At 68.3% G+C, this 55816-nt stretch carries 52 protein-coding genes and 1 tRNA gene; 29 read left to right on the top strand and 24 right to left on the bottom strand.

Annotation, left to right across the window (positions count from 1 at the left end):
* Nucleotides 1–9: 9 nt before the first annotated feature.
* The 3 genes from rplU to cgtA all read left to right on the top strand — a co-directional run bounded on the left by rplU (nt 10) and on the right by cgtA (nt 1859).
* Complete coding sequence (rplU, locus tag CURTO8I2_RS05570; RefSeq protein ID WP_159679376.1) at nt 10–327, top strand: 50S ribosomal protein L21; 318 nt, start codon at nt 10–12, stop codon at nt 325–327.
* 12 nt (nt 328–339) lie between these two features.
* The gene (rpmA, locus tag CURTO8I2_RS05565) at nt 340–600 is read left to right on the top strand and encodes a 50S ribosomal protein L27 (RefSeq protein WP_159679374.1); all 261 of its coding nucleotides are present in this window, start codon (nt 340–342) and stop codon (nt 598–600) included.
* Nucleotides 601–818: 218 nt separating this feature from the next.
* Entirely contained in the window at nt 819–1859 is a 1041-nt protein-coding gene (gene cgtA, locus CURTO8I2_RS05560; protein WP_159679372.1) for an Obg family GTPase CgtA, read from the top strand.
* A gap of 531 nt (nt 1860–2390) precedes the next feature.
* Here the strand turns inward: cgtA and rpsT are convergent.
* Nucleotides 2391–2663: a 30S ribosomal protein S20 gene (rpsT, locus tag CURTO8I2_RS05555; RefSeq protein ID WP_159679369.1), complete on the bottom strand. Its 273-nt coding sequence runs from the start codon at nt 2661–2663 to the stop codon at nt 2391–2393.
* Between the two features lie 179 nt (nt 2664–2842).
* Here rpsT and murJ point away from each other — a divergent pair, with 179 nt between their 5' ends.
* The 8 genes from murJ to CURTO8I2_RS05515 all read left to right on the top strand — a co-directional run bounded on the left by murJ (nt 2843) and on the right by CURTO8I2_RS05515 (nt 12352).
* A complete protein-coding gene (murJ, locus tag CURTO8I2_RS05550; protein ID WP_255475801.1) occupies nt 2843–4387 on the top strand; it encodes a murein biosynthesis integral membrane protein MurJ in 1545 nt (514 codons plus the stop codon).
* A 112-nt stretch (nt 4388–4499) separates the two neighbouring features.
* Nucleotides 4500–5471 carry a bifunctional riboflavin kinase/FAD synthetase gene (locus CURTO8I2_RS05545; protein WP_159679367.1) on the top strand — a complete coding sequence of 324 codons (972 nt, stop codon included), beginning with the start codon at nt 4500–4502 and terminating at the stop codon, nt 5469–5471.
* A gap of 65 nt (nt 5472–5536) precedes the next feature.
* Nucleotides 5537–8353: an isoleucine--tRNA ligase gene (ileS, locus tag CURTO8I2_RS05540; RefSeq protein ID WP_236551122.1), complete on the top strand. Its 2817-nt coding sequence runs from the start codon at nt 5537–5539 to the stop codon at nt 8351–8353.
* Complete coding sequence (gene lspA, locus CURTO8I2_RS05535) at nt 8353–8844, top strand: signal peptidase II (RefSeq protein ID WP_159679362.1); 492 nt, start codon at nt 8353–8355, stop codon at nt 8842–8844. Before ileS ends, lspA begins: the two co-directional genes overlap by 1 nt.
* A gap of 294 nt (nt 8845–9138) precedes the next feature.
* Nucleotides 9139–10089: a 4-hydroxy-3-methylbut-2-enyl diphosphate reductase gene (ispH, locus tag CURTO8I2_RS05530; protein WP_159679360.1), complete on the top strand. Its 951-nt coding sequence runs from the start codon at nt 9139–9141 to the stop codon at nt 10087–10089.
* A 36-nt stretch (nt 10090–10125) separates the two neighbouring features.
* Nucleotides 10126–10201 (top strand) — tRNA-Thr (locus CURTO8I2_RS05525).
* A gap of 167 nt (nt 10202–10368) precedes the next feature.
* The gene (gene radA / locus CURTO8I2_RS05520) at nt 10369–11757 is read left to right on the top strand and encodes a DNA repair protein RadA (protein WP_159679358.1); all 1389 of its coding nucleotides are present in this window, start codon (nt 10369–10371) and stop codon (nt 11755–11757) included.
* Nucleotides 11758–11782: 25 nt separating this feature from the next.
* Complete coding sequence (locus CURTO8I2_RS05515) at nt 11783–12352, top strand: hypothetical protein (RefSeq protein ID WP_159679356.1); 570 nt, start codon at nt 11783–11785, stop codon at nt 12350–12352.
* Nucleotides 12353–12422: 70 nt separating this feature from the next.
* On the opposite strand, the gene CURTO8I2_RS05510 is transcribed toward CURTO8I2_RS05515, so the two are convergent.
* From CURTO8I2_RS05510 to ccsA, 5 genes are all read right to left on the bottom strand, one after another.
* A complete protein-coding gene (locus CURTO8I2_RS05510; RefSeq protein WP_159679354.1) occupies nt 12423–13997 on the bottom strand; it encodes a DHA2 family efflux MFS transporter permease subunit in 1575 nt (524 codons plus the stop codon).
* 22 nt (nt 13998–14019) lie between these two features.
* A complete protein-coding gene (locus CURTO8I2_RS05505; RefSeq protein WP_159679352.1) occupies nt 14020–15219 on the bottom strand; it encodes an efflux RND transporter periplasmic adaptor subunit in 1200 nt (399 codons plus the stop codon).
* On the bottom strand, nt 15216–16718 hold the full coding sequence (locus tag CURTO8I2_RS05500; RefSeq protein WP_159679350.1) for an efflux transporter outer membrane subunit: 1503 nt from the start codon (nt 16716–16718) through the stop codon (nt 15216–15218). Before CURTO8I2_RS05500 ends, CURTO8I2_RS05505 begins: the two co-directional genes overlap by 4 nt.
* A 2-nt stretch (nt 16719–16720) precedes the next feature.
* Nucleotides 16721–17179 (bottom strand): MarR family transcriptional regulator, encoded by a 459-nt coding sequence (locus tag CURTO8I2_RS05495; protein WP_159679348.1) that lies wholly within the window; start codon nt 17177–17179, stop codon nt 16721–16723.
* 172 nt (nt 17180–17351) lie between these two features.
* Nucleotides 17352–18140, bottom strand: coding sequence for a cytochrome c biogenesis protein CcsA (ccsA, locus tag CURTO8I2_RS05490; protein ID WP_159679346.1), 789 nt, complete (start codon nt 18138–18140; stop codon nt 17352–17354).
* Between the two features lie 116 nt (nt 18141–18256).
* On the opposite strand from ccsA, the gene ffh reads away from it, so the two are divergent.
* The 7 genes from ffh (at nt 18257) to rplS (ending at nt 23974) form a co-directional block, all read left to right on the top strand.
* Nucleotides 18257–19633, top strand: coding sequence for a signal recognition particle protein (gene ffh / locus CURTO8I2_RS05485; protein ID WP_159679344.1), 1377 nt, complete (start codon nt 18257–18259; stop codon nt 19631–19633).
* Between the two features lie 4 nt (nt 19634–19637).
* Nucleotides 19638–20708: a nitronate monooxygenase gene (locus tag CURTO8I2_RS05480; RefSeq protein ID WP_159679342.1), complete on the top strand. Its 1071-nt coding sequence runs from the start codon at nt 19638–19640 to the stop codon at nt 20706–20708.
* An 11-nt stretch (nt 20709–20719) separates the two neighbouring features.
* The gene (locus CURTO8I2_RS05475) at nt 20720–21526 is read left to right on the top strand and encodes an aminotransferase class IV (RefSeq protein ID WP_159679340.1); all 807 of its coding nucleotides are present in this window, start codon (nt 20720–20722) and stop codon (nt 21524–21526) included.
* 93 nt (nt 21527–21619) lie between these two features.
* On the top strand, nt 21620–21892 hold the full coding sequence (rpsP, locus tag CURTO8I2_RS05470) for a 30S ribosomal protein S16 (protein ID WP_159679338.1): 273 nt from the start codon (nt 21620–21622) through the stop codon (nt 21890–21892).
* A 38-nt stretch (nt 21893–21930) separates the two neighbouring features.
* Nucleotides 21931–22458 carry a ribosome maturation factor RimM gene (rimM, locus tag CURTO8I2_RS05465; protein WP_159679336.1) on the top strand — a complete coding sequence of 176 codons (528 nt, stop codon included), beginning with the start codon at nt 21931–21933 and terminating at the stop codon, nt 22456–22458.
* Between the two features lie 159 nt (nt 22459–22617).
* Entirely contained in the window at nt 22618–23385 is a 768-nt protein-coding gene (gene trmD / locus CURTO8I2_RS05460; protein ID WP_159681558.1) for a tRNA (guanosine(37)-N1)-methyltransferase TrmD, read from the top strand.
* Nucleotides 23386–23530: 145 nt separating this feature from the next.
* Nucleotides 23531–23974 carry a 50S ribosomal protein L19 gene (gene rplS, locus CURTO8I2_RS05455; RefSeq protein WP_159679334.1) on the top strand — a complete coding sequence of 148 codons (444 nt, stop codon included), beginning with the start codon at nt 23531–23533 and terminating at the stop codon, nt 23972–23974.
* Nucleotides 23975–24294: 320 nt separating this feature from the next.
* Here the strand turns inward: rplS and CURTO8I2_RS05450 are convergent, their stop codons facing one another.
* On the bottom strand, nt 24295–24627 hold the full coding sequence (locus CURTO8I2_RS05450) for a hypothetical protein (RefSeq protein WP_159679332.1): 333 nt from the start codon (nt 24625–24627) through the stop codon (nt 24295–24297).
* A 127-nt stretch (nt 24628–24754) separates the two neighbouring features.
* Between CURTO8I2_RS05450 and CURTO8I2_RS05445 the strand changes: the two genes are divergently transcribed.
* The 4 genes from CURTO8I2_RS05445 to CURTO8I2_RS05430 are packed head-to-tail and all read left to right on the top strand — an operon-like array spanning nt 24755 to nt 27469.
* Complete coding sequence (locus CURTO8I2_RS05445; protein WP_159679330.1) at nt 24755–25075, top strand: PepSY domain-containing protein; 321 nt, start codon at nt 24755–24757, stop codon at nt 25073–25075.
* Entirely contained in the window at nt 25075–25737 is a 663-nt protein-coding gene (locus CURTO8I2_RS05440) for a response regulator transcription factor (protein ID WP_159679328.1), read from the top strand. Before CURTO8I2_RS05445 ends, CURTO8I2_RS05440 begins: the two co-directional genes overlap by 1 nt.
* On the top strand, nt 25734–27071 hold the full coding sequence (locus CURTO8I2_RS05435) for a sensor histidine kinase (protein ID WP_159679326.1): 1338 nt from the start codon (nt 25734–25736) through the stop codon (nt 27069–27071). The genes CURTO8I2_RS05440 and CURTO8I2_RS05435 overlap by 4 nt, the downstream gene beginning before the upstream one ends.
* Nucleotides 27071–27469 (top strand): RNA-binding S4 domain-containing protein, encoded by a 399-nt coding sequence (locus tag CURTO8I2_RS05430; protein WP_159679324.1) that lies wholly within the window; start codon nt 27071–27073, stop codon nt 27467–27469. The genes CURTO8I2_RS05435 and CURTO8I2_RS05430 overlap by 1 nt, the downstream gene beginning before the upstream one ends.
* A 46-nt stretch (nt 27470–27515) precedes the next feature.
* Here the strand turns inward: CURTO8I2_RS05430 and CURTO8I2_RS05425 are convergent, their stop codons facing one another.
* The 4 genes from CURTO8I2_RS05425 to mutS all read right to left on the bottom strand — a co-directional run bounded on the left by CURTO8I2_RS05425 (nt 27516) and on the right by mutS (nt 33973).
* Complete coding sequence (locus tag CURTO8I2_RS05425; RefSeq protein ID WP_159679323.1) at nt 27516–27752, bottom strand: hypothetical protein; 237 nt, start codon at nt 27750–27752, stop codon at nt 27516–27518.
* Nucleotides 27753–27792: 40 nt separating this feature from the next.
* Complete coding sequence (locus CURTO8I2_RS05420; RefSeq protein WP_159679321.1) at nt 27793–28740, bottom strand: SDR family NAD(P)-dependent oxidoreductase; 948 nt, start codon at nt 28738–28740, stop codon at nt 27793–27795.
* A 150-nt stretch (nt 28741–28890) separates the two neighbouring features.
* Nucleotides 28891–31137 carry a catalase/peroxidase HPI gene (gene katG, locus CURTO8I2_RS05415; RefSeq protein ID WP_159679320.1) on the bottom strand — a complete coding sequence of 749 codons (2247 nt, stop codon included), beginning with the start codon at nt 31135–31137 and terminating at the stop codon, nt 28891–28893.
* Between the two features lie 235 nt (nt 31138–31372).
* Nucleotides 31373–33973: a DNA mismatch repair protein MutS gene (gene mutS, locus CURTO8I2_RS05410; RefSeq protein ID WP_159679318.1), complete on the bottom strand. Its 2601-nt coding sequence runs from the start codon at nt 33971–33973 to the stop codon at nt 31373–31375.
* 269 nt (nt 33974–34242) lie between these two features.
* On the opposite strand from mutS, the gene CURTO8I2_RS05405 reads away from it, so the two are divergent.
* Nucleotides 34243–36798 (top strand): TonB-dependent receptor, encoded by a 2556-nt coding sequence (locus CURTO8I2_RS05405; protein WP_159679316.1) that lies wholly within the window; start codon nt 34243–34245, stop codon nt 36796–36798.
* Nucleotides 36799–36938: 140 nt separating this feature from the next.
* Nucleotides 36939–37439, top strand: coding sequence for a CinA family protein (locus CURTO8I2_RS05400; RefSeq protein WP_159679315.1), 501 nt, complete (start codon nt 36939–36941; stop codon nt 37437–37439).
* A gap of 50 nt (nt 37440–37489) precedes the next feature.
* On the opposite strand, the gene CURTO8I2_RS05395 is transcribed toward CURTO8I2_RS05400, so the two are convergent.
* Both CURTO8I2_RS05395 and CURTO8I2_RS05390 read right to left on the bottom strand, forming a co-directional pair.
* Nucleotides 37490–38716, bottom strand: coding sequence for an endonuclease/exonuclease/phosphatase family protein (locus CURTO8I2_RS05395; RefSeq protein WP_159679313.1), 1227 nt, complete (start codon nt 38714–38716; stop codon nt 37490–37492).
* Nucleotides 38713–39465: an arginyltransferase gene (locus tag CURTO8I2_RS05390; RefSeq protein WP_159679311.1), complete on the bottom strand. Its 753-nt coding sequence runs from the start codon at nt 39463–39465 to the stop codon at nt 38713–38715. The genes CURTO8I2_RS05395 and CURTO8I2_RS05390 overlap by 4 nt, the downstream gene beginning before the upstream one ends.
* A 148-nt stretch (nt 39466–39613) precedes the next feature.
* Between CURTO8I2_RS05390 and CURTO8I2_RS05385 the strand changes: the two genes are divergently transcribed.
* Entirely contained in the window at nt 39614–40246 is a 633-nt protein-coding gene (locus CURTO8I2_RS05385; RefSeq protein ID WP_159679309.1) for a hypothetical protein, read from the top strand.
* Nucleotides 40247–40417: 171 nt separating this feature from the next.
* Here CURTO8I2_RS05385 and CURTO8I2_RS05380 read toward each other — a convergent pair whose 3' ends face one another.
* From CURTO8I2_RS05380 to CURTO8I2_RS05365, 4 genes are all read right to left on the bottom strand, one after another.
* A complete protein-coding gene (locus CURTO8I2_RS05380; RefSeq protein ID WP_159679308.1) occupies nt 40418–41599 on the bottom strand; it encodes a sigma-70 family RNA polymerase sigma factor in 1182 nt (393 codons plus the stop codon).
* Nucleotides 41600–41696: 97 nt separating this feature from the next.
* Nucleotides 41697–42527, bottom strand: coding sequence for a hypothetical protein (locus CURTO8I2_RS05375; protein WP_159679306.1), 831 nt, complete (start codon nt 42525–42527; stop codon nt 41697–41699).
* A gap of 1 nt (nt 42528) precedes the next feature.
* Complete coding sequence (gene tesB / locus CURTO8I2_RS05370; protein WP_159679304.1) at nt 42529–43416, bottom strand: acyl-CoA thioesterase II; 888 nt, start codon at nt 43414–43416, stop codon at nt 42529–42531.
* Nucleotides 43417–43508: 92 nt separating this feature from the next.
* Nucleotides 43509–44081, bottom strand: coding sequence for an N-acetylmuramoyl-L-alanine amidase (locus CURTO8I2_RS05365; protein WP_159679302.1), 573 nt, complete (start codon nt 44079–44081; stop codon nt 43509–43511).
* 23 nt (nt 44082–44104) lie between these two features.
* On the opposite strand from CURTO8I2_RS05365, the gene CURTO8I2_RS05360 reads away from it, so the two are divergent.
* The 4 genes from CURTO8I2_RS05360 to CURTO8I2_RS05345 all read left to right on the top strand — a co-directional run bounded on the left by CURTO8I2_RS05360 (nt 44105) and on the right by CURTO8I2_RS05345 (nt 48602).
* Nucleotides 44105–44605 (top strand): MOSC domain-containing protein, encoded by a 501-nt coding sequence (locus tag CURTO8I2_RS05360; protein ID WP_236551007.1) that lies wholly within the window; start codon nt 44105–44107, stop codon nt 44603–44605.
* Nucleotides 44602–45132, top strand: a complete 531-nt coding sequence (locus CURTO8I2_RS05355; protein WP_159679301.1) for a hypothetical protein — start codon at nt 44602–44604, stop codon at nt 45130–45132. The genes CURTO8I2_RS05360 and CURTO8I2_RS05355 overlap by 4 nt, the downstream gene beginning before the upstream one ends.
* Nucleotides 45133–45301: 169 nt before the next feature.
* Nucleotides 45302–47509, top strand: coding sequence for a bifunctional 23S rRNA (guanine(2069)-N(7))-methyltransferase RlmK/23S rRNA (guanine(2445)-N(2))-methyltransferase RlmL (gene rlmKL, locus CURTO8I2_RS05350; protein ID WP_159679299.1), 2208 nt, complete (start codon nt 45302–45304; stop codon nt 47507–47509).
* Between the two features lie 238 nt (nt 47510–47747).
* The gene (locus tag CURTO8I2_RS05345; protein ID WP_159679297.1) at nt 47748–48602 is read left to right on the top strand and encodes a pirin family protein; all 855 of its coding nucleotides are present in this window, start codon (nt 47748–47750) and stop codon (nt 48600–48602) included.
* Between the two features lie 91 nt (nt 48603–48693).
* Here CURTO8I2_RS05345 and CURTO8I2_RS05340 read toward each other — a convergent pair whose 3' ends face one another.
* From CURTO8I2_RS05340 to CURTO8I2_RS05305, 7 genes are all read right to left on the bottom strand, one after another.
* A complete protein-coding gene (locus tag CURTO8I2_RS05340) occupies nt 48694–49146 on the bottom strand; it encodes a hypothetical protein (RefSeq protein ID WP_159679296.1) in 453 nt (150 codons plus the stop codon).
* A 78-nt stretch (nt 49147–49224) separates the two neighbouring features.
* Nucleotides 49225–50085 carry a pirin family protein gene (locus CURTO8I2_RS05335; protein WP_159679294.1) on the bottom strand — a complete coding sequence of 287 codons (861 nt, stop codon included), beginning with the start codon at nt 50083–50085 and terminating at the stop codon, nt 49225–49227.
* A 256-nt stretch (nt 50086–50341) separates the two neighbouring features.
* A complete protein-coding gene (locus CURTO8I2_RS05330) occupies nt 50342–50956 on the bottom strand; it encodes a DNA-deoxyinosine glycosylase (protein WP_236551006.1) in 615 nt (204 codons plus the stop codon).
* A gap of 593 nt (nt 50957–51549) precedes the next feature.
* On the bottom strand, nt 51550–51864 hold the full coding sequence (locus tag CURTO8I2_RS05325; protein ID WP_159679293.1) for a hypothetical protein: 315 nt from the start codon (nt 51862–51864) through the stop codon (nt 51550–51552).
* Nucleotides 51865–53262: 1398 nt separating this feature from the next.
* The gene (locus tag CURTO8I2_RS05315; RefSeq protein WP_159679290.1) at nt 53263–53751 is read right to left on the bottom strand and encodes a hypothetical protein; all 489 of its coding nucleotides are present in this window, start codon (nt 53749–53751) and stop codon (nt 53263–53265) included.
* Nucleotides 53752–53820: 69 nt separating this feature from the next.
* On the bottom strand, nt 53821–54270 hold the full coding sequence (locus CURTO8I2_RS05310) for a GCN5 family acetyltransferase (protein ID WP_159679288.1): 450 nt from the start codon (nt 54268–54270) through the stop codon (nt 53821–53823).
* A gap of 468 nt (nt 54271–54738) precedes the next feature.
* Nucleotides 54739–55164 carry a hypothetical protein gene (locus CURTO8I2_RS05305; RefSeq protein WP_159679286.1) on the bottom strand — a complete coding sequence of 142 codons (426 nt, stop codon included), beginning with the start codon at nt 55162–55164 and terminating at the stop codon, nt 54739–54741.
* Nucleotides 55165–55816: the final 652 nt, after the last annotated feature.

Below are 55816 nucleotides of genomic sequence, written 5' to 3'. Positions count from 1 at the left end.
AGGCTCCACATGTACGCAGTACTGGTCACCGGCGGTAAGCAATACCGCGTGGCGCAGGGCGAAACGCTCCGCGTCGAGAAGCTCGAAGCCGAAGCCGGCAACGAGATCACGTTCGACAACGTCCTGATGCTCGGCGACAGCGACGGCATCAAGCTCGGCGACGCGCTCAAGGGCGCCAGCGTCACCGCCAAGGTCGTCGGCCATGGCCGCGCCGACAAGATCCGCATCATCAAGTTCCGTCGCCGCAAGCACCACATGAAGCGTCAGGGACACCGTCAGCACTACACCGAAATCGAGATCACCGGCATCGCCGGTGGCAGCAAGTAAGGAGCAGCAGGCATGGCACATAAAAAGGGCGTAGGTTCTTCGCGCAACGGCCGCGACTCCAACCCGAAGTACCTCGGCGTCAAGATCTACGGTGGCCAGGCCATCGAAGCCGGCAACATCATCGTGCGCCAGCGCGGCACCCAGTTCCATCCGGGCGCAGGCGTCGGCCTCGGCCGTGACCATACGCTGTTCGCGCTGGTCGACGGCAAGGTCAACTTCGCGACCAAGGGTCCGAAGAACCGCCGCACCGTCAGCGTGCTCGCCGAGGCCTGAGCCTCCCGCGACGCGTGATACCGGAAAGCCCCGCTTCGGCGGGGTTTTTCGTTGATGGCCACCCTGCGGTGGGCATCGTCCCTCCGCCCGGGGCGCCTGCGATGCGCGGCATCGCGCTGGTACCGCTCGGGTAAGCTGGCCGGCGACGTGCGTGGCATCCACCGCGCGTCCCGCGTCCGCGTTCCGCTTCTTTCCGTTCCGCTTTCCGGTTGCCTGTCATGAAACTCGTCGACGAAGTCGAAATCACTGTCACCGCCGGCAATGGCGGCAATGGCTGCGTCGGATTCCGGCGCGAAAAGTTCATTCCGCTCGGCGGCCCCGACGGTGGCGACGGTGGCAATGGCGGCAGCGTGCTGATCATCGCCGACGAGAACCTCAACACGCTGGTGGACTTCCGCCACCAGACGATGTTCCGCGCCGGGCGCGGCGAGAACGGCATGGGCCGGCAGATGTACGGCAAGGGTGGCGAAGACAGGATCATCGTCGTGCCGGTCGGCACGGTCGTGCACAACGTCATGACCGACGAGGTGATCGGCGACCTGACAGAACACGGCCAGAGCCTGCTGGTCGCGCGCGGCGGGCAGGGCGGTCTGGGCAACATGCACTTCAAGAGCTCGACCAACCGCTCGCCGCGGCAGTCCACGCCGGGCGAGCAGGGCGAAGAGCGCACCTTGCGCCTGGAGCTCAAGCTGCTGGCGGACATCGGGCTGCTCGGATTCCCGAACGCCGGCAAGAGCACGCTGATCCGCGCGGTCTCGGCGGCGACGCCGAAGGTCGCGGACTATCCGTTCACCACGCTGTATCCGAATCTCGGCGTGGTCAGCGTGGAGCCGGCGCGCAGCTTCGTCATTGCCGACATTCCGGGTCTGATCGAAGGCGCGGCCGATGGTGCCGGTCTCGGCGCGCTGTTCCTGCGCCACATCCAGCGCACCCGCCTCTTGCTGCACCTAGTGGAGATCGCGCCGCTCGACGGCAGTGACGCGGTGGACCAGGTGTGCGCGATCGAGCGCGAGCTCGAGAAGTTCGACACCGCGCTGCTCGACAAGCCGCGCTGGCTCCTGATCAACAAGGCCGACACGCTGATGCCCGAAGAGGCCGAAGCGGAGGCTGCGCGCATCATCGACACGCTCGGCTGGACAGCGCCGTGGTTCCTCATCTCCGGTCTTGCACACGACGGCACGCGCGAAGTCATGCTGAAGGTGCAGGCGGCGCTCGACGACATGGACCGCGAAGCGCGCGAGGCGGCCGACGCCGTCTGAGGCGCGTACGCGGGTCGCGATCGACGCTGCCCGCGACACTGCGTGTGTCGTGTCGTTCCCGGCGCCCCAGTGCGGCCCCGGCGTTGTGACCTGCAATGGCAGCATCCGGATGCGGCGCGTCTGGATCATCCCGTATCCCACGCAGCCGGCTGCGCACCACCGGGTCGGCGCCGCTGCCTGGGTTGCCGTGCAGGTGGGTTCGGCGGTATGCGCCTGGTCGGTGCTGGTCTGCAATATGCCGCGGCGCAAGCGCACTGATATCGCGCCCACGGCTGCGTGCCCGCTACGCGAAAGTGCAGGTGTGCGATCCGTCCAGATGCCGCCGCAGACCAGTCGGCCGCGGCAAAGACCTTACAGTCGCGCCCGGGCGCGTGAACGCCGGAGAGACAGAGGACATGCGCGCGGCACACGCCTGCATGTGGCACCGCGTTCGCGGGCGCACAGTGCGGGGGCGAGCGGGACCGGGCCAACAAAAAACCCGGCCGACGGCCGGGCTTTCTCGCATCGACCGCCGAAGCGGCCGGGCAGGGATCAGGCAGCGGCCTTGATCGCCTTGATGCGTGCGGTCAGGCGGCTCTTGTGACGGGCTGCCTTATTCTTGTGGATCAGACCGCGCGAGCTGAAACGGTCGAGGATCGGCTGGGCGACGTTGAACGCCTCCTGTGCGCCGGCGGCGTCGTTGGACTCGAGCGCCTTGAGCACTTTCTTGACGGCGGTGCGGAGCTGCGAGCGCTGGGCGGAGTTGCGCGCATTGCGCACAACGGTCTGCTTGGCGCGCTTCTTGGCGGACTTGATGTTTGCCACGATGGATTCCTGGAAGCTGGACGTGTGAAAATCCGGCTTGGCCGGACGAACTGGAAATTTGAGCAGGAAATTATGGGTGTTTCAGATACTTGCGTCAACCGGCCCGGCCTGAACGGCGCCGCCTGGTGACGGCGCCCGATCCGGCGGCCGCCAGCCCGGCCCCGAAGAAGCGTGGCGGACTGCTGCGTTCGAGCGCGGTGTTCAGCGCGATGACCCTGATCTCGCGGATCGCCGGCTTCGCCCGCGACATGCTGCAGGCCACCCTGTTCGGCACCGGCGGTGCGATGAGTGCCTTCATTGTCGCCTATCGCATCCCGAATTTCCTGCGCCGCGTGTTCGCCGAAGGCTCCATGGCAATGGCGTTCGTGCCGGTGCTCAACGAGATCAAGGAACGGGGCGACCGCGCCGCGCTGAAATCCTTCATCGATCACATGGCCGGCGCGCTCTGCGCGGTGGTGCTGGTGGTCTGTGCGCTGGGCATGTTGCTGGCGCCGCTGATCGCGCGCCTGTTCGCGCCCGGCTGGGCGGATCAGCCGGAGTTGCTGGGCCAGACCGCGCAGATGCTGCGCATCACGTTCCCGTATCTGCTCTTCATCTCGCTGATGTCGCTGTCGGCATCGATCCTCAACAGTCACGGCAAGTTCGCGCTGCCGGCATTCACCCCGGTGCTGCACAACCTGACGATGATCGCGGCCATGCTGTGGCTGGCGCCGCGTTTCGAGCTGCCGCCGCAGGGCCTGGCCTGGGGCGTGCTGATCGCCGGCTTACTGCAGCTTGCGCTGCTGTGGCCCGCACTCGGTCGGCTCGGGTTGCGCCCGCGCTTCCGACCCGGCTTTCGCCATCCGGAAGTCCGCAAGGTCGGCCGGCTGATGCTGCCGACGCTGTTCTCCTCGTCCGTCGCCCAGGTCAATCTGATCGTCGGCACAGCTTTCGCATCGCTGCTGGCGGCCGGCAGCGTGGACTGGCTGTACTACTCCGATCGCCTGATCGAATTTCCGCTCGGCCTGTTCGGCGTGGCGCTGGGCACCGTGATCCTGCCGCATCTGTCGCGGCGGCACGCGGCCGAGGATGCGACGGGCTACAACCAGTCGCTGGACTGGGGGCTGCGCATGGCGCTGCTGGCCGGCGTGCCGGCAGGCCTGGGCCTGCTGCTGCTGGCCGAGCCGATCACCGCGACCGTCTACAACTACGGAGCCTTCGGCGCTGGCGACACGCGCATGGCGGCGATCAGCCTCACCGCGATGAGCCTGGGCGTGCCGGCCTTCATGCTCAGCAAGGTACTGGCCCCGGCGTTCTACGCGCGGCAGGACACGAAAACACCCATGCGCGCGGCGATCTGGACGGTCGCGGCCAACGTGGTGCTGACGATCGTGCTGACCACGCCGCTGTGGCTGTACGACGTCCCCGGCGCGCACGGCGGCATCGCGCTGGCCACGGCGCTGGCGGGTGTGGTCAATGCGGCGCTGCTGTGGCGGTATCTCCGTCAGCGCGGGATCTTCACGCCCGAGCCCGGCTGGGCGACCTACGCGCTGCGGCTGGCCTGCGCCTGCGCGGCGATGGCGGTCGTGGTGCTGGCGCTGCGGTTCTGGATCGGCGCGTGGACCGACATCCAGGGCGCGCTGCACCGCATCGGCTGGCTGGTGCTGGTGATCGGCGCAGGCGGCGCGACCTACGTCGTCGCGATGGTGGCGCAGGGCCTGCGGCCGCGGCACCTGCGCCACTGAGCCTGGCGTGGATGTGGCCGCCGGACCCGGACCGGAGCGGGGGGCGGCTATACTTGCCGGTCACTTTTTTCCCTGCGGGCGCGCAGCGCCGCACCCGCCGCAACGGACTTACATGAGCAGGCTGTTCCGCGACATCGCCGGCGGGCCCCTCTGTGCCGACGGCAGCGTGGTCTGCATCGGCGCATTCGACGGGCTGCATCTCGGGCACCAGGCGCTGGTGCGGCACGCGGTCGCGCGTGCGCGGATGCTGGGCGTCGACGCGGCCGCACTGAGTTTCGAACCGCTGCCGCGCGAGTTCTTCGCTGCCGCATCGCCGCCGCCGCGGCTTGGCCCGGTGCGGGCGAAATTCGAAGGCCTGCGCGGCCTGGGCGCCGACGTGGTCGGCCTGCTGCGCTTCGATGCGCGCATGGCGGCGATGTCGCCCGAAGCATTCGTCGATGCGGTGCTGGTGCAGCGCCTGCGTGCGCGCGAGGTCTGGGTCGGCCCGGGGTTCCGCTTCGGCCACAAGCGCGCCGGTGACCTGGCGACGCTGCAGGCACTGGGTCGCGAGGCAGGCTTCATTGCCGGCGAGATCGAGCCGCTGGTCGTCGACGGCGAGCGGGTGTCGAGCACCCATATCCGCACCGCGCTGGTCGCGGGTGATTTCGAACACGCCGCGCGTCTGCTCGGACGCCCCTACGCGGTGTCCGGACGCGTGGTGCGTGGCCAGCAGCTCGGCCGCACGCTGGGCTATCCGACCGCGAACCTGCGCTTCGGCGGCAAGGTGCCGGCGCTGCGTGGCATCTACGCCACGCGCGTGCACGGCATCGGTGACACCCCGAGGCCGTCGGTGTCGAGCTTCGGCACGCGACCGACCGTCGGCGGCGTCGAGCCGCTGCTCGAAGCGCACCTGTTCGATTTCGACGGCGATCTCTATGGCCGCCGCATCGAAGTGGAATTCGTCGCGCGGCTGCGCGACGAGGAAAAGTTCGACGACCTGCCGAGCCTGGTCGCGCAGATGGATCTCGATGCCGCACAGGCCCGGGCCGTCCTCGCCGCGGCGCCTTCCCCCCGATACGAAACGTCAACACAGGACGACGCGTGAGCGCAGACGCCAGCAACTCCAACCCCTACAAGTCGACGATCCATCTGCCGGCGACCGACTTTCCGATGCGTGGCGATCTGCCCAAGCGCGAGCCGGCGATGCTGGCGCGCTGGGAAGAGGAAGGCCTGTACGCGCAGCTGCGCGACCATGCGCGCGGACGTCCGCAGTTCATGCTGCACGACGGCCCGCCGTACGCGAACGGCTCGATCCATCTGGGTCATGCGGTCAACAAGATCCTCAAGGACATCATCGTCAAGTCCAAGGGCATGGCGGGTTTCGATGCGCCCTACATCCCGGGCTGGGATTGCCACGGCCTGCCGATCGAGATCGCGATCGAGAAGAAATGGGGCAAGGTCGGCGTCAAGCTCGATGCGGTCGAATTCCGGCAGAAGTGCCGCGAATACGCGAACGAGCAGATCGACATCCAGCGGCGCGACTTCAAGCGCCTCGGTGTGCTCGGCGACTGGGACAACCCCTATCGCACGCTCGACTTCCGTTTCGAGGCCGACGAGATGCGCGCGCTGGCCAAGGTCGTCGACAACGGCCATCTGACCCGCGGCGTGAAGCCGGTGCACTGGTGCTTCGACTGCGGCTCGGCGCTGGCCGAGGCGGAAATCGAATACGCCGACAAGGTCTCGCCCGCGGTCGACGTCGCCTATGTCGCGCGTGATTCCGCCGCGTTCGCGCATGCGTTCGGCGCGACGCTGCCGAGCGATGTCGATGTGGCGCTGCCGATCTGGACCACCACGCCGTGGACGCTGCCGGCATCGCTCGCGATCTCGCTGGGCGCCGACCTCGAATACACGCTGGTCGAAGGCCCGGTCGCGCTGGACGGGCGCCGGCGCTGGCTGGTGCTGGCCGATGCATTGGCCGAATCCGCGTTGCGCCGCTACGGCGTCGAGGGCGATGTCGTCGTGCACGGTCGCGTCGCCGGGAGCGCGCTGGAACATCTGCTGCTCGCGCATCCGTTCTACGCCGAGCGCGACATCCCGGTGATCCTCGGCGACCACGTGTCGGCCGAAGACGGCACCGGCGCAGTGCACACCGCGCCCGGCCACGGCCAGGAGGACTACGTCGTCGGCAAGGCCTACGGCCTGCTCGATCGCTATTCCGCTGCACAGCTCAATCCGGTCGACGGCCGCGGCGTCTATCTGCCGTCGACGCCGCCGATCGGCGACACCGTGCTCGCCGGCCTGCACATCTGGAAGGCCAACGACGTCATCGTCGACGCGCTGCGCGCGCAGGGCAGCCTGCTCGCGTTCGCCAAGCTCGAGCACAGCTATCCGCATTGCTGGCGCCACAAGACGCCGATCGCGTTCCGCGCGACGCCGCAGTGGTTCATCTCGATGTCGCAGGCCAACCTGCGCAACGACGCTTTGGCCGCGATCAAGAACGTCACCTGGTATCCCGAATGGGGTCAGGCGCGCATCGCCGGTATGGTCGAAGGCCGTCCGGACTGGACGATCTCGCGCCAGCGCACCTGGGGTGTGCCGATCGCGCTGTTCGTGCACCGCGAGACCGGCGAGCCGCATCCGCGCAGCACCGAGCTGATGCGTCTGGTCGCCGATCGCGTGGAAGAACACGGCGTCGACATCTGGTACACGCTCGACGCGGCCGAACTGCTCGGCGACGACGCGGCGCACTACGACAGGATCACCGACATCCTCGATGTCTGGTTCGATTCGGGCGTGACCCATGAGGGCGTGCTGCTGGCGCGTGGGTACGACAAGCCGGCCGACCTGTATCTCGAAGGCTCCGACCAGCATCGCGGCTGGTTCCAGTCCTCGCTGCTGACCGGTGTCGCGATCGACAAGGCCGCGCCGTACCGGCAGTGCCTGACGCACGGCTTCACGGTCGACGAGCACGGCCGCAAGATGTCGAAGTCGCTCGGCAACGGCATCGAGCCGCAGGACATCATGAAGACGCTGGGGGCGGACATCCTGCGCCTGTGGATCGCCTCGGCCGACTACAGCAACGAGATGTCGCTGTCGCAGGAAATCCTCAAGCGCACCGCCGACGCCTACCGCCGCATCCGCAACACCGCGCGCTTCCTGCTCGGCAACCTGGCCGGCTTCGAGCCGGCGCGGGATCTCGTCGCGCCGCAGGAGATGGTCGCGCTGGACGGCTGGATCGTGCATCGCGCGGCCCAGCTGCAGGCGCGCATCGAAGACGCGTATGCGCGTTACGACTTCGCCGAAATCGTGCAGGCGCTGTCGAACTTCTGCAGCGTCGATCTGGGCTCGCTGTACCTGGACGTCACCAAGGACCGGCTGTACACGATGCCCGAGCACTCGCTCGGCCGTCGCAGCGCGCAGACCGCGATGTACCACGTCGCCGAAGCGTTCACCCGCTGGATCGCGCCCGTGCTGAGCTTCACCGCCGAAGAGCTGTGGAGCCATCTGCCTGCGCCGGCGGACGGCACCCGCGAGGCCAACGTGCAGTTCGCGACCTGGTACACGGGGCTGCGCGAACTCGGCGCCGATGCCGACTGGTCGGCACAGGATTTCGATCGCGTGCTGGAGCTGCGCGAGCGCGTGTCCAAGGTGCTCGAACCGATGCGCGCCAGTGGCGAGATCGGCGCGGCGCTCGACGCCGAGATCGAACTGCGCTGCGGCGTGTCGGACGCGAACTGGCTGTCGCCGGTCGTCGACGAGCTGCGTTTCCTGCTGATCAGTGGCGACGTGACCATCGTCGACGACCCCGCGGCCACCGCGATCGGCGTGACCGCGCGTGCGACGACCAAGCCCAAGTGCGTGCGCTGCTGGCAGCGCCGCGCCGATGTCGGCTCGCATGTCGAGCATCCCGAACTGTGCGGCCGCTGCGTGACGAACATCGCGACCGATGGCCGCGACAGCCAGGGCGAACTGAGGAGGTGGTTCTGATGGCCAAGGTGACGCCCAACGCCCTGCCGTGGCTGGTGCTGTCGGTGGTGGTGATCGCGCTCGACCAGCTGACCAAGTACTGGGTGCTGACCGCGCTGCCCGAGTACACCGCGATCCCGGTCATCGACGGCTTCTGGAACTGGTACCGCACCTACAACACCGGCGCGGCGTTCAGTTTTCTTGCCGATGCGGGTGGCTGGCAGAAGTGGTTCTTCACGATTCTCGCGATCGTGATCTGCGGCACGCTGACCTGGTGGCTGGCGAAGACCCCACGCCGCGACTGGCGCACCGCGCTGCCGTTCGCGCTGGTCATCGGCGGCGCGCTGGGCAATGTCATCGATCGCCAGATCCACGGCCACGTCGTCGATTTCATCCAGTGGCACTGGCAGGACCACTATTGGCCGGCGTTCAACCTTGCGGACGCCGCGATCGTGGGCGGCGCGATCGGCATCGCGCTGTTCGGATTTTTTCCGGCGAAGAAGAAGGTCTAAATCCTCGTTTCGGCGGAAATCTGAGCGATCCGGCTCAGCTTCCTCCGGGAAAGAGCCTGCCCCGGATTCAATCCGGGGCGATGCGCAGAGCGCGTTGAGTGAGGGCAGGGACTCTCGGGGGTGATCTGCCGATATTCTGATCGCGGATGGCTGAGGTCAGCACGGCATTTCTGCAGTTTTGCCCTCACTCCGTTCCCCTCTCTCCAGGAGAGAGGGGCGTCCGTGCCATGCGGGAGACACTTCGTCATGCCCGTTGCCGCTTCATTGCAGCGGCCTTCGGTAGACTACGGTTCTATGGACATCGTCCTCGCCAATCCCCGTGGTTTCTGCGCCGGCGTCGACCGCGCGATCGAGATCGTCAAGCGCGCGATCGAGACGCTCGGTGCGCCGATCTACGTGCGCCATGAAGTCGTGCACAACCGCTTCGTGGTCGAAGACCTGAAGCGCCGTGGCGCGATCTTCGTCGAAGAACTCGACGAAGTGCCCGACGGCGTGACCGTGATCTTCAGTGCGCACGGCGTGTCACAGGCCGTTCGCGAGGAAGCTGCCCGCCGAGATCTCAAAGTGTTCGACGCGACCTGCCCGCTGGTGACCAAGGTGCATCTGGAGGTCGCGCGCCATTGTCGCGCCGGCCGCGACGTGGTGCTGATCGGCCACGAGGGGCATCCCGAGGTCGAAGGCACGATGGGCCAGTGGCGCGCCGAGGCCGGTGCGGGCTCGATCTATCTCGTCGAGGACGAGGCCGACGTCGCCGCGCTGGTGGTCAACCAGCCCGGGAATCTCGCCTACACCACACAGACGACGCTGTCGGTCGACGACACCCGCGGCGTGATCGCGGCGCTGCGCGAGAAGTTTCCGGTCCTGGAAGGGCCGAAGAATGACGACATCTGCTACGCCACCCAGAACCGCCAGGACGCCGTGCGCGATCTCGCGCGCGAATGCGACCTGGTGCTGGTCGTCGGCTCCCCGAACAGCTCCAACTCCAACCGCCTGCGCGAGCTCGCCGAGCGCGACGGCGTCGAGGCCTATCTGATCGACGGCGCCGAGGAGATCGATCCGCGCTGGGTCGAAGGTCGTCGCCACATCGGCGTTACCGCCGGGGCATCGGCCCCGGACATCCTGGTGCAGGGCGTGCTCGACCGCCTGCGTGAACTCGGCGCCGACGGCCTACGCGAGCTGTCGGGCGAGCCCGAGAACATGGTCTTCGCCCTGCCCAAGGCGCTGCGCCTGCAACTGGTCGATTGACCGCAGGCGCCGCGCTCCCTAGAATTCGCGTCCCAAGCCGGAATAGCTCAGTTGGTAGAGCGGCGCATTCGTAATGCGTAGGTCGTAGGTTCGATTCCTATTTCCGGCACCAGGTTCACGAAAGAGGCGACCTCCGGGTCGCCTTTTTCGTGCACGGGTCTCGTGGTCCGGAGAAGTCGCCGTGCCGGTTCGGAAACAGCCGCGACCGCCACGCCGGGTCTCCAGTGCTGCGACGGTGCTCCGTTATGCTGCCGCGACTTCCGTTTCCGCAGGCACGCCGTGGCCAAGACCGCTTCCAAAGCCCGTACCGCGTTCGTCTGCAACGAGTGCGGCGCCGATTTCAACAAATGGCAGGGGCAGTGCAGCGCCTGCGGCGCGTGGGATTCGATCTCCGAGATCGTGCTCGAAAGCGCGGCCGCGGCGAGTTCGCCCGCGTCGCGGCGCAGCGGCTGGGCCGGCAAGCTCGACGCGCCCAGGGTCATGGCGCTCAAGGACGTGCAGCAGGGCGAGGACGTGCGGGTGTCGACCGGCATCGGCGAGTTCGATCGCGTGCTCGGTGGCGGTCTGGTCGAAGGCGCGGTGGTGCTGGTCGGCGGCGATCCGGGCATCGGCAAGTCGACGCTGCTGCTGCAGGCACTGGCGCAGATGGCCGGCACGCTGCCGGGCCTGTACGTCACCGGCGAGGAATCGCTGGCCCAGGTGGCGGGTCGCGCGGTGCGGCTCGGACTGTCGCTCGACGGTCTGCATGCGCTGGCAGAAACCGGCATCGAACGCATCCTGCAGCATGCCTCCGAGCTGCGGCCGAAGCTGATCATCGCCGACTCGATCCAGACGCTGTGGACCGAATCGCTGACCGCAGCGCCGGGCTCGGTGAGCCAGGTCCGCGAATCCGCCGCGCGATTGGTGCGCTACGCCAAGGAAACCGGCACTGCCGTTTTCCTTGTCGGTCACGTGACCAAGGAAGGCGGCATTGCCGGCCCGCGCGTGCTCGAGCACATGGTCGATGCGGTGCTGTATTTCGAGGGCGACAGCGGCAGTCGCTTCCGGGTCATGCGCGCGTTCAAGAACCGCTTCGGTGCGGTCAACGAACTCGGCGTGTTCGCGATGGGCGACAAGGGCTTGAAGGAAGTGCCGAACCCGTCGGCGATCTTCCTGTCCGGCGGCAGCACGCCGCAGCCCGGCAGCTGCGTGATGGTCACGCGCGAAGGCACGCGGCCGTTGCTGGTCGAAGTGCAGGCGCTGGTGGATGCGTCGCCCCTGTCGAATCCGCGCCGCGTCGCGGTCGGCATGGAAGGCAACCGCCTGGCGATGCTGCTGGCGGTGCTGCATCGCCACGGCGGCATCATGACCGGTGATCAGGACGTGTTCGTCAACGTCGTCGGCGGTATCCGCGTGCAGGAAACCGCGGCCGATCTGCCGGTGCTGCTGTCGGTGCTGTCGTCGCTGCGCGATGCGCCGCTGCCGGACAAGACCATCGCATTCGGCGAGGTCGGACTCAGTGGTGAGATCCGGCCCGTGCCCAATGGCGAGGAGCGCTTGCGCGAAGCCGCGACGCATGGTTTCAAGCGCGCGATCGTCGCCAAGGCGAACGCGCCGAAGACCGGCAGTTTCAAGGGCATGGAGGTCATCGGCGTCGAGCGCCTGGCCGAGGCGCTGGAACACATCTGAGGCACGTGCCGGCTAACATCCGGCGATGTCCCGACCCTCGATCACGGCGACCGCCGCGCGCGTCGTTTCCATCGCCCTGCATCCGTTCGGCGTGCTGGCAGCGCTCGCGGTGCTGGCCGCGTGGCGCGTCGATCCCGCATCGCTGACGCGCACCGGACTGGGCATCGGCGTGGCCATCGCGATAGTGTCTGTATTCATCTGGCAGCGTCGCCGCGGCGGGCACTGGGAAACCGTGGATGCATCGCGCCGGCAGGAACGACCGCTGCTGTACGCGCTCGCGCTGCTGGTCGCCGGTGCCTACTGGCTGTGGATGGGCGGCCGCGCATCGGCCACGTCGGGCGGTGTTCTCGCCGCGGTCTCGATGCTGTGCGTCGCCGGCATCGCCAACCGCTGGATCAAGCTGTCGCTGCACATGGCGAGCCTGGCGTTCGCCGGTATCGCCGCATGGCCGCTGTGGCCGGCGGCGGCCATCGTCGCGCTGGCCACACTGCCGCTGCTGGGATGGGCGCGATTGCGGATGGCGCGGCACACGCTGCCGGAAGTCGTCGGCGGCGCCGCGTTGGGGCTGGTGACGGGCGCGACACTGCTCTTGTAGGAGCGCTGGCGCGCGAGGGGGCCGCAACGGAAATAGCCCGCGCGCGCTCCCGAGAGGCTGCAGCCGCGGCTCAGTGTCCGCCGCTGGCAGCGCCGCCGGTCTTCGCCGCGAACGGCGGTTTCGCCATCCACACGAACGCGATAACCACGACAAACAGGATGCCGAGCAGGTGGAAGATCTCGTTGAAGCCGATCTGCGTGGCCTGCTGGGCGATCATCTGCTCGAGCAGCAGTGCGCCGCGCTGCAGATCTCCATTGCCGAGCGCGGTGACCGTCTGTTGCATCGCGGGGTCGTGCGCCGGGATGTGTTCGGTCAGCTGCGCGTGGTGGATGGTGCTGCGCTGGTTCCAGGCCCAGGTGGTGAGTGACGCGGCGAAACTGCCGCCCAGCGTGCGGCAGAACGTCGCCAGGCCCGAGCCCGCGGCGATCTCGTGCGGCTCCAGGTCCGACAGCAGGATGGTCAGCACGGGCATGAAGAACAGCGCGACGCCCAGGCCCATCCACAGCTGCACCATCGCCACGTGCTGGAAGTCGACGTCGAGGTTGAAGCCCGAGCGCAGGAAGCTGGTGAACGCCATCACCATGAAGGCGAAACTGGCCAGGATGCGCAGGTCGAACCGCGTCGCGTACTTGCCGACCAGTGGCGTGAGCAGCACGGGAAGAATGCCGATCGGCGCCGTCGCGAAGCCCGCCCAGATCGGCGTGTAGCCGAGGTTGCGCTGCAGCCACAGCGGCACCAGCAGACCGACGGCGAAGAACGCCGAATACCCGAGCACCATCGCGATCGTGCCGAAGGCGAAGTTGCGATGCCGGAACAGGCGCAGGTTGACGATCGGATCCTTCTCGGTGAGCTCCCAGATCAGGAACACCGCCAGGCCGATCACCGCGGTGATGCCGAGCCACACGATCTTGGTCGACTCGAACCAGTCCTCTTCGTTGCCGAGATCGAGCAGCGTCTGCAGCGCGCCGACGCCGATGATCAGCGTGACCAGGCCGACGTAGTCCATCTTCGGCGTCTCGAGCTTCTCCGGCCGGCCGCGCAACTGGCTGGCGACGACCAGACTGGCGAAGATGCCGATCGGGACGTTGATGAAGAAGATCCATTCCCAGCTGTAGTTGTCGGTGATCCAGCCGCCGAGGATCGGTCCGCAGATCGGCGCGACCACGGTCACCATGGCGAGCAACGCGATCGCCTGTCCGCGCTTGGCGGGTGGATAGATCGAGATCAGCAGCGCCTGGGTGACCGGATACATCGGGCCGGCGACGAAGCCCTGGATCGCGCGCGCGGCGACCAGGAAGCCCATGCTCGATGCGAGGCCGCACAGCAGCGACGCGACGACGAAGGCGAACGTCGCCCAGACGAACAACTTGCGCTCGCCGAAGCGCCGCGTCATGTAACCGGTCAGCGGCAGCGCGATCGCATTGCTGACCGCGAACGACGTGATCACCCAGGTCGCCTGGTTGGCACTCGCGCCCAGGTTGCCGGCGATCGTCGGCAGCGAGACGTTGGCGATCGTGATGTCGAGTACCTGCATGAACGACGCCAGCGCGAGGCCGATCGTCGTCAGCGCGAGGTTCGGCGGACGGAACACAGGTGGCGCGGCCGGGGCGGGAGCGCCCGGCGCGTCGGCGGTGGTCGTGGACATGAGCGGCTCGGCGGGCGGCGGATCAGCGACGGGCGACGGCGGACGCCGGCAGGTTCTGCGCGATGGTGCGTTCGATCAGCGCATCGGCCTGCGCCAGCTGTTCGGCGTAGGCGTCGGTGGACAGCAGCGGCGTACTGCGCGGCGCGTCCACGGAAGCCAGCACGGCGCCGTCCTGGTCACGCACTTCGACGTCGACGTGCATCGACAAGCCGAGCCGCAGCGGATGGGCGACGACCTGCTTCGGGTCGAGTTCGATCCGCACCGGGACGCGCTGCACGATCTTGATCCAGTTGCCGCTGGCGTTCTGCGCCGGCAGCAACGAGAACGCGCTGCCGGTGCCCATGCCGAGGCTCGCGACCCGGCCGTCGTAGCGCACGTCGCTGCCGTAGAGATCGGCGTGCACTTCGACCGGCTGGCCGATGCGCATTTTGGTGAGCTGGGTTTCCTTGAAGTTCGCTTCGATCCACACCTGCTCCAGCGGCACGATCGTCATCAGCGCATTGCCCGGCGCCACGCGCTGGCCGAGCTGCACCTCGCGCTTGGCCACATGGCCGGACACCGGGGCGACGATCGCCATGCGCTGCAGGTTGAGCCACGCCTGGCGCAGCTGGCCGGCGGCGGCCTGCACCTGCGGCTGGCTGGCGACTTCGGTCGCATCCACCAGCGCGCGGCTGCGCGACAGCTGGCCCTGCGCACCCGACAGCGCGGCTTCGGCGCCGGCCAGCAGGTCGCGTGCATGCGCGAGTTCCTCACGCGACACCGCGCCGCTGGCGACCAGCCCTTCGCGACGATTCACGTCCTCGCGCGCCTGGCGCACCGCGACCTGGCGCGCGGCGAGATCGGCCTGGCCGGATTCGACGCTGCTGTAGAGCCCGCGCACCTGGCGCACGGTGCCGGCGAGATTCGCGACGGCCTGATCAAAGGCCACCTGTGCGTCGTTGGGGTCGAGATGCACCAGCGCCTGGCCGGCTTCGACGCGCATGCCTTCGTCGGCGTCGATCGAGACGACCGTGCCCATCGTCTGCGGCACGATGCTGACGACATTGCCCTGCACGTAGGCATCGTCGGTGTCCTGGTGCCAGCGCGCGACCAGCAGATACCACGCGGCCCAGCCGATGCCGGCAATGATGGCCACAGCGGCGAGGATCAGAAGCGCGCGGCGGCGCTTGCCGTTCTTCTGCGGCGCGGCGGTGGTGGCAGCGGAAGTGGATTCGGAACTCATGGCGTGGTCGCCCCGGCAAGGTCAGGTGTGGAAGAGATGGGTGCGGTGGGGACGAGGCCACCGCCGAGCGCGCGGTCGAGATCGACCGCAGCGCCGAGACGCTGCGCGCGCAGGACCGCGAGCTGCTGTTCGAGCTGGAACAGCGGACGCTGCGCGGCGAGCACGTCGAGCTGGTTGCCGAGGCCCGCGTCGTAACGAGTGTCGGCCAGTTCGAATGCCTGGCGCGCGGCTTCGGCGGCCTCGCCGACGGTCGCGATCTGGGCATCGAACGCGCGTGCCGACTGCAGGGCGTCGGTCACGTCGCGCAGGCCCGTCACCAGCGTCTGGTTATAGCTGGCGACCGCGAGGTCGTAATCGGCGTCGCGCTGCGACAGGCCGGCGCGCAGACGGCCGCCATCGAAGATCGGCAGGCTGATCGCCGGACCGCCGAGGCCGAGCACGGCGTCACTGCCGAACAGGTCCGACAGGTTGCCGGCGGCCAGGCCGACCAGCGCGCTGAGATTGACGCTCGGTTTGAACGCGGCTTGGGCCGCATCGACGCCACGCGCGGCGGCTTCGACCCGCCAGCGCGCGGCGACGACGTCGGCGCGATGGCCCAGCAGTTCGCTCGGCAGCACCGCCGGCACTGTCGGCGCGGGCGCTTCCAGCAGCCGCGGACGCGCGATGTCGAGGCCCCGGTCCGGACCTTTGCCGAGCAGTGCGGCGAGTGCGTTGCGCAGCGCGTCGATCTGCTGCTGCGCGGCCTGCGCCTGCTGGCCGGCGATGCCGATCGAGGCGTCGGCGTTGCGCAGCTGCAACTGGTTGTCGAGGCCGGCTTCGACGCGCTGCGCGGCGAGGTCGCGCAGTCGGCTCGCGCGCGCCTGTTCGCGCGCGGCGACGCTCTGCGTGTCGAAGGCCTGCGCCAGCGCGATGTAGGTGCGTGCGACGTTCGCAGACAGCGTGAGCCGCGCGGCCTGTGCATCGACGTCCGCGGCACGCGCCTGGCCCGCCGCGGCTTCGAACGCGGCGCGCTGTCCACCCCACAGGTCCGGCGCCCACGCGAAGTTCAGGGTCAGCGCATTGCTGGCCTTGAAGTCACCCCCCAGCGGCTCGGGCACGAGGGTGGCCGGCAGTTGCACGCCGGTGACGCGCGCGCCGGCGCCGAGGGTCGGATTGCGTTGCGCGTCGGCGACCGCGGCCTGCGCACGCGCGCTGCGGGCACGTGCATCCGCAGCGGCCAGCGACGGGCTGTCGCGCAAGGCTTCGTCGATCAGCGCATCGAGCTGCGGGTCCGCGAACGCGGTCCACCAGTCGGCCTGCGGAAAGTCGGCGTCGCTCAGCGACGCGCCGCCCAGACTGCGCCCGGTGGCGAGTGTGTCGGCATCGGTGGCGATCCCCTGCGGCGCGAGTCCGCGACTGCTCGCGCAACCGGCGAGCAGCAGCGCGGCTGCAAGCGCGGCGACGATCGGCAATGCGGCGGCCGGCGCCCGGTGCGGGGCGCGCGTCGTGGAAAGAGGCATGGTCACTGTCCTGGGAAGGAGAGGTTGTCGCGGACCTGTTCGAGGACGCGGATGAACTGCAGACGCTGCGCCTCGTCCATGCCCGACATCGCGCGCTCGCGCACGCGGTTGCCGCACTGGTCGATGTCGCGCCAGATCGCCTGGCCCTGTGCGCTGAGCTGGATGCGCACCACGCGCCGGTCGTCGGGATCAGCGTGGCGTTCGACCAGGCCGCGTTCGATCAGCTTGTCGATCAGCCGCGTCATCGCGCCGGGATTGAGTTCGGCGGCGCGCGCCAGTTCGGTCGCACTGGTGGTGCCGAGGGCGAGCTTCTTCAGCGTGATGTACTGGCTGAAGCTCAGGTCATGGCCGGCGTTCGACAACTCGTCGGCCATCCGCGCCCACATTGCGTCGCGGACCTGCCGGAACAGCAGGCCCAGCGAGGAACCGCTGGCGGAGGCGCAGGGGCGTGGGGTATCCATGGCGGCGCATGATCCTCGCCCATGCAATTGTTGTCAAGGCAAGTATCTAGTCGCGGCTCGGAGCTGGGCCAAGCGTTCGGGTCGATTCAGGCTGTGAACCTCGATGCGGGTCAGGCGGCGCAGGCGATGTCGCTCGAAGCCGGTCTCCCGCGACATTGCGCGGATGCCGGCTTCAACCAGTGCGCCGCAACACCAGCTCCAGCACGAACTTGCTGCCGAAGAAGGCCAGCACCAACAGCGCCATCGCGGCGAGTGTCCAGCCGACCGCACGTTCGCCCCGCCAGCCATGGCGCCAGCGGCCGAACAGCAGGGCGCCGAAGGCCAGCCACGACAGCACGCTGAGTACGGTCTTGTGCATCAGGTGCTGGGCGAAGAAGTCGTCGACGAACAGCACACCGGTGACCAGCGTCGCGGTGAGCAGGGCGAAGCCCACCCAGATGGTGCGGAACAGCAGCGATTCGAGCTCGGTCAGCGGCGGCAACGCGCGCAGCCAGCGATGGAACTCGCGACGGCGCAGCGCACGTTCCTGCGCCCACAGCAGCATTGCGAGCAGCGCGGCCACGGCCAGCGCGGCGTAGGCCAGCAACGCGAACCAGGCGTGCATCTGCAGGCGCCAGTCGAGGGTGTCCGACGCGGTGTGGCTGGCCTGGCCGTAACCGAGCAGGGTGAGCGCCGCGATCGGGAACACGATCACGCCCAGCGCTGCCATCCGGCCGCGCGCATCGTAGAACACCGTCAACACGGCCATGCCGAGGCCGACCAGCGACAGCGCGGCGAAGAAATGCAGTTCGGCGCCGACATTGCGCCACACCAGCGCGTGCGCGCTCACGTGCAGCGCGATCGCCGCGAGTGCGGGCGCGGCCCACCAGAGCCCGCCCGGCGCCGGCTCGCGCGCGACGCCGCGCACGAGTGCTGCGGCGGCGAGCAGGTAGAGCAGGGCTGCGATGAGAACGATTGTCATCGCGCGAGTGTCGCACGCCCGGCATGTCCGGAGGGAGCGCGACGCGCGGTGGGCCGCGGGCTCCGCGGGGCTGCGGGCTATAATCGGCGGCCGTATTCCGCCGCATCGAGTTCCGTATGTTCGAGTCCCTGACCCAGCGCCTGTCCGGCACCATGGAGCGCCTGCGTGGCCGTGGTCGTCTGACCGAGGAGAACATCCGCGAGGCCACCCGCGAGGTGCGCATCGCGCTGCTCGAGGCCGACGTCGCGCTGCCGGTGGTGCAGGCGCTGATCGAGCGCATCAAGGTGCGCGCGGTCGGCCAGGAAGTGCTCAAGTCGCTGACCCCGGGCCAGGCGCTGATCAAGGTCGTCCGCGACGAGTTGACCGCGGTCATGGGCGCGCAGGCGACCGAGCTCAACCTCAACGTGCCGGCGCCTGCGGTCATCCTCATGGCCGGCCTGCAGGGCGCGGGCAAGACCACGACGGTCGGCAAGCTCGCTAAGCTGCTCAAGGAAAAGCGCAAGAAGAAGGTCATGGTGGTGTCGGCCGACGTCTACCGTCCGGCCGCGATCGAACAGCTGAAGACGCTGGCCGAACAGGTCGACGTGCAGTTCTTCCCGTCCGAGTCCTCGCAGCAGCCGGTCGACATCGTGCGCGCGGCGATCGCCGCGGCGAAGAAGTCCTTCATCGACGTGCTGCTGGTCGATACCGCCGGCCGCCTCGCGATCGACGAAGCGATGATGGACGAGATCAAGGCGCTGCACGCCGCGGTCAATCCGGTCGAAACCCTGTTCGTCGTCGATTCGATGACCGGTCAGGACGCCGCGACCACCGCCAAGGCCTTCGGCGAAGCGCTGCCGCTGACCGGCGTGGTGCTGACCAAGACCGACGGCGATGCCCGCGGCGGCGCGGCGCTGTCGGTGCGCTACATCACCGGCAAGCCGATCAAGTTCGTCGGTACCGGCGAGAAGGTCGACGGCCTCGATGTCTTCCATCCCGAGCGCGTCGCCAGCCGCATCCTCGACATGGGCGATGTGCTGTCGCTGGTCGAGCAGGTGGAAGGCCAGGTCGACAAGGACAAGGCGCAGAAGCTCGCCGAGAAGGTCGCCAAGGGCAAGAAGTTCGACCTCAACGACATGCGCGACCAGCTCGAGCAGATGCAGAACATGGGCGGCATCGGCAGCCTGATGGAGAAGCTGCCGGGCCTGGGCCAGGTGCCCGAGCACCTCAAGCAGCAGGTCAGCCAGGGCAAGGAAGTGCCGCGGATGATCGCGATCATCGGCTCGATGACGAAAAAGGAACGCCGCAATCCGAACCTGCTCAACGGCTCGCGCCGCGCGCGCATCGCCGCCGGTTCCGGCACCACGCCGTCCGACGTCAACAAGCTGATGAAGCAGTACATGCAGATGGAAAAGATGATGGGCAAGATGGCCCGCGGCGGCATGAAGGGCATGATGCGCGGCCTGCAGGGGATGATGGGCGGCATGGGTGGCGGCCGCATGCCGTTCCGCTGATCGCATGACCTCCGCAGCCCGCCAGCGCAGCGACGCGTTCTGTTCGCGCTTCGGGCTGCGACGGCCGGTGCTGCTGTCGCCAATGGCGGGTGCGTGCCCGGTCGCGCTGTCGCGCGCGGTGATCGAAGCCGGCGGCATGGGCGCGATGGGCGCGGTGCTGTCACCGCCCGATGCCATCGGCGGATGGATGGACGAGCTGCGCGCGGCCGGCGGCGGACCCGCCCAGGTCAATCTCTGGATGCCCGACCCCGCACCGGTGCGCGACATCGCCGCGGAAGCAGCGACGCGCGCGTTTCTCGCACAGTGGGGGCCGGCCGTGCCGGCGGATGCCGGCGACGCGACACCAGCCGATTTCGATGCGCAATGCGAGGCCCTGCTCGCCGCGAAGCCTGCAGTGGCGTCGTCGATCATGGGCGTGTTTCCAGCTTCGTTCGTCGAACGATTGAAAGATGCCGGCATCGCCTGGTTCGCCTGCGCGACGACGCTCGACGAAGCGCGCGCTGCTGAAGCGGCCGGTGCCGATGCGGTGGTCGCGCAGGGTTTCGAAGCGGGCGGGCATCGTGGTGCCTTCGATGCGGCCAAAGCCGGCACGCAGTTGGTCGGCCTGTTCTCGCTGATCCCGCGACTGGCCGATGCGCTGCGTGTGCCGGTGATCGCCGCGGGCGGCATCGCCGATGGGCGCGGCATCGCTGCGGCGCTGACGCTGGGCGCGAGCGCAGTGCAGATCGGTACTGCATTCCTGCGCACGCCAGAGGCCGGCATCGCACCGGCCTGGGCCGCGGCGCTGGCATCGGCTGCACCCGAGCAGACCTGGACGACACGCGCCTTCAGCGGCCGGCTCGGTCGCGCGCTGGCGACGCCTTACGTGCGCGCGGCCGAAGCCGCAGACGCACCATCGCCGCAGCCGTATCCCGTGCAGCGCGCACTGACCGCGCCGATGCGCGCGGCCGCGCTGCGCGATGGCCGGATCGATGCGATGCAGGCCTGGGCCGGCCAGTCGGCCGCATGCGCGCAGGCGCGGCCCGCGGCGGACCTGGTCGCCGACTGGTGGCGTACGGCAGACGCGCTGCTGTGAGCCGGACCGCAGTGACCAGCAGTTTCTGGATCGACGGCCGAGCTGCCGACGCGGCCACGCTGTCGCGACTGCAGACCAACTACGGCCACCTGTCGACGATGCAGATGCGCGGCGGCGCGGCGCAGGGATTGGGCCGCCATCTGATGCGGCTGCAATCGGCGAATGTCGAACTGTTCGGCACTGCGTTATCCGATGAGCGCATCCATCGCGAACTCGCGGCGGCGCTACGGGCGGCCGCTGTCGACGACGCCACGCTGCGGGTCTCGGTCGGCGCACTGGATTTTTCGGCGGTAGAGCGCGGCGATGCGGCCGAGGTCGCGCTGCTGGTCGCGCTGTCGCCACCGCGCACGCCGCCCGCGTCGCCGCAGCGTCTGCAGACATGTCGACACCAGCGCCCATTGGCGCATCTCAAGCACCTCGCCACGTTGCCTCTGCTGCATGCCCGCCGGACCGCGCGCGCAGCGGGCTTCGACGACGCGCTGCTGGTCGATGGTGCGGGGCATGTGACCGAAGGCGCCTTGTGGAACATCGGGTTCGTCGATGCCGAGGGCGGCATCGTCTGGCCGGACGGCGCTGCGCTGCGGGGCGTCGCCGAAACCCTGTTGCGCGAAGGGCTCCACGCCGCTGGCATTGCCCAGCGCGTCGCACCGGTACGGCGTTCCGATTGCCTGGCGTTCCGGTCGGCATTCGCCTGCAACAGCAACGGTCTGTGGCCGCTGGCGTCGATCGACGGGCAGGCATTTGCAGGCGATCCGGTCATTCCGGCGGCGTTGCAGGCCGTTCTGGCGACCGCGCCGTGGGAGCCGCTGATGGCCTGAGCGGCGGCGGCTTGCCGAGCAGGCGGGGATTTCCGCTATAATCGCCGGCTTACCTCGCCACCCTGGCGACTGGGCAACACAGGAAGCAAAGCAATGGTCAAGATCCGTCTGACGCGCGGCGGCGCCAAGAAGCGTCCGTTCTACCACATCATCGTGACCGACTCGCGCAGCGCGCGCGACGGCCGCAACATCGAGCGCGTGGGTTACTACAACCCGGTCGCCACCGGTGGCGAGCAGCGCATCGTGCTCGACACCGCGCGCGTCGACCATTGGGTGTCCAAGGGTGCGCAGATGACCGACAAGGTCCGCGCCCTGTACAAGGACGCCGGCAAGGTCGCTGCTGCGACCGCGACTGCCGCTGCCTGATTGACGGGCCGCGCCTCACGGGCGCGGCCGTTGTCGACATGAACGACCCGACGCGCCAGCCTTCCCGCCGGATGATCCAGGTGGGCAAGGTCCATGGCGCGTTCGGCGTGCGTGGCGAGGTGAAACTCGAATCCTTCACCGAGCCGCGCAGCGCGATCTTCCGCTACCAGCCCTGGGTATTGCGCGATGCGCGCGGCATCGAGCGCGAGTGCGAAGGCGCGAAGGGTCGCGAGACACCGAAGGGCGTCGTCGCGACGCTGCCGGGCGTTGAGGATCGCGACGGCGCCGAAGCGACGCGCGGACTCGAAGTCTTCGTGCCGCGCGAGGCGCTGCCGCCGCCCAGGCCGGGCGAATACTACTGGGTCGACCTCGAAGGCCTGCGCGTGCGCAACGTCGAGGGTGTTGATTTCGGCGTGGTCTCGCATCTGTTCTCGACCGGCGCCAACGACGTGCTGGTTGCGCAGGGCGAACGCGAGCGCATGATTCCCTTCGTGCTGCCGGACTACATCGTGTCGATCGATTTCGACGCGGCGCTGGTCACGGTGGACTGGGATCCCGATTTCTAGGACGGTTCACCGCGCCTTCGAAACGGCCGCTGTGGCCGTCGATACACCGGTGCGCAGGCACGCACCGCACGCGCGTCGCGATGCGACCGCAGGGGACATGCCATGACGTCCGACATCCTTCCGACTTCCGAAGACGACGCGTCCACGGATGCGCGCGCCATCCGCATCGACGTCGTCAGCCTGTTTCCCGACTTCATCGACCAGGCGGCCGCTGTCGGCGTGGTCGGGCGGGCGCGCGAGCGCGGGCTGCTGACGCTGCAGGGCTGGAATCCGCGCGATTACGCGCAAGGCAATTACCGCCGCGTCGACGATCGCCCCTTCGGCGGCGGTCCAGGCATGGTGATGCTGATCGAGCCGCTGCGTGCCGCGCTGGCCGCTGCCCGAGCGGCGGACTCGGCGCCGGTGCGGGTGATCTACATGAGCCCGCAGGGACGCCCGCTGACCCAGGCCAAGGTGCGCGAGCTCGCGGCGTTGCCCCGGTTGATGTTGCTGTGCGGCCGCTACGAGGGCGTCGACGAGCGTCTGCTGCAGGCCGAGATCGACGAGGAGCTGTCGATCGGCGACTACGTGCTGTCGGGCGGCGAACTGGCGGCGGCGGTGATCGTGGATGCCGTCGCGCGGCTGCAGGACGGCGCGCTGGGCGATGCCGAATCCGCGGTGCAGGACAGCTTCGAAGGCGACGGCCTGCTGGACTGCCCGCACTACACCCGCCCGGTCGAGCACGCCATGGGCCGGGTGCCGGATGTCCTGCTGTCGGGCAATCATGCCGAGATCGCCAGGTGGCGCCGCCAGCAGTCACTGGTCCGCACGCTGGCGCGGCGCCCGGAGCTGATCGACGAGGCCGCCCTTGGCAAGGCCGACCGCCGGCTGCTGGCCGATTGGCGGGCGGCACGGGACGCTGACGACAGCGGCGGCGCGGCGGGCTGATGCCGTCTGCGGGGTGCTGGCATTCGCCGGACGACCCCGTCTATAATGCGCGGCTAACCCGTTTCACCCAGAGCCCAAGAGCTCGCCGAGCCAGAGCGTGCGTCCACGTGCACCACGCCAATAACGACACCAACAGGCCAAGACCATGACCAACAAGCCCTCCCTGCACACCCTGCTGCAGAACTTCGAAAGCGTCCAGACCACGCGCGAACTCCCCGAGTTCGGCCCCGGCGACACCGTCGTCGTCAACGTGAAGGTCAAGGAAGGCAACCGCGAGCGCCTGCAGGCGTACGAAGGTGTGGTCATCGGCAAGAAGAACGCCGGTCTGAACTCCGCGTTCACCGTCCGCAAGATCTCGCACGGCTTCGGCGTCGAGCGCGTGTTCCAGACCCACAGCGCCACCATCGACTCGCTGGAAGTGAAGCGCCGTGGCGCCGTCCGCGCCGGCAAGCTGTACTACCTGCGTGGCCTGGAAGGCAAGAAGGCGCGCATCAAGGAAGACCTGTCCGCGTCCGCCAAGGCGAAGAACGAGAAGGCGCGCGCCGACAAGGCCGCAGCCGCTGCAGCACCGGCTGCCGCTGCCGAGTAATCGGACCGCTCCGAGTCGCACGACGGCCGCCGCAAGGCGGCCGTTTGCGTTCAGGGGTTTCGCCGCTGCGCGTTCGGGGTCCGGACATGCGCGTGTCGAGCGGGTCGAGCCGCACATCCTCTCGAAAGAGATTTCCGCGCATAGCACGCCGGGTGAGGGATTGGAGTTCGCTGCGTGCCATCGGTCAGCGTTCCGATCGGGATCCGAAGCACCTCCCGGATGTGCCAGCGGGCGCTGCCCGCAGGCCGCACCGCCAGCGCACAGAAAAGGGCGCTGGATCTGATCCAGCGCCCTTCGTTGCGACTGCTGTCGTCGGACGGTCAGTCGTACTCGGCCTCGAGCATGCGACCGGTGCGCGCCGAGTACTCCAGTTCCACGATCCGGCCATCGTTCTGGCGGATGTCGATGTCGTACTCGCCGTCATCGTAGGACACGTCGATGACGCGGCCCGGATGCTGCCGCTGCGCATCGGCGAGGATGCTGTCGAGGGAGGCGCCGTTGGCGCGCATGCGCGGATCCGCCTTGGCGGCGGCCACGGCATGCACGCGGTCGTCGTCGCCGCGACGGTCGTCGCGGTCCTGGGCGAACGCGAGCGGTGCAGCGACGGCGAACGCGGCGGCGGTGATCAGGCTGGCAATGGCGGTACGGGTCATGGCGATTCCTCGGTCTGGATGGGGAGCACCGGTTGCAACCGGTTGACGCCAGTCTCCGCATCGCGCTTAACGCGGTTCTGATCGAGCCGTTCACGGTTCTGTTAATCCGCGTTGCCACACTTGCGTCATGCGTACGCTCATTGCTCCGATCGCACTCGCCGCCGCCCTGGTCGCCGCGCCACTCGCCGTGCCGCTGCACGCCGACGCGCAGGACCCGCAGGGCACCGCCGATTACGCCCGCGACGGCGTGCGCAGTGGCGAGTTCGTGCGTCTCGAACGCCTGCTCGTCGATGCCGAGCGCCGATACCCGGGGCGGGTGATCGAAGTCGAACTCGACCAGGATGACGACGAGTACGAGATTGAGATCCTGATGCGCGACGGCCGCGTGGTGGAGCTGCAGTACGATGCGCGCACCGGGCGCCTGCTCAAGGTCGAGATCGACGACTGATGCGCATCCTGCTGGCCGAAGACGACGTCGAACTCGCGGCGCGCGTCGCTGCTGCGCTCGGGGCCGCCGGCTTCGCGGTCGATCGGGCCGAGGACGGCGCGGATGCCGAGTTCCGCGGCCAGACGGAAGGCTACGACGCGGCCGTACTTGATCTCGGCCTGCCGAGTCTGGATGGCGTCTCCGTGCTGCACCGTTGGCGCGAGGCGGGCCTGACCCTGCCGGTGCTGGTGCTCACCGCGCGCAGCCGCTGGCACGACAAGCTGGCGGGCTTCAACGCGGGCGCCGACGACTATCTCACCAAGCCCTTCCAGATCGAGGAGCTGGTGCTGCGCCTGCAGGCCTTGATCCGCCGCAGCGCCGGTCACGCGTCGCCGCGTCTGCGCTGCGGGCCACTGGAATTCGATGCGAATGCCGGCCGCTTCGCGCTCGACGGCGATCCGCTCGTCCTGACCGCGCAGGAGCACCGCATCCTCGCGTACCTCATCCATCACGCCGGTCGTGTGGTCAGCCGCGGCGAACTCGGCGAGCACGTCTACGACAACGGGTTCGATCCCGATTCCAATGCGCTCGACGTCTTGATCGGGCGCATCCGTCGCAAGCTGGGCGTCGCGCTGATCCACACCGTGCGCGGGCAGGGCTTCCGGTTGTCGGAGACGCCATGAGCACACGCCGCGTGCTGTCGCTGCGCTGGCGGTTGTGGCTGGCAGGCGCGCTGGGTGTGGCGATCTCTGCGGTGATCGCAGGTGGCCTGCTCGGTGCGATGTTCGAACGCTCCGGACAACGCGCGCTCGACAGCCGACTCGACGATGATTTCGCGACGCTTGCCGGCCTGATCGAAGCGCGTGCGGATGGCGGCTGGCAGTTGCGCCGGCCGCCTGCCGACGAACGCTGGGCACGCGTGTTCTCTGGCTGGTACTGGCGCATCGGTGACGGCGCAGACGCGGTGCGATCGCGCTCGTTGTGGGACGACGAACTCGTCGCCGACGGTGTGCCCGGCACTGCGGCGGTGTGGTCGATCGTGGAAGGCCCGCGCGGACAGCAACTGCGCATGCGCGCGCAGCTGCTGCGGCTGCCGGGTGTCGCTGATCCCATTCCCGTGCACGTCGCCGGCGATCGCGGCGATGTCATCGCCGAGACGCGTGGCTTTCGGCAGGCCGCGATGCTGGCATTCGCCGGCGCGGCAGCGGCGCTGCTGGCGCTGCTGGCCTGGCAGATCGAATGGGGCCTGCGTCCGCTGCGGCGCATGCGCCGCATCCTGCAGCGGGTGCGCAACGGTGACGACGTGCGTTTCGGTGCCGAGCGCTGGCCGGCCGAGGCGGCGCCGCTGGCGGAACAGATCGACGATCTGCTCGACGAACATGCACGCCGCGTCGCCCGCGCGCGACACGCCGCCGAGGATCTCGCGCATGCGCTGAAGACGCCGCTCGCCGTGCTGTCGGCGGAAGCGCAGCGGCCGGGCGGTGACATTGCCGACGTGGTGTCGACCCAGGTGCAGCGCATGCGCGGCGAGGTGGAACGCCGGCTCGGGGGCGGCTTTGCCGCCGATGCACGCCAGCGCACGCCGATCGCGCCGGTGGCCGAGGCCCTGTGCGGACTGTTCGCGCAGACCGCGGGCGATCGCGTTTCGCTGCGCCGCGAGGTGGCGCCGGATCTCGTGTTCGCCGGTGCGCGTGAGGACCTGGAAGAGATGCTCGGCAATCTCGTCGACAACGCGGTGAAGTGGGCGCACGCGCAGGTGCGCATCCATGCGACATCCGTCGACTGGCGCGTGCGGATCGCCGTCGACGACGACGGTCCCGGCATGCAGGCCGACGCGATGGCGCAGGTGCTGCAACGTGGCGTGCGCCTCGACAGCCGGATGCCGGGGCATGGCCTGGGGCTGTCGATCGTCGACAGCGTCGCGGCGTCCTATGACGGCACGCTGGTGCTCGAAAATCTGCCGGGCGGATTCCGCGCGCTGCTTGATTTGCCGGCCGGCGCACCGATATCGGCGTGATGACCGATTCCATGGACAGCGTGCGCCTCGACCTCTGGCTCTGGGCGGCGCGCTTCTTCAAGACCCGCGCGCTGGCCAAACAGGCGATCGAGACCGGCAAGGTCGATGTCGGCGGACAGCGTGCGAAACCCGCGCGCGCGGTCCGCATCGGCGATGCATTGCGGGTGGCGCGCGGCGAGGAGGTCTTCGAAATCGCGGTGGCGGCGCTTTCCGACACGCGAGGCCCGGCGAGCGTCGCGCAGACGCTGTACAGCGAAACCGATGCGTCGCGTGAAGCGCGTCTGGCGCGGTCGGCCGAGGCGCGCGCTGCGCGGGCGGGCTACCAGGCGCCGGAGCACAAGCCCGACAAGCGCGCGCGGAAACTGATCCGCGCGCTCGGCGACATCGACGCGCTCTGAGCCGCGCCTGTTCAAGTCGAAGCCGTCTCGATGCGGCATGCTCGCCTCACGACACATGGAATGCGAGGTGCAGGATGCGGATTCGGCAGACCATCGTCTTGGCGGGCGTGATCGGACTTTCGGGATGTGCGAGCCAGGACGGCATGCGGGCGGATGTGGGATCGCCGTACCCGGCCTGGTGCGCGGACGCCGCGCGGCAGTTGCGCGCGGCGCAGTTGCCGGGGTCGCCCGCGCCGAGCGCGGACTCGCTGCCCAGGGAGTGCCGCGAGGGCGCGTCCGGCATCCGGATCTTCGGGACGCCGACGTCCGGCTGATCGACGACGTCAGTCGGGCAGCCAGTCGCGGACGAGGGCTTCGGAGGCGGTCCACAGTCGCGCCGCCATCGCCGTGTCACGCTGCATGTCGCTCTGCGGTGCGGGCGCGAAATCGCGGTAGAACGCGCCGGTGATGCCGGCTGCTGCGGGCGAGGCCGCCAGCCAGCACGGCGTGGCCGCGCCCTGCTGCACGCTGCGCGCGTCCTCGCGATAACGGTTGCCCACGTGACGCAGGATGTTGCTGCGCGTGTGGCCGGGCGAGACGCAGTTGGACGTCGCCCGCGTGCCGGCCAGGCGCCGCGACAGTTCCAGCGAGAACAGGCCGTTCGCGAGTTTGGAATGCGCGTAGCGCGCGTCCCAGCCCGCGCCGGAGAGATCGTCGAACTGGATGCCGCCCGGCGGCGCATTGCGTTCGTCGCCGCTGCCCAGTACGACGACGCGGCCCTGCGGCGCGGCGCTCACGCGATCGAGCAGGCGCCGCACCAGCAGGTAATGGCCGAGGTGGTTGACGACGAAGGTCTTCTCGACGCCGCGCACCTGCTCGAGACCGTCGAGTACCACGCCGGCATTGCAGACCAGTGCGTCGACCGGCATGTCGAGTGCGCGGATCGCATCGCTCGCCGCGGCGACCGAATCGAAGCCGGCGAGATCCAGCACCACGGGCGTCGCACGCCCTTCGACCGCGGCGCAGGCCGCTTCGGCAGTGGCACGCGATCGCGCAGTGCCGATCACGTGCGCGCCGCGTAGCGCGAGCACGCGCATGGTTTCCTGGCCGATGCCGGACGTACAGCCGGTGACCACGATGGTGCGGCCGCGCAGATCGAGGCCGGCGGTCGCGTCTTCAGCGGTGCTCGTCGCGTCGAGCGCCGGCGTGCGTGCGAAACCGGGCAGGGCGGTCGCCAGTGCGGTCAGCGCGCCGGCCTGGAGCAGGCGGCGTCTGCGGAGATCGATGGGCATCGAGGCGTCGGGTCCGTGACGGAGCGGGGCATCGAGTGTAGGACGCCCGCGCGGCGACATCACGAAGATCGGAACCCGTAAACGCGAACGCCGATGTGTGTGCATCGGCGTCCGGTCATCCCGTCGTCCGCGGGCGACGTCATGCAGCGATCAGCGCAGGTCGTAGCGATCCAGGTCCATGACCTTCGCCCAGGCGGCGGCGAAATCGCGCACGAACTTCTCCTGCGCATCGTCGCTGGCATAGACCTCGGCCAGTGCCCGCAGGACCGCGTTCGAACCGAAGACGAGATCGACGCGCGTACCACTCCATCGCTTGGCGCCGGTGCCGCGTGCGCGGCCCTCGAACGTGGTGCGGCCCGACGGCGCCCACTCCGTGCCCATGTCGAGCAGGTTGCGGAAGAAGTCGTTCGACAGCACGCCCGGGCGATCGGTCAGGACGCCGTGCGCGCCGCCGTCGTGATTGGCGCCGAGCACGCGCAGGCCGCCGACCAGCACGGTCGTCTCCGGCGCGGTCAACGTCAGCAGCTGCGCGCGGTCGACCAGCAGGTGTTCAAGCGGTATGGCGGACTGGCCCTTGGCGTAGTTGCGGAAGCCATCGGCCCAGGGTTCCAGCGCGGCGAAGGATTCGACATCGGTCTGGTCCTGCGAGGCATCATTGCGGCCGGGCGAGAACGGCACGGTGACCGGCACGCCGGCGTCCTGCGCCGCCTTCTCGACCGCGGCCGCGCCGCCGAGCACGATCAGATCGGCCAGCGAGACCTGCTTGCCGCCGTTGTCCTTTCCGTTGAACTCGGCCTGCACCCGTTCCAGCGCGGCGAGCACCTTCGCCAGCTGCGGCGGATTGTTGACCGCCCAGTCCTTCTGCGGGGCGAGCCGGAGGCGCGCCCCGTTCGCGCCGCCGCGCTTGTCGCCGCCGCGGAACGTCGAGGCCGACGCCCATGCGGTGGAGACCAGTTCGGAGACCGACAGGCCACTGGAGAGGATCGCCTGCTTCAGCGCGGCGGCATCGGCCTCGTCGATCAGCGCATGCTCGACCGCCGGCACCGGATCCTGCCAGATCAGCACCTCGCCGGGCACTTCCGGGCCGAGATAGCGCGCGCGCGGCCCCATGTCGCGGTGGGTGAGCTTGAACCACGCCCGCGCGAAGGCATCGGCGAACTGGTCCGGATTGTCGAGGAAGCGGCGCGAGATCTTCTCGTAGGCGGGATCGAAGCGCAGGGCGAGATCGGTGGTGAGCATCGTCGGCAGCAGCTTCTTCGATGCGTCGTAGGCGTGCGGAATGGTCGCTTCCGCATTCTTGGCCACCCACTGCTGCGCGCCGGCCGGGCTCTTCGACAGCTCCCATTCGAAGCCGAACAGGTGCTCGAAGTAATCGTGGCTCCACTGCGCCGGCGTTTGCGTCCACGTCACTTCGAGACCGCTGGTGATCGTGTCGGCACCCTTGCCGCTGCCGAAACTGTTGTGCCAGCCGAAACCTTGCGCCTCGAGCGTGTGCCCCTCGGGCTCTTCGCCGACGTGCTCGGACGGCGCGGCGCCGTGGGTCTTGCCGAACGTGTGGCCGCCGGCGATCAGCGCGACGGTTTCCTCGTCGTCCATCGCCATGCGGGCGAAGGTGTCGCGGATGTCGTGCGCGGCGAGCAGTGGATCGGGATTGCCGTCCGGGCCCTCGGGATTCACGTAGATCAGGCCCATCTGCACCGCCGCCAGCGGATTCTCGAGTTTGCGTGAATGCACGTCGCCGTCGGCGTTGTCGTCGGAGACGAGCACGCCATCGTCGCCGCCCTTCGGCACGCCGTGCGAGCCGTGCGCGTACCGCACGTCACCGCCGAGCCACGTGGTCTCGCGGCCCCAGTACACGTCGAGGTCCGGCTCCCAGGTGTCGTCGCGGCCGCCGGCGAAGCCGAAAGTCCTGAAGCCCATCGTCTCCAGCGCGACGTTGCCGGTGAGGATCATCAGGTCCGCCCAGGAGATCGCGCGGCCGTATTTCTGCTTGATCGGCCACAGCAGGCGGCGCGCCTTGTCCAGACTGACGTTGTCCGGCCAGCTGTTGAGCGGGGCGAAGCGCTGCTGGCCGCGGCCGCCGCCGCCGCGTCCGTCACCGATGCGGTAGGTGCCGGCGCTGTGCCAGGCCATGCGTACGAACAGGCCGCCGTAGTGGCCGAAGTCGGCCGGCCACCAGTCCTGCGAATCGGTCATCAGCGCGGCGAGATCACGCTTGAGGCCGTCGTAGTCGAGCTTGGCGAATTCGGCGGCGTAGTCGAACGCCTCGCCCATCGGATCGGACTTCGTGGAGTGCTGGGCCAGCAGGTCCAGGCGCAGCTGGTTCGGCCACCAGTCGCGGTTGCTGGTGCCGCCGCCGGCGGTCTGGTGGAACGGGCATTTGGCGTCGGTCGACATGACTGGTGTTCTCCCGGAGTTGGACGTCGAGATTAGGCGCAGTGATCGTCAACTGGGAAATCGATTGTTCGCGTCTATTCGATAGGAGCGGGCTATCGGCCGCGAATCCCCTGCGCGGCGCGCGCGCGGGATGTCCCACACGCGCATCGCGCACCGGTGACCGGCCGCCGCCGGGCTGGTCCCATGCGGCCGATGCGGGACTTCCGGAGCGCGTCATCCGATGCCGCGGAGCCGCTCAGAGAAGAGCGCGAAGCCGATAGAGCGCTTCCAGTGCCTGTTTCGGCGTCAGTTCGTCCGGATCGAGCCCGGCCAGTGCTTCGAGCGCGGCCGAGGCCGGCGCGAACAGCCCGATCTGCTGCGGGCTGTCGAGCGTGCCCGCCGACATCGGCGCGGGCGCAGGCGTGTCATGGCGCCGCTGTTCGAGCTCGGCCAGGCGCGCGCGGGCGTCGCGCACCACCGCTTTCGGCAGGCCGGCCAGCGCGGCGACCTGCAGACCGAAGCTGCGGTCGGCGGGGCCGGCCTTGACCGCGTGCATGAAGACCAGCGTCTCGCCGCCCTGTTTGTCGCGATGCTCGACCGCGTCGAGATGCACGTTGGCGATGCCGCTGCCCGGCTGCGCGAGCGCGGTGAGTTCGAAGTAATGCGTCGCGAACAGGGTGTAGCTGCGGTTCGTGGCGGCCAGATGCCGCGCGCAGGCGTCGGCCAGGGCGAGTCCGTCGTAGGTCGAGGTGCCGCGGCCGATCTCGTCCATCAGCACCAGCGACTGGTCGGTGGCGTGATGCAGGATGTAACTCGTCTCGGCCATCTCGACCATGAAGGTCGACTGGCCCTTGGCGAGATCGTCGCCGGCGCCGATGCGGGTGAGGATGCGGTCGATCGGGCCGATCACCGCGCGCGAGGCCGGCACGAAACTCCCGATGTGCGCGAGCAGCACGATCAGCGCGTTCTGGCGCATGTAGGTGCTCTTGCCGCCCATGTTCGGGCCGGTGATGACCAGCATGCGACGCGCATCGAATTCCGCGCCGTCGCCGAGCACCAGATCGTTCGGCTCGAAGGGGTCGCGGCGCACCGCCTCGACCACCGGATGACGGCCGCGTTCGATGCGGATGCCGGGCGCGTCGTCGAGCTGCGGGCGCGACCAGTCCAGCGCCTGTCCGCGCTGCGCGAAGCAGGCCAGCACGTCGAGTTCGCTGAGCGCGCCGGCGCAGTGCTTGAGCGCCTCGATGCGATCGTTGAGCGCGTCGAGCAGCTGTTCGTACAGCAGCCGCTCGCGCGCCAGCGACCGCTCGCGCGCCGACAGCACCTTGTCCTCGAACGTCTTGAGTTCCTCGGTGATGTAGCGCTCGGCATTGGTCAGCGTCTGCCGGCGCGTGTAGTGCGCGGGCGCTTTCGCCGCGTGCGCCTTGGAGACTTCGATGTAATAGCCGTGGACGCGGTTGTAGCCGACCTTGAGCGTCGGGATGCCGCTGGCTTCGCGCTCGCGCGCTTCCAGATCCACGAGGAACTGGTCGGCATGCGTGCTCAGCCGCCGCAGTTCGGCGAGTTCGGCGTCGTGGCCATCGGCGAACACGCCGCCTTCGCGTGCGAGTACCGGCGGCTGTTCGACCAGCGCGGTGGCCAGCAGATGCGCTTCGCCCGCGTGCTCGCCGAGGCTGTCGTGCAGGGCGCGCAGCCGCGGCGAATCGAGCGCGCCGAGGATGCCGCGCAGATCCGGCAGCATCGCCAGCCCGTCGCGCAGCGTGGAGAGGTCGCGCGGGCGCGCCGAACGCAGCGCGATGCGCGTGAGCACGCGTTCCATGTCGCCGAGCGCACGGAAGCGCTCGCGCAGGGTCTCGTCGCCGCCGGAATCGATCAGCGTCTGCACCGCATGCAGGCGCTCGCCCAGCACGGCGCGGTCGCGCAGCGGCCGGTGCAGCCAGCGCCGCAGCAGGCGTCCGCCCATCGGCGTGACGGTGGAATCGAGCACGCCGAGCAGCGTGTTGCGGGTGTCGCCGTCGACGCGCGTGTCGAGTTCGAGATGGCGGCGCGTCGCGGCGTTCATCGCGATCGCGCCGTCGCCGCTTTCCACCGAAATCGAGGTCAGGTGCGGCAGCCGCTGTTTCTGGGTTTCCTCGACGTAGCCGAGCAGCGCGCCGGCAGACGCCACGGCCAGTGGCTTGTCGTCGATGCCGAAGCCGGTGAGGTCGTGCAGGCCGAAGAACTGCAGCAGCTGGCGACGGCCGGATTCGGCGTCGAACAGCCACGGCGGCCGACGACGCGCGCCGGTGCGCTCGGACAGGAAACCCGGCCAGCCGTCTTCGTCGGGCACCAGCAGTTCGGCCGGATCCAGCCGCGCGATCTCGGCTTCGAGCATGTCTTCGGTGGCGCATTCGCAGACCAGGAAACGGCCGCCGGCGAGATCCGCCCAAGCGATGCCGTACTGCCCGGCGCGATTGCGGGCGACCGCCATCAGCAGCGTGTCGCGACGCTCCTGCAGCAGCGCCTCGTCGGTCACCGTGCCCGGCGTGACGATGCGCACCACTTTCCGTTCGACCAGGCCCTTGCTCGCCGCGGGATCGCCGATCTGCTCGCAGATCGCCACCGATTCGCCGAGTGCGACCAGTCGCGCCAGGTACCCTTCGGCCGCGTGATGCGGCACGCCCGCCATCGGGATCGGCGCACCGGCCGAATTGCCGCGCTGGGTCAGGGTGATGTCCAGCAGGCGCGCGGCCTTGCGGGCGTCGTCGTAGAACAGCTCGTAGAAATCGCCCATGCGGAAGAACAGCAGCACATCGGGGTGATCGGCCTTGGCGGCGAAGAACTGCTGCATCAATGGCGTGTGCTGGGGCGAAGACATCCAATCGCTCGTTTGGCCGGCCGCATAGTCTGCCCGAAACCGCGGTTTTCCGCGGTTCCGGAGGCCGGTCCGGGCCGGTGTTCCAGCCGCTGCCGGCTCCATGCGCACGCGTGTGGAAGGTGTGTTAGGTTTCCGTTCACGGCAGGCGACTGCCGGACGTTCCGGTCTGTCCCCCACGCATGCCGGAACGGCGGGGAATCCCGATGGCGCAACGCCGTCGGGGGGCGGTTTTTTCGAAAAGAACCACACCACGTCATTCGGGGGACAACATGGATTCACGTAAGTTGCAGCGCAGCCTGCTCAGTCATGCTGTGGTCGTCGCGTTGGCCGCCACCGTCTCCGTACCCGCGCTCGCACAATCGACCGCGCCGGAGAGCGAAGTACCGACCACGCTGTCGTCGATCACCGTCACCGCCCAGAAGCGCGAAGAAGCGCTGCAGGACGTGCCGATCGTCATCAACGTGCTGCCGGAACAGTTGCTGCAGGACACCGGCGTGCGCGACATCAAGGACATGCAGGTCCTGGTGCCCGGTCTGACCGTCACCAGCACTCAGTCCGCGGCGCAGACCACGGCGCGTATCCGCGGCATCGGCACGGTGGGCGACAACCCGGGTCTGGAATCCTCGGTCGGCATCGTCATCGACGGCGTCTACCGCGCACGCAACAGCGTGGGCTTCGGCGATCTCGGCGAGATGGAGCGCATCGAGGTGCTCAAGGGACCGCAGGGCACGGTGTTCGGCAAGAACACCTCGGCCGGCGTCATCAACGTGATCACCCGGCGGCCGAGCTACACCCAGGCGGTGGAGGGCGAGGTCACCGTGGGTAACTACGGCCTGCTCGGCGTGTCGGGGTCGTACAACGATGCGCTCAGCGACAACGCGGCGTTCCGCATCTTCGCGACCAAGCGCAAGCGCGACGGCGTCGACAACGTCGACACCTCGGGCGGCCCGCGCCGGGAAACCGAAGACGGCGACCAGAACTACCACTCGCTGCGCGGCCAGCTGCTGCTCGAACCCACGTCCAACCTCAACATCAACTTCATCGCCGACTACACCAGTCGCGAAGAAAACTGCTGCGTGTCGATGACCACGTTCCGCGGTCCGACCGCCGCGATCATCGACGCGCTGACGCCCGGCGGCGAGGGCATCATTCCGGTCGTCGACCTCGACCGCCGTCTCGCCTACGCCAACCGCACGACCGAACAGGACCTCAAGGACAAGGGCGTCTCGGCCGAGGTCAACTGGACCCTGCCGTGGGCCAACGAGGCCGTGCTGACCTCGATCACCGCGTCGCGTGACTGGGAAGCGATCACCAGCATCGACTTCGACTACAGCGGCGCGGACATCCTGTACCGCCCGCCGAACCCGGACGGCTCGCTGGTGAAGTTCGAGAACTTCAGCCAGGAACTGCGCCTGACCGGTTCGGGTGAGCGCATCGACTGGATGGTCGGACTGTTCTATTCCGACGAGGATCTGGGCCGCAACGATTCGTACTTCTTCGGCGCCGCCTACGAGCCGTACCTGTCGACCGCCGTCGCTTCGCAGGTGCTGCCGGCGATCGCCGCGCAACTCGCGCCGCTGGGCCTGACGGTCAACACCGCCAATCCCGCGACGTTCCTGTCGCAGGTCAGCGGTCGTCCGTTCGGGACCAACTTCACCGGTCAGGGCGCGCTGGACCGCTACGAGCAGAACGCAAAGAGCGCGGCGATCTTCACCAACAACACCTTCCACGTCACCGATGCGCTCGACGTCACCCTGGGCCTGCGCTACACGCGGGAAAAGAAAACGCTGACCTCGGACTACACCAACCCCAACGGCGCGCAGGGCTGCGCGGCGACGCTGGCCAATCCGGGGGCACGGGTCGGCGGCGCGCTGGCGCAACGCATCAACGGTTTCGGCAGCCTGCCGCCGGCGTTGCAGCAGCAGCTGCTGGCGGGCCTGGTGCCGGCCGTCGCGCCGCAGATCGCCGGCTTCATGTGCCTGCCCTGGGCGAACATCGCGCACAACGGCCGCAACACGTTCCAGGAACGCACCGAGAAGGAATGGTCGGGCACGTTGAAGGTCGCCTACGACTGGTCGGACGACGTGATGACCTACGTGTCGGCGTCGCGCGGTTACAAGGCCGGCGGTTTCAATCTCGACCGCGTGCAGGTCGGCATCACGCCGGTGGACGACACCTCGTTCGACGGTGAGTTCGTCGACAGCTACGAGCTGGGTCTGAAGACAAACTGGGCCGATGGCAACCTGCTGTTCAACGCGGCGCTGTTCCACCAGACCTACGAGGACTTCCAGCTCAACAGCTTCCTCGGCACCGCGTTCGTGGTGCGGTCGATCCCGGAAGTGACCTCGATGGGCGTCGACGCCGAAGTGCTGTGGCAGACCGGCATGCCGGGTCTGATGCTGCAGGGTGGCGTGACGTACGCGGAAACGGAGTACGGCGACGACATCGTGCCGGACCTGCCGTTGCTCCCGGGCAACCAGATGAGCTTCGCGCCGAAGTGGTCGGGCAATACGTCGGCCACCTACCAGTGGGACATCGGCTCGGCGCTGCAGGGCCGCTTCAACATCGGCGCCAAGTACATGTCCGAGTACAACACCGGCTCCGATCTGAAGCCGCAGAAGATGCAGGACGCGTACACGGTGCTCAACGCACGCCTCGGGTTCGGGCGTCAGGACCAGCGCTGGATGGTCGAGGTCTGGGGCCAGAACCTGACCGACGAGACCTACAAGCAGGTCGGTATCGATGCGCCGATCCAGACGGGCTCGTTCAACGCCTTCCTCGGTGCCCCGCGCACCTACGGCGTGACCCTGCGCATGCGCTACTGATCCAGTGCCTCCACGCGACGGCCGGCCCGGGAGGGTCGGCCGTTCGCGTGTCTGCGGCATGGATCCGCCGCATCACAACGCCGGGGCGACGCGCGCGCCGCGATGCGGTACAACGTCGGCTTCCCACGCGGCGGCGATCCATGCACGACACCCATACGGATGACGCGTTGCACGCGCTCGCCGAAGCGACCGGCGCGCTGCTGCGCGCCCGGCATCATCGCCTGGTCACGGCGGAGAGCTGCACGGGCGGCTGGATCGCCAAGGCCGTGACCGACATCGCCGGATGCTCGGAATGGTTCGACTGCGGCATGGCGGCGTACAGCTACGAAGCCAAGCAGGCCCTGCTGGGCGTCAATCCGCACACGCTGGAAACGCATGGCGCGGTCAGCCGCGAGACCGTGATCGAGATGGTGTCCGGTGCGCTGGTGAATTCCGGTGCCAGCGTGGCGGTCGCGGTGACCGGCATCGCCGGCCCGGGCGGCGGCAGCGACGACAAGCCGGTCGGCACGGTGTGGATCGGCTGGAAGCGGCGCGGCGGCTATGCGCGGGCCGAGTTGTTCCAGTTCGACGGTGATCGCGACGCGGTCCGGCGGCAGACTGTCGCGGCGGCGCTGCAGGGACTGGCACAGACGGTCGGCTGAGGCGCGCCGGAAGCCCGCATCCCGCGCGCGCCTCCGCGCCCGGGTGGCGCCTACTGCGTCACGTCCACCCACACGAGGCGATGGTCGGTGCCGTCGACGATGTCGGCATGGGCGGCGTCGCTGCGCGGCCAGAACACGCCGTTGCCGACCAGGGCGTGGCCCACCGACGGCAGTGCGTAATCGAGACGCAGGTTGCCCACCCGCGGCCCGAAGCTGCCGGTGTCGTGCGCAGCCGATCCACGGTGTTGCGCATTCGCGCCCCCATCGGCCTCGGCCGCTTCGCGCGCGCCTTCGCTCTTCGGCGTCGCCATGCGCAGCACACGCGGGTGTTCCAGCAGGTCGACGATCGCGGTGTGGTCGCCGGCGCCGTCGACGGGATCGTTGTTGAGATCGCCGAGGATCACGAAGCGCGCATCGGCTTCGAGTCCGCCGCAGCGGCCGGCATCGTCGCACAGCCAGTCGCGCGGACCCGGCGACAGGTACTCGGTCCAGAAACGGATCTCGTCATGGTTGCGCGCGACGTTGCGCTTCTCCGGGCCGTCGAATGCGGGCGGCGTCGGATGCGAGGCCAGCACATGGAGCACGCCGCCGGGTGCGCGCACCTGCACGTCCCAGTGCGACTTCGACGACAGCCGCAGCGCCGACCACGTGGCGTCGGGATGGAACGGCCGGCCGTCGGGATGCCGCGGGCGCCGCGCGTCGGGCATCGCATGCCACTTCAGCAGCTGGAAGGTACGCGCGGTCGCCGCATCGATCGGGTAGCGCGACAGCAGCAGCATGCCGTACTGGCCCGGGTGGAGACCGTAGCCCCAGGCATCGTTGCCACGGTCGCGGCCGTCGCCACCGATGCTGCCGTTGTTGTCGAGATCCAGACCGCTCTGCACGCCGGTATTGACCGGTGCGAGGTAACGGTAGGGATAGCGCAGCGGTGCGCCGCCACCCGGCTGCGCGCGTTCGAGCCAGCGCTGCTGGAACAGATCGGCGGCGCTGCCGTCGGCCACGTAGTCGAACTCGTTGAGCAGCACGATGTCCGGACGCACCTGCTGCAGCACCGCTGCGACCTTGCGCGCACCTGCATCGTCGCCGCGCAGGCGTTCGAGCAGGCCACCGGCGTCGTCGCTGTTGAGCGAGGTGTTGTAGGTCGCGATGCGCAGCGTGCCGGACGGATCGGCGCCGGCGGCCGACCGCGACTGTCCGTGCGTGTTAATGCGCACGCAGGCGGCGAGCAGCGCGACGACCGCGCAGGCGAGCAGGGCGATGAGCCAGGTGCGGGTCATTGCGCAGGGCCGGTCAGTGCGCGCCACTGGCGTCCGTCGAAACCTTCGAGCGGCTGGAAATTGCGTTTGTAAGCCATCTTGCGGTGTCCATCGATCCAGTAGCCGAGATAGAGATAGCGCCGGCGGTCGCGCTGCGCCCAGGCGATCTGCCTGAGGATCGCCAGCGTGCCGAGCCCGCGTGACACGACGTCGGGGTCGTAGAAAGTGTAGACGGCCGACAGTGCGTCTTCGATCAGGTCGGTCACCGCCACTGCGACCAGCTGTCCGTGCAGACGCAATTCCAGCAGACGTCCCTCGTTCCAGCTGCCGATCAGGAACTGGTCGAACTCGCTGGCGCCGTGATCGTCCATGCCGCCGTCCGGATGGCGCGACACGAGGTATTTCCGGTACAGCGCGAGCCGCTCGTCATTGCGTTCGGCCGGCACCACGCGCGCATCGATGTCGCCGTTGCGCGCCAGCGTGCGGCGCTGGCTGCGGTTGGGGACGAAGGCGTCGACGGGAATGCGCACCGCGACGCAGGCCCGGCAACCCGCGCAGTGCGGGCGATAGACGATGTCGCCCGAGCGGCGGAAGCCCCAGCGCAACGCCTGCGGATAGACATCCGCCAGGCGCGGATCGCGCGGGTCGAGCACCAGATCGCGCGCCTCGCGCTCGGGCCAGTACCCGCAGGCATGCGGCGCGGTGTGGAACAGACGCAGTTCGCCGGTGCCGGCATCCGGTTCTGGGGCAGGGCGGGGCGGGGTCTGCATGCCGGCAGGATACGCACCGGCGTCGCAGACGACGCGACCGGCTCGCCGACCGCCGGCTGAACCATGCCGGCGTCCGGTCAACGGTGGATGCGGTACGGACGTTGGTCCCTGCACAGCGGCACGGTGCCGCGGCAACGGGAACACATCCATGAAGACGAGGCTCATCACCACCGCGCTGCTGGCGGCGCTGTCCATCACCACCATCGGCGCCGCCGCGGCGCAGACGCCGTCCGCCGGCACGCAGGCGGCCAAGCCCGATGGCGAGCGGCATCGCGGCCATGGCCCGCGCGGCCACGGCGGCGATCGCGTCGATGCGATGGCGCGACTCGATACCGACAGCGATGGCCGCATCAGCCGCGCCGAGGCACAGGCCGCGCAGCAGGCGATGCAGGCACGGATGGACGCACACCGCGCAGAACGCGCCGCACGTGGAGACGGCCAGCGTCCGCAGCGGGGTCCGGGCGGTCCGCGTTCGCACAAGGGTGGCGGCTTTGATCTGGTCGCGAACTTCGATGCGATCGACACCAATCGCGACGGGTACCTCACCCGCAGCGAACTGCGGACCTGGCACACGGCGAAGTCCGCCGGGCGCCGCGCCGAGGGCGAGCGTCGCTTCGCCGCGAAGTTCGGCGAGGCCGATCTCAACAGGGACGGCAAGCTGAGCCGCGTCGAGGTGTCGGAGAAGATACCGCGTCTGGCCGAGCGCTTCGCCTGGCTCGACGAGAACCGCGACGGCTTCCTGAGCCGCGAGGAGCTGCGCCCGGCACGTCCGCAGCGCTGAGTGCGCACCACCAACGCAACGAACAGGCCGCGCACTGCGCGGCCTGTTCGTGCGGGCGGTGCAACCGCCATGCAGCAGGACGAGCCAGGCCACGCCATACCGGACCACGCGATCGAGTCGCAACGTACGCTGCGCGTTGAGAGACGCCGCGCACACCCCGACACACGGGGATCAGGCCGTCTTGAGCCAGACGATCAGCAGGACGCCCAGCAGGCCGACGTTGGTGATGATCAGACCGCTGGTGCCGAACATCAGTCGATAACCGAGTGCGCGTCGGGCACCGCCCACGGGATCGCGCGCGATGTCGCGTGCGAGCAGCGGATTCATCAGGCGGGGCATGCTGGTCAGCAACGGATAGTTGTACAGCGTCAGCGCGATCGCGGACGCCACCGTGAACCATCCGGCCGGTGTCTCGTGGCTGCCGGCCATGAGGCCGACGCCGGCGCCCATGAGGCCCCCCAGAAGTCCGCCCCAGACGAACCAGAGGTCGTACAGCTTGAGGATCGCCCGGCGTTCGGCCTCGGTGTCCGCGTAACGCGCCACCATCTTCCGGCACAGCCACACGGTCAGCCCGCCGAAGACCAGCGACACCCCTGCAGCGCCGAGTGCGCCCGCACTGCCCAGCGCCGCCTTGCCGGCCGCACTCGCTCCGAACGCACCACCAGCCGCGACACCCGCGACCGTACCGGCCGCTGCCGGCTTCGCGAACGTCGCCAGCCCGGCCGTCACCAGCAGCGTGAACGCGGTGCCGGGCGCCGAACTCGCCGCGAATTCCTGGAAGCGCGCCATCAGATCCTCGCGCAGGCTGCGGCGTGCGCGCGACAGACGCTTGCGCACCGCTGCGTCCGACAGGCCGAGTAGGGCCGCGACCTGCTTCGAGTTGCCGCCCTCACGGTAGTAGAGCAGCAGCACTTCGCGGCTGTCGTCGGGCAGGTCGGAAATCAGGTCCGCGGCGACGCGGCCGGTTTCGTCGTCGATGATCTGCTGCATGGGACAGGCGTCTGGATCGGCGGCCTGGGCGATGGCGATCTCCGCCGCTTCGCCGGCCACGATGCGTTCGCGGCGCGCGCGCAGGTAATCGCGGGCGAGATTGCGGGTGATCTGCCGCAGCCACGGCAGAAAGCTCGTCGCGTTCTGCAGCTTTCCCAGCTGCTGCCAGGCCTTGAGATAGGCCTCCTGCGCGATGTCCTGGCTGGCCTGCACGTCACGGGTGATCGCCAGCGCGATCGCGGTGGTCGCGTTCTGGCTCATCTGCACGATGCGGCCGTACGCGGCCTGGTCGCCACCGCGCGCGGCGGGCAGCTCCAGATGGATCCGGTCTTCGAGGCCGAGGTCGGCGGCGATGGCGTGCATGGCGATCCTTGCAGGTCGGGTCGCTTTCAAGGACGCGGCCCGGGCGCCGGATGTGACCGGCGCCGTCGATGTTGCCTGCAGGACGGTGCGAACGCGATCAGTCGGCGTTTGCGAACGTCCAGTCGCGGCCGTCGCGACGCACGTCCAGCGTGCGCGTGACCGGCGCCTGCGCGGCGTCGCGGCTTCGGCTGACCACCTCCACCGTGCCCTGGCCGGAGCCGTCGGTCCGGTAGCGGGTGACGTCGAGCGACGCCGGCGTCGCCACGACGCCGCTGCAGGCCGACGACGGCCGCACGTCCGGATACCCCGCTTCGAGTTCGGCCAGCAACGGCGCCGCCGGTGCGCCGCCGTCGATCGACACGCAGACCGGGCCGGTCTGCCCGACCAGCGCATCAGCCAGCACGGCGGCCGCCAGCGCCTGCGGCACCGGCGCGCGGTAGACCGTGGCCTCGACCGTCGGCGGCACCATGTCGAGCGCGGGCGCGGGCGCCTGCGCATCGGCGAGCGGCGCCTGCGCGGGGGCGTCGGTGGAGCCGGGCCGGTTCCACCACGACAGCGCGATCACCAGCACCGCGCCGCCAATCAACGTGTAGCGCACCTTGGCGGCGCGCGACATGCCCTGGCGGGGCGCCTCCGCCGCGGGTGCGAACACCACATCGGCCTGCTGGAGATAACTGCGCGCCGAGGGCTGGCTCTGCAGCAGGCCGGCTTCGCGCAGCAGGTCGCGTGCCCGGGGCTGCTCGTCGGAACGGGTGACCCAGACCGCCGGCTTCGGACCGCCGGCGTCCTCGCGATAACTGAAGTGACTGCGGCGGTTGCCCTTGTAGGAGCGGCCGTTGAGGATCTGCACCTCGATGCCGGCCTCGCGCAGCATGGCTGCGACGCGCTCGACGTTCTCGAGGCGGGGGCTGGAGAAGACCTGACGCATCTCAGACCGCCTTCGGCGTGGTGGCGCCGCCGGGCAGCACGCGGATCATGCCTTCCTGCGCGGTGCTGGCCACCAGTCGGCCGGCGCGGTCGAAGATCTGTCCGCGTGCGAGCCCGCGTGCGCCCTGCGCGCTGGGGCTGTCGAGCGAATACAGCAGCCAGTCGTCCACCCGGAACGGGCGGTGGAACCACAGCGCGTGATCGAGCGACGCCATCTGCACGTTCGGCTGGTAGTAGCTGATGCCGTGCGGGAACGTGGCCGTGCCCAGCAGCTGGAAATCGGAGGCGTAGGCGAGCAGCGCCCGATGCAGCACGGGCGCGTCGTCGACCGGGCCGGTCAGGCGGAACCACATCTGCTGGAACGGCGGGCGCTTCGGCGGCTTGAGCTCGTCGCGGGGGTAGACGTGGCGGAACTCGAACGGACCGCTGCGGTCGAGCCAGCGCTGCACCTTCACCGGCAGTTTCGCGAGCACCTCGGCCGGCAGCGGATCCTGCGGTTCGAGATCCTCGGGCGCCGGCACCTCCGGCATCGAAAGCTGATGCTCGGCGCCGGTTTCCTCTTCCTGGAACGAGGCGGCGCAGAAGAAGATCACCTTGCCGTGCTGGATCGCGGTCACCCGGCGGACCGAGAAGCTGCCGCCGTCGCGGGTGCGGTCCACGTCGTAGACGATCGGCGCTTCGACATCGCCGGCACGCAGGAAATACGCGTGCAGCGAATGCGCCGGGCGCGGACTGGTCATCGTCGCCTGGGCGGCAGACAGGGCCTGGCCCAGCACCTGGCCGCCGAAGACGTACTTGGTGCCGATGTCGCGGCTCTGGCCGCGGAACAGGTTGTCTTCGAGGCGCTCGAGGCTGAGCAGGTCGACGAGTTCGGAAACGGGCGGGGTCATCGCGGGGGCCGGGCACGGTGGGAACGGCTGCGCGGGGCGCATGCCGGGGGCTGATTATAGGTGGGGGCGGGCCCGCGCCCTGACGCCGGCGTTCAGATGCCGGTGCGCGCCAGCGGCACGCGCGCCAGCACGTCCGCCCAGGGAAACCGTGGGCCGGGATCGCGCTTGCGCGCCACGGTGCGCGCAGGGTCGTCGCTCGCCGCCACCCGCTCGGTGTCCAGATCCTCGTGCCCGGCGATCTCGCGCAGGGCGGGCAGCGTGGCGCGCAGATGCACGAGCAGCGCGACGAGCGCCTCGATCTGCGCAGGCGTATAGGCCTCGTCCATCGCCTGGCGGCGGCTGTCGCACCAGTCCGGGAAGCGCCCGCTGTTGACCAGCTCGATCCCGACCGAGTGCCCGTTGTGGCCGCGCACGTGATGGGCGACGCGGGTCGCCGGCACGTATTCGACGGTCGTCCCGTCGCGATCGATATACCAGTGGCCGCTGGCGCCGGTGCCGCTGTCGTAGAGCACGCGCTCGCCGTAGACACGCGCGGTGGCGAGGTCCGGCAGTTCGGTGCAGTGGATGACGACCAGGGTGATGTCCGACGCCGCGCGTGGCGCCAGCAGGTCCACATAGGGCAGCGGTTGCAGCGCAATCCGGGGCGCGGACGTGGGGTCGGACATGGCCCGGATGCTAGCATTCACACATGAGAAATCCGCCGCCAGACTCCGACCTGCATGCGCTGATGACGCAGTTTCCGCGTGCCGGACGGGTCGACTGGATCGGGCTGCGCCCAGGTCGCGGCGCGCCGGTCCGTGCCGTCGACAATGCGGTCGCGGTGACCGGGGTCGGCCTCGAAGGTGACCGCTACACCGGCGCCAGCGGCAAGCGCGGCGTGACCCTGATCCAGGCCGAGCATCTGCCCGCCATCACCGCGCTCAGCGGCCACGCCGAGGTCACGCCGGTCACGCTGCGCCGCAATCTCGTGGTCTCGGGCATTCCGCTGATCGCGCTGAAGGGCCGGCGTTTCCGCGTCGGCGAGGTGCTGCTCGAAGGCACGGCGCCCTGCGATCCGTGTTCGAAAATGGAAGCCGCGCTTGGCCCCGGCGGTTACAACGCGATCCGCGGCATGGGCGGCCTGTGCGCGCGGGTGCTCGAAGGCGGTGCACTGCGCATCGGCGACGCGGTCGAATGGGTGGACGCATGAGCGCGCGGGGCCACTGCATCCTCTCGCACGGGTTCGAGAGCGGTCCGGACGCGACCAAGGTCACCGCGCTCGCCGCGGCCGCGGAACGTCTGGGCTGGCACTGCGAGCGCCCGGACTACACCGATCTCGACGGCAGACGCGACGTCAGCCCGCTCGGCGACGTCGGCGCGCGTACCGAGCGTCTGCTGCGACTGACGCTCGATGCCGCCGCGCGTGGTCCGGTGGTGCTGGCCGGGTCGAGCCTGGGCGCATGGATCGCGGGGCACGTGTCGATGCAGGTGCCGGTCGCCGGCCTGTTCCTGATGGCGCCGCCGGTGCGGCTGGATGCCGCACATCCGCTGCAGGCGGCCGACGTTCCGCTGTCGGTCGTGCACGGCTGGGACGACGAGCTGATTCCCGCTGCCGACGTCGTCGGCTGGACCTGCGCCCGTCGCGGTCGGCTGCTGCTGGTCGACGACACGCATCGGCTGGCCGCGCACGTGGACGCGTCGGCCGATGCATTCGCCGCGTTGCTGCAATCACTTTGACCTGATCCCGAGCCGCCGCGTGCGGTCACCGCGTCAGCGATCGCCCGAAGCGCAGGACGCTCGCGACACCGCTGCCCATGGATGGCCGGTCGTGCAGTGGCCGACGTACGACACCCGTTCGCGGGCCTGACGGTCGCAAGGCCCTGACCTCCTGATCTACCGGATTCGCATGAAATTTTTCGCCAGTTGCCCCAAAGGTCTCGAATACCTGCTCGTCGACGAGCTGCTCGCACTGGGCTGCGCGCACGCCACCGCGACGACCGCCGGCGCCAACGTCGAAGGCACGCTGCACGACGCCCAGCGCGCCGTGCTGTGGTCGCGACTGGCCAGCCGCGTGCTGTGGCCGATCGCCGACTACACCTGCGAAGACGAGGACGCGCTGTATGCGGGCGCCCGCGCGGTCGACTGGACCGCGCATCTCGATGCCACGATGACCCTCGCGATCGATCCGCACGTGTCGGGCAGCGCGATCACCCATGCGCGCTACGCCGCGCAGCGGGTCAAGGACGCGATCGTGGACACCCTGCGCGAGGCAACCGGCGCGCGCCCGGATGTCGATGTCGAATCGCCGGACCTGCGCCTGAGTCTGGTCGTACGCAAGGGCCGCGCACTCCTGTCGGTCGATCTCGGCGGCGGCCCGCTGCATCGCCGCGGCTGGCGCCGCGCGCAGGGCGAAGCGCCGCTGAAGGAGAATCTGGCGGCCGCGGTGCTGATGCGCGGTGGCTGGCCGGCGTTGTATGCGCAGGGCGGCGCGCTGCTGGACCCGATGTGCGGCAGCGGCACGCTGTTGATCGAAGGCGCGCTGATGGCCGCCGATGTCGCGCCCGGTCTGTCGCGCGACGGCGGTGCGGCCACGGCCGGGCGCGCGCCCAGCCGCTGGCGCGGATTCGATGTCGCGCACTGGCAGACCTTGTGCGAAGAGGCGCTCGCCCGCGAGCGCACAGGACGTCAGCGCCTGCGCGCGGTGTTCTTCGGCCGCGATCTCGACCCGCATGCCATCCACGCCGCGCGCGAGAACGCGACCGCCGCCGGTCTGCGCGAAGCCATCGACTGGCAGATCGGCGACATCGCCACGCTGCAGACGCCGGTGCCGCCGGCCTCGCAGGAAGATGCCGCGCTGGCCGAGTCGGTGAAGCACGGTCTCGCGGTCTGCAATCCCCCCTACGACGCACGCCTGGCCGCCGACCCGGCGCTGTATCGCACGCTCGGCAATGCGCTGGCGCGCGCGGTGCCCGAGTGGCGCGCGAGCCTGCTGTGCGGTGACGCCGAGCTCGCGCACGCGACCGGCCTGCGCGCGAAAAAGAAGTACCAGGTGTTCAACGGCGCCATCGAGTGCAGCCTGATCGTCTGCGATCCGGTGCGGCCGCCGCAGCGTGCGGTCAGCGAGCACCCCGAAGCACTGGGCGAAGGCGCGACGATGGTCGCCAACCGCCTGCGCAAGAACCTGCGCAAGTTCAAGACCTGGCGCGAGCGCGAGGGCGTGAGCTGCTACCGCGTCTACGATGCCGACCTGCCCGAATACGCGGCCGCGATCGACGTCTACATCCAGTCCGAGGCCGACGCGAGCGCCGAGGGCACGCCGCTGTGGCTGCACATCCAGGAATACGCCGCGCCCGCCGAGATTCCCGAGGACGTGACCCGGCGCCGGTTCGGCGACGTGCTGGCCGCCGCGCGCGACGTGTTCCGCATTCCGCGCGAGCGCATCGCGGTCAAGACGCGCGCCAAGGGCAAGGGCGGCAGCAAGTACGGCCGCTTCGATGCGCGCCACGAATTCCTGCTGGTCGACGAGGGCCGCGTGCACCTGCGCGTGAACCTGTTCGACTATCTCGACACCGGCCTGTTCCTCGACCACCGCCCGATGCGCCTGCGCATCGCCGACGAGGCCGCCGACACGCGTTTCCTCAACCTGTTCGGCTACACCGGCGCGGCGACCGTGCATGCCGCCGGCGGTGGCGCGCGGACCACGACGACCGTCGACCTGTCGGGCACCTACCTGCAGTGGTGCGCCGACAACCTGGCCTCGAACGGGTTCGGCGGGGTGAAGCATCGTCTGGTGCAGGCCGATGCCCTGCAATGGCTGGAAGCCGAGACCGCGCACTTCGACCTGATCTTCTGCGACCCGCCGACGTTCTCGAACTCCGCGCGCGCCAAGGACTTCGACATCCAGCGTGAGCACGTGCGTCTGCTGGAAGCAGCCGTCGCGCGTCTCGCACCCGGCGGCGTGCTGTATTTCTCCAACAACTTCCGCCGGTTCAAGCTCGACACCGAAGCAGTGGCCGCGTTCGCGCAGGTCGAGGACATCAGCCCGGCGACGATCCCGCAGGATTTCGAACGCAATCCGCGCATCCACCGCGCCTGGCGGATCACCGCGCGCTGACGCCGACGCGGCTTGCGCCCTGCGAGCTCCTCTCCCTCCGGGAGAGGGGTTGGGGTGAGGGCGGTGAGCGTGCGGAGGTCTTTACTCCGCGCGAAGGCTCCAAGTGGCATACGCGTTGCACGTCAGTGCTCTGTCCACCGTGCGTTCCGATCTCCACGGAAACCACCGTTCCACCCACGCACGTGGAAACCACTCTTCGAGTCTGCATGGTGTCAGCACACTCGACAGGAGTCGCCCGATGACCACCACCGCAGATGCCGCCCGCATTGTGCGTACCGTACGCGGCATGCCCGCCAGTGATGGCGCGGGGGTGAAGCTCACCCGCGTCATCGGCAGCCCGCAGCTGCCTGATCTCGATCCGTTCCTGATGCTCGACGAATTCGGCACCGACGCGCCTGAGGATTACCTCGCAGGCTTCCCCGAGCATCCGCACCGCGGCTTCGAGACCGTCACCTACATGCTCGACGGCCGGATGCGCCACAAGGACAACCACGGCAACGAGGGTCTGCTGGTGCCCGGCAGCGTGCAGTGGATGACCGCCGGTCGGGGTCTCGTGCACTCGGAGATGCCGGAGCAGGAAGCGGGCCGCATGCGCGGCTTCCAGTTGTGGGTGAACCTGCCGGCGAAGGACAAGATGACCGCGCCCCGCTACCAGGAATTCGCGCCGGCGCGCATTCCGGTGGTGCAGGCGGGCGCAGGCGTGTCGGTGAAGGTGATCGCGGGCGTCGTCGACGGGGTGGCCGGACCGATCGCCCAGCCTGCGACCGATCCGCTCTATCTCGACATCACGCTGGCCGCCGGTGCGAGCTGGCAACACACCTTGCCCGACGGCCACAACGCGTTCGCCTATGCGTTCGAGGGCGATGTCCGCGCAGGCGAGGGCGACGATGCGCGCCCCCTGGCGGCGCAGGAACTGGCCGTGCTCGGCGGCGGCGCGCGGTTGACCGTGGCGGCCGGCGACGCGGGCGCCCGGCTGATCCTCGTCGCGGGTCGCCCGCTGCGGGAACCGGTCGCGCGCCACGGGCCGTTCGTCATGAACACCCGTCAGGAACTGATGCAGGCCTTCGTCGACTACGAGCAGGGCCGCTTCTGATCCGCCTCAGTCCGTCCCCGCATGCGGGGACGGACGGGTGGACACCGGAGTTTCAGGACGCACGGAGGCCCCGCGATGCAGGGCCGGTCGTTTACTTGCTGCCCAGCTGCACGTCCGAGAAATGCAGCGACTCGACATCGCGCAGCGAACGTGTCAGCGCGGTCTCGTCGGGCGCGCGCACGATGATGTGTGCGTAATCGCCAGACGACAGTTCGAGCAGGGCTTCGCGCACCATCGCACCGGCCAGCAGTTCGTTGTCCGGTGCATGCCAGTAGGTGCGGGTGCCGTCGATGGTGACCTGATCGCCGACGCGATCGTTGCGACGCGGCTTGAACGTCGCGCTGGGCCCGACGGTCACTGCAAACGCCTGCAGTCCTGTCGACAGGTCCATCGCGCGGCAGAACACGAAATCGGGCCCTGGCTGCACCTCCCAGCGCACGGCGGCGTCGGGCGGCAACTGCGGACATTCACTGGAGGTCTGGGCCTGCGCCGTGCCGGCACAGACCAGCGCGCCCAACAGCGCGAGCGGTCGGATCGAGAGCATCGTGGTTTTCCCCTGTGACACAGCCACCAACCATACGCCTGCATCGGCGCTGCAATGCGTCCTAAATTGTGATGTGCGTCACTTTTCTGGCAGTGGAATGTACTCCGCATCACCAGGCACGTTGCCGAACCGGCCCGCGCGCCAGTCGTCCTTGGCTTGCTCGATGCGGTCCCTGGACGACGACACGAAGTTCCACCACAGATGCCGCGGCCCGTCGAGCGGCTCGCCCCCGAACAGCATCGCCTTGAGCGGCGTCTTCGCGCGCAGCGTGGCGACCGCGCCCGTATCGAGCACCGCGAGGTGGCGTGGCGGAATGTCGGCGCCATCGAGCTGCGCCTCGCCTTCGAGGATGTAGAGCGCGCGCTCGGCGTGCGAAGGCGGAATCGGGAGTTCGGCGTCCGGTGCCAGATCCAGCGCCACGTTGAGTGTGTCGGCGAACACGCGCACCGGCGATTCCTCGCCGAATCCACGACCGGCGATCACCCGCACCCACGCGCCATCGCGGCGGAACTGCGGCAGCGTCGCCGCGGCATGGTGGTGGAATTCGGGCGCGGTCTCCTCGTACGCCTTCGGCAGTGCGACCCAGGTCTGCATGCCGTGCAGCGGATGTTCGCCTTCACGAAGCGACTGTGGCGTGCGCTCGGCATGGGCGATGCCGCGGCCGGCGGTCATCCAGTTCACGTCACCCGCGGTGATGTCCTGCGAGTGGCCGAGCGTGTCGGCGTGGTGGATGGTGCCCGACCACAGGAAGGTCACCGTCGCCAGGCCGATATGCGGATGCGGACGCACGTCGATGCCGGCGCCTTTCTCGAAGATCGCCGGCCCCATGTGATCGACGAACACGAACGGCCCCACGCTGCGCGCCTGCAGCGTCGGGACGGCGCGACGGACTTCGAAACCGCCCAGATCATGGGTGCGGGGATTGATCAGCAGGGTCATGGCGGCGGCTCCAGCGGTGGCGATTGCAGGGCCTCAGCATGCCAGCGGGGCTGCCTGCTCTACCCTCGATCGGCGGGACGGTTCGTTGCGGACGGAAATGCAGGTGCGCCAACGGCGTCGAGGGCGACACCGCGAACCGCTCGGTTCGAGGTGACGTCTTGATATTCGGGGAACGAGCACCTCTCCCCAAGGGAGAGGTCGGCGCGCGTAGCGCGCCGGGTGAGGGCAGGGGCCGAGCGCCTGATATCGAAGCCGCTCAGACGCCAGCGAATCCCTCACGCCACGCCGCCAGCTTCCCCTCGAACCCCAGCGCCGCATGCGCCGGGCTGGTCGATGGCAGGCGCAGCAGGTCCAATGGTGTTTCGAGTGCCGGCAGCACGTGCCGCCGGAACAGCGACTCCGCTGCCGCACCGTTGAAGCGGATCCGCGTGATGCCCGGATGGCGCGCAAGCAGTCCGCGGATGTCGTTTGGCACCACGCTGCCCGCATCGATACGTGCATCCAGACTGCCCGGTCGAACGCACTCGCCGGCGACGTCCCACAGCGCGATCCCACGTGCACGCACGTGCGCGATGCGTGCGTCGTAAGGCAGGACCGGATCGAAGCCGAGCAGGGTGCCGACGATCGGCCAGAACAGATTGCGGGGGTGCGCGTAGTAGCGGTGCGCGTCGAGGGACGCCACCCCCGGCATGCTGCCGAGCACCAGCAGCCGGGGATCGTCGCCAATGATTGGCGCGAAGCTTCGTACGCGCGCCCTCATCGACCTGCCTGTTGGCAGCGACCACAGCGCGGGGTCTGTCGGAAGCGCTGATTGGAAACGTGGGCCCTTCGCACGCATGCCTCCCGGCAACAGAAAGTCCAGACGGTGCATCACGCGTCGACAGAAAACTCCGCCGAATGAGCGTCGGCGACATTTCCCGCCCGGATGCTGCCTTGCGTCAATGGAAGCCGAATTGTAGGTGACCGACATCCGGTCAGACGCCTGCGTTGCGTCGGCCCGCTAGATCAGGCTTGAGAACAGGATGCGGGACGGAAGCAGACTTTCATGCCTTGGATCAAGCCGTCCCGAACAGGCGCAGCGGTTGGCGACAGGCTCCCCGGTACGCACGGAGCCGGCCAGGTCTCGCGCGACTTGGGGCACGTCGCCCCCAACCTGCACGACACCCCCGGATACAAAGCCACAGGTTCAACGCACCGGTCCATCTCATCCCTCTGTGCAGTCCCGTACGCGCACATGTCATCGGAGCGATGGACGAAGCCACCCTTGAACGCCTCTGCCGACAACAGTTCGGATGTCATCCGCACGCGCTAGAGCGTCGTGGTTGCATGCGTCGAAGGCGCCGCGTGCCGCGCGCAACACCTGGGTCGTAGGGAGGTCGGGTAGGCCTGATCGGGGGAGCAGAATTGGGATAGAACCGGATGAGTCAAGCTGGCCGATCTGGCGCGCTTGTTCTGGTCAGAGTGTCACGGCGCACCCTGAAATCTTTCTGCACCAGGCGCAATCCAGATCCCGACGCAAAGGCACACGCCGATCACGGCGCCAAGAAACAGCAGCGCCAGGCCCGGGCTTCGAAAAGACGCCAGTCCGCCGACGAGAAAAGCCGCAGGCAGGAGGAGCATTCTTGACCCTGCCCAGCGATGCAGCGCAGCAGGGCTTGCGATGCGCGCGTAATCAACGCCGTTGAGCGGCTTCGAACTACCGGCAGAACGGACGGCCAGCGCAACCATGATCAGTAGCGGTACGGCAGCAAGCTGGACGACTGCAAGGAACGATCCCATTCGGTCAGTGCTTGAGTTGAGTCGGGCCGCAATCCCGGTACGGTGCGTTCTCACCGTGGGTGACGCTGGCGTAGTGCTGCATCAACACTTCGATGATCTGCTTCATTTCGCCTAACGCCTGAATTAAGCCGACTTGCGAAGCAAGATCGGATTGAGTGCGTTGTCAGGCACCGGCTCCGCGTTTACAGCCGAGCGTCCTGGCAGATTTTTGCACGAGTCAATGGAAGTTGGACGGGGGCCGCCTGAGCGGACGGGTGACCCGCAGACGTGAGCGCAGCGGCCGCCGACGAAAGAGCCGTCAGGACTGCTTATGCAAGATACGTAGCAATCGTCGTATGGCGTGCAGCGGGACTGAAAAGCCCCAAGCTCACACGCCTCTCGCTTCGACAGCTCGCGGCGCGGCTTCGCTTCGCATCGCATCTAAGGAATTGACCGACCTCACCCACATCCGGCGGCGGGTGCACCTCAAGCGCCGGGGGTGAATAGGTCCGCTGTTCACTCGCCGGCTCGCAGCCGAGCAGCAGGACGACTATCGCAAGCGCTGCGAATCTCACCATAGGTGCCTAACGCCTGAATTAAGCCGACCTGCGAAGCGGGTTTTGGCTTGAATGAATTGTTAGCCGTCAACTCGGACAGTACCCGTCAAACTCCCACAGCAACTCGTGATTGAGAGCTTGGGCAACCTCTTGCCAACTCGGACGGGAAGCGTGCGCGAGCAGACGATCGATCGCATCCTCTACCTGGAGCCAAGAGAAAGAGTCAACCACGAGTGTGCCGCGTCCCCAGCCAAACGTCTTGGACTCTGCCAAAGCACTCGGCGTGGCAACAGCAAAAGAGAAGTCGTCGCCGGCGCTAACGCAGCTAGGCCCAATCTTAGCTAGCACTTGGACGATGCAATGCTTTGGATCCGGAGGAAGATGTCCGGGAGCAAGATCGGAGCTAGAGAGACTGAGTAGTTTTGGAAAGATCATTGACGGCTAACGCCTGAATTAAGCCGACCCGCGAAGCGGGTTCGGCTTGAATGAATTGTTAGGCCTCAGAGACACGCTTTGGCCACAGCTCCCCATGCCTTGAGCGGAATCCGCGTGCGCCATTGCTGCTTTTGCTGCCGCACGCGCTGCCTTCTCGGCAGCTCCATCCGGCCAGCCTCCATCCTTGCCGCTCTCGACAGCGGCTGTCAGCTTAAGGTCCGACGCCGCGGCAATGCTCTCCAAGGTTGCGAGATGCGCCTCACTGCATCTGGCCCGGTCAGCGTGAAACGCCGCCTCCTCTCTTGAGCTAGCGCAACCTCCAAGGAGAAAAACTGCCACCGCCATGGTGAATTTTCGCATTGGGGCCTAGCGCCTGAATTCAGCCGCGCCGCGAAGCGGCGTCGGCTTGAATGAATTGTTAGTTCCTCTACGAGGAGAGCGGAATGGCGACGCTTGAAACGGTGGAGGTTTCCTCACTGACTTTGGCCCACTGCAGGCTGCCGAAAATAAGATTGATGCGGAAGCGGTCGGTGTCGATCTCAGCCTCATACATCGGATTGCCTAGCCGAGCGGCCCATGCAGCGGCCTTGGGAGCTGGCTCAACTGCCCGAATGCCTGTCCGCGCCAGCGCCCAGCAAGTACCCCACACGAAACCATCCGGCTCGCCTGCATCCAGCCAAGACTGGTAATCAACCAATACGTCTCCCCAAGACTTTGCCCAAACATCGTCGGCCACTGCGGTGGCATAACTCAGCTCGGCTACGTGGGTGAACTGGACTTGGTGCCGCCCGGCATCTTTGCCCATGGAGGACTCAACCAAGAAGGTGTAGTCCCTGCCATGCGGGACAAAGCCGTGATCCATGACGCCGAAGTCACAATCGAGGAGCCAGTCAAGAATGGCGTCTAGTGGGTGCATGTTGGGGGAGTAACACCAGAATTAAGCCGACCCGCGAAGCGGTGTCGGCTTGGACGAATTGTTAGGCACCTAGCGACGACCCTCCGGCGCCTTAGCAAGGCCGCGGATGATATCCAGTCTATTCGCAGGTGCATCCGGTGCAAGGAAGTCGGGAATGGTGTCCGATGTGCGGCGCGGGCGAGACAATAGGTGCACGGGCCATTCCGTGACTCGCCGCTCTTGAACGTGGAGGTATTGACCCTCCTCCGGCTCGTCCATGTACTCCTCCTGAAGCACCAAGGCGAGCGGCTCCTGAGCGCCCTGAATATCGGCGGCGAACTCAGCGGCTTCCTCGTAGGTACCGAAGGCGTAGTAGTAGTCGCTCCCTTCGCAATGGTCTTCGGCGCCGCACTCGGGGTAGCACCAGACGCGATATTCCAGCACTGCGTCCCAAACGTAGCCGCCGCCAGCCTTCGCGGAGGCCGGGTAGGTGCCAACCCGCGCTAAGTCATGTACTGACGGGTGCCGCATCGCTTCCATAGGTGCCTAACGCCTGAATTAAGCCGACCCGCGAAGCGGGTTCGGCTTGAATGATTTGTTAGGGAGCGCCACGGCTAGTCGAAGCACATGCCCGCCACAACTACCCCCGCCCTGACCTCGTCGTAGCAACCGTAAATGTCATGCGTGTTGATCTGGCACGTGCCGCTGGCATTGGACCCAATGGTGGCATCCGGCGCGGCCCTACACATCCCCTGACACTCTGCCCCGTCTTTGCACTCTCTACCACCATCCGCGTAAGGAATGACGCAAGCAGAGGTAGCGAACATACCAACACCCTGAACCGTACCGCCCCTAGCTTCGCACTGAGACGCATCAACCTTGGGATGCAAAGCACAAGAGGTGCATGCGAAGGCGATTGAAAGCAGGATCAGATGGTAGCGCCCCAACCTAGCCCCCTAACGCCTGAATTAAGCCGTGCCGCGCAGCGGCATCAGCTTGAATGAATTGTTAGGCGCCGAACCAGTCTGCCGGCCACTGGCGATCTGGATAGAGAAGCAACCAGATCTCGCCTTGTTCCGCCAGCACGTTGGTGCCCATGGCCTGTTCCGTTCTCTGCGCATTGCCACCGTCCGCGAGAAGCTTGAAGCCGGTCACTGCCATTACGGTGAAGTCTGCTACCTCAGGTTGCTCTGCGACCAGTTGGCGGAACGCGGCTACGGTCAGGCAAGGCCCGGGTGGGTCCATGTACTTAGTGGGCAGGATATCTACTTCACCGCCAGATGTATCCACTTGCGGGAATCCCGCATCGCTAACTTGAACGCGACCAGGCTCCATCTCGACGCCGTCTACTGTACGCGTGGCAATGACTACGCGAAAAGCGCCTGCCGCATCCCCTGCTTTCTCTGCATCTTTCAGTAGGTCGGAAAGGATCATTTGGTGCCTAACGTCCGAGTTAAGCCGTGTCGCGAAGCGACATCGGCTTGAATGAATTGTTAGGCGGCAATGCTACCAACTGCACTTGTGCGCTTGGTCTGGAATGCATGAGCTGCCCTCTAGAGGTGCAGATGACGACGTGGCTGAAAGGACCAATCTGTACTCAAACGTGGCTATACCGCCGTGCTGGTATTCGATGATCCATTCGCGGCCTTGCCTCTCTGTACGCGTAAGACGCCTTTTGGGCAAACGCTCGTCCATGACCACATCGGTGGCGCTCCAAGCTGCGTTTGAGTCTGCGAAAGAGCAGCCGTTGCACAACGATACTAGGACAGCTTGAACTTCTGTGGGCAAATAGCGCATGGACGCGACCGGCGGAGCAGTAGGCTCTTGGAGCGCCGGTAGCGGCTCTGGACGGGAGCTGTGACCCCGTAGGCGGAGCCCGCCAAGCACAGCGAGCACCGCGACGATCGCCAACGCGATACTCGTGATCCGCTGACAATTCAGTCGGTTACAAATTTGCATCGGATGCCGCGCTGTTCCATTTGCAGCCTAACGTCTGAGTTAAGCCGTGCCGTGAAGCGGTATCGGCTTGAATGACTTGTTAGGCACCTCGGGAACTCCTGCTTTTGTCTAGATGTAAATACACAAG

The sequence above is a fragment of the Luteimonas sp. 9C genome (genome assembly GCF_902506295.1).
Lineage (GTDB): Bacteria > Pseudomonadota > Gammaproteobacteria > Xanthomonadales > Xanthomonadaceae > Luteimonas.
Note: the sequence above shows the minus strand (reverse complement) of the source record. Positions and strands in the feature narration are given on the sequence as shown.

Bases quoted from the DNA above. Each gene is read 5' to 3' on its own strand.
- CURTO8I2_RS05390 (WP_159679311.1), bottom strand. From the start codon at position 39,465: ATGCAGACCCCGCCCCGCCCTGCCCCAGAACCGGATGCCGGCACCGGC.
- ileS (WP_236551122.1), top strand. From the start codon at position 5,537: ATGCGTGGCGATCTGCCCAAGCGCGAGCCGGCGATGCTGGCGCGCTGG.
- CURTO8I2_RS05315 (WP_159679290.1), bottom strand. From the start codon at position 53,751: ATGCACCCACTAGACGCCATTCTTGACTGGCTCCTCGATTGTGACTTC.
- ffh (WP_159679344.1), top strand. From the start codon at position 18,257: ATGTTCGAGTCCCTGACCCAGCGCCTGTCCGGCACCATGGAGCGCCTG.
- tesB (WP_159679304.1), bottom strand. From the start codon at position 43,416: ATGACCCCGCCCGTTTCCGAACTCGTCGACCTGCTCAGCCTCGAGCGC.
- CURTO8I2_RS05325 (WP_159679293.1), bottom strand. From the start codon at position 51,864: ATGGGATCGTTCCTTGCAGTCGTCCAGCTTGCTGCCGTACCGCTACTG.
- rimM (WP_159679336.1), top strand. From the start codon at position 21,931: ATGAACGACCCGACGCGCCAGCCTTCCCGCCGGATGATCCAGGTGGGC.
- rlmKL (WP_159679299.1), top strand. From the start codon at position 45,302: ATGAAATTTTTCGCCAGTTGCCCCAAAGGTCTCGAATACCTGCTCGTC.
- ccsA (WP_159679346.1), bottom strand. From the start codon at position 18,140: ATGACAATCGTTCTCATCGCAGCCCTGCTCTACCTGCTCGCCGCCGCA.
- CURTO8I2_RS05375 (WP_159679306.1), bottom strand. From the start codon at position 42,527: ATGCGTCAGGTCTTCTCCAGCCCCCGCCTCGAGAACGTCGAGCGCGTC.
- CURTO8I2_RS05505 (WP_159679352.1), bottom strand. From the start codon at position 15,219: ATGAGTTCCGAATCCACTTCCGCTGCCACCACCGCCGCGCCGCAGAAG.
- rpmA (WP_159679374.1), top strand. From the start codon at position 340: ATGGCACATAAAAAGGGCGTAGGTTCTTCGCGCAACGGCCGCGACTCC.
- CURTO8I2_RS05440 (WP_159679328.1), top strand. From the start codon at position 25,075: ATGCGCATCCTGCTGGCCGAAGACGACGTCGAACTCGCGGCGCGCGTC.
- rpsP (WP_159679338.1), top strand. From the start codon at position 21,620: ATGGTCAAGATCCGTCTGACGCGCGGCGGCGCCAAGAAGCGTCCGTTC.
- CURTO8I2_RS05450 (WP_159679332.1), bottom strand. From the start codon at position 24,627: ATGACCCGTACCGCCATTGCCAGCCTGATCACCGCCGCCGCGTTCGCC.
- CURTO8I2_RS05430 (WP_159679324.1), top strand. From the start codon at position 27,071: ATGACCGATTCCATGGACAGCGTGCGCCTCGACCTCTGGCTCTGGGCG.
- CURTO8I2_RS05405 (WP_159679316.1), top strand. From the start codon at position 34,243: ATGGATTCACGTAAGTTGCAGCGCAGCCTGCTCAGTCATGCTGTGGTC.
- CURTO8I2_RS05395 (WP_159679313.1), bottom strand. From the start codon at position 38,716: ATGACCCGCACCTGGCTCATCGCCCTGCTCGCCTGCGCGGTCGTCGCG.
- CURTO8I2_RS05435 (WP_159679326.1), top strand. From the start codon at position 25,734: ATGAGCACACGCCGCGTGCTGTCGCTGCGCTGGCGGTTGTGGCTGGCA.
- CURTO8I2_RS05545 (WP_159679367.1), top strand. From the start codon at position 4,500: ATGAGCAGGCTGTTCCGCGACATCGCCGGCGGGCCCCTCTGTGCCGAC.
- ispH (WP_159679360.1), top strand. From the start codon at position 9,139: ATGGACATCGTCCTCGCCAATCCCCGTGGTTTCTGCGCCGGCGTCGAC.
- CURTO8I2_RS05380 (WP_159679308.1), bottom strand. From the start codon at position 41,599: ATGCACGCCATCGCCGCCGACCTCGGCCTCGAAGACCGGATCCATCTG.
- CURTO8I2_RS05500 (WP_159679350.1), bottom strand. From the start codon at position 16,718: ATGCCTCTTTCCACGACGCGCGCCCCGCACCGGGCGCCGGCCGCCGCA.
- CURTO8I2_RS05425 (WP_159679323.1), bottom strand. From the start codon at position 27,752: ATGCCGGACGCGCCCTCGCGGCACTCCCTGGGCAGCGAGTCCGCGCTC.
- CURTO8I2_RS05445 (WP_159679330.1), top strand. From the start codon at position 24,755: ATGCGTACGCTCATTGCTCCGATCGCACTCGCCGCCGCCCTGGTCGCC.
- CURTO8I2_RS05340 (WP_159679296.1), bottom strand. From the start codon at position 49,146: ATGCTCTCGATCCGACCGCTCGCGCTGTTGGGCGCGCTGGTCTGTGCC.
- CURTO8I2_RS05385 (WP_159679309.1), top strand. From the start codon at position 39,614: ATGAAGACGAGGCTCATCACCACCGCGCTGCTGGCGGCGCTGTCCATC.
- katG (WP_159679320.1), bottom strand. From the start codon at position 31,137: ATGTCGACCGACGCCAAATGCCCGTTCCACCAGACCGCCGGCGGCGGC.
- mutS (WP_159679318.1), bottom strand. From the start codon at position 33,973: ATGTCTTCGCCCCAGCACACGCCATTGATGCAGCAGTTCTTCGCCGCC.
- CURTO8I2_RS05345 (WP_159679297.1), top strand. From the start codon at position 47,748: ATGACCACCACCGCAGATGCCGCCCGCATTGTGCGTACCGTACGCGGC.
- CURTO8I2_RS05355 (WP_159679301.1), top strand. From the start codon at position 44,602: ATGAGCGCGCGGGGCCACTGCATCCTCTCGCACGGGTTCGAGAGCGGT.
- CURTO8I2_RS05480 (WP_159679342.1), top strand. From the start codon at position 19,638: ATGACCTCCGCAGCCCGCCAGCGCAGCGACGCGTTCTGTTCGCGCTTC.
- CURTO8I2_RS05510 (WP_159679354.1), bottom strand. From the start codon at position 13,997: ATGTCCACGACCACCGCCGACGCGCCGGGCGCTCCCGCCCCGGCCGCG.
- rplU (WP_159679376.1), top strand. From the start codon at position 10: ATGTACGCAGTACTGGTCACCGGCGGTAAGCAATACCGCGTGGCGCAG.
- CURTO8I2_RS05400 (WP_159679315.1), top strand. From the start codon at position 36,939: ATGCACGACACCCATACGGATGACGCGTTGCACGCGCTCGCCGAAGCG.
- CURTO8I2_RS05515 (WP_159679356.1), top strand. From the start codon at position 11,783: ATGTCCCGACCCTCGATCACGGCGACCGCCGCGCGCGTCGTTTCCATC.
- rplS (WP_159679334.1), top strand. From the start codon at position 23,531: ATGACCAACAAGCCCTCCCTGCACACCCTGCTGCAGAACTTCGAAAGC.
- CURTO8I2_RS05310 (WP_159679288.1), bottom strand. From the start codon at position 54,270: ATGGAAGCGATGCGGCACCCGTCAGTACATGACTTAGCGCGGGTTGGC.
- CURTO8I2_RS05335 (WP_159679294.1), bottom strand. From the start codon at position 50,085: ATGACCCTGCTGATCAATCCCCGCACCCATGATCTGGGCGGTTTCGAA.
- CURTO8I2_RS05495 (WP_159679348.1), bottom strand. From the start codon at position 17,179: ATGGATACCCCACGCCCCTGCGCCTCCGCCAGCGGTTCCTCGCTGGGC.
- CURTO8I2_RS05365 (WP_159679302.1), bottom strand. From the start codon at position 44,081: ATGTCCGACCCCACGTCCGCGCCCCGGATTGCGCTGCAACCGCTGCCC.
- CURTO8I2_RS05330 (WP_236551006.1), bottom strand. From the start codon at position 50,956: ATGCACCGTCTGGACTTTCTGTTGCCGGGAGGCATGCGTGCGAAGGGC.
- cgtA (WP_159679372.1), top strand. From the start codon at position 819: ATGAAACTCGTCGACGAAGTCGAAATCACTGTCACCGCCGGCAATGGC.
- lspA (WP_159679362.1), top strand. From the start codon at position 8,353: ATGGCCAAGGTGACGCCCAACGCCCTGCCGTGGCTGGTGCTGTCGGTG.
- CURTO8I2_RS05305 (WP_159679286.1), bottom strand. From the start codon at position 55,164: ATGATCCTTTCCGACCTACTGAAAGATGCAGAGAAAGCAGGGGATGCG.
- CURTO8I2_RS05360 (WP_236551007.1), top strand. From the start codon at position 44,105: ATGAGAAATCCGCCGCCAGACTCCGACCTGCATGCGCTGATGACGCAG.
- CURTO8I2_RS05420 (WP_159679321.1), bottom strand. From the start codon at position 28,740: ATGCCCATCGATCTCCGCAGACGCCGCCTGCTCCAGGCCGGCGCGCTG.